A 57,671-nucleotide genomic window follows, 5' to 3' on the forward strand; every position below is an offset into this window, starting at 1 on the left:
GTTTTGACTGATCAGGGGGAGAGATGACTTATGAGCCGGCCACAAGCTACATCGCGAGCCAGGCGTGGCAGGTGTTGATCTAAGGCCGCATTGCGCCACTGGAGCAGTTCACCGTTTCACGGAAACGGCGAACTGCTCCAACTCTCTGTTTTGACGCAATTCCGGACGGAAAACCGTTTCACACTTTTCCTGGAATTGCTCTGGCGGGCATTCCGACTGCATGAGTTGCCGTACTTGCCAACATCACAGAATTTGCCCTCAATCCGCCACGTTGAAGCCGGCCTTCCGCAGTGAACGGACGAAAATCTCGACGTCTTGCGAACGGGCCAGGCGCATCGCAACCACGTGGCGCATGTTCCTCGTCCAAGCCGGTTGATTTTGCTCCAGCCAGCCACGCTCGCGATCAGCCTCGATCTTGTAGCCTCCTTCGCTCAGAACGGCAGCCGCAACAATATGATAGATCGGGTTCGATCGGACCGGCGATTTCTTGATCCACATAACCGCCTGCGAATAATCGCCGCTGAAATAAGAGCAAAGAGCCAGATCCACCTCATAGTAGCCCAACGAACGCGGATTTTTTTGGCGCGCCTCCGTTATCAACGCGCAGCCGTCATGCCAATTTCCGGAGACCGCCAGGCGCTGTCCGTATTCGCCCATGAACTCGGTATCGTTGGGATTGATCGCCAAACCCCGCTTGCCCACTCCCAATGCCAGGTTCATTTCCTTGCTGAAATAGAGTGCAAGCATTTCTCCCTGAAGCCCTCGTAAGTTGAGGGGGTCGACTTCCACCGCCTGCCTTGCGGCTGCCAGGGCGCGCTCCAGCACGGCGGCGGACGATGTGGCGTCGGTGGGAAACTCGAATCGATAGTCATCGATGTAGACAAGCGAAAGAAGACCCCAGGCGGTGGCGTAATTCGGGAAGCGCCGTACGGCCTTCTCGAGGCATGCACGCACGGATGCACGGGTGTCGGGGCTGAGCTCGACCCGATATGCATAGAAAGACAGCGTGCAGGAATATGCGGCCCAATCTTCGGGCGGATTGTCGACGTGGAGATTGGCGTCCGCCTGGAAGATGACGCCATAGGTTTGAGCCAAGCTCGTCGACACATTCCGCGCGATGTCTGCCTGAGCTCCGACAAGGTCCGCGACTTTCATCCGCCCATTATAACTGTCTGCCCACAGAACCGAACCGTCGGGTCGGTTGATCAATCTCACTCGAAGCAGAAAGGTATCGACCGACAGGCTGACACTTCCGGCGAGGACAAATCGTGGTGGCGAGGTCGACGCATCGCCGTCGTTAGGCGCCGACTCCATGACCACAATATCCTTGAACTTCGAAAGCTGGCTGACAATCTCCTGCTTCAATCCGCTCGCAATGGCTGCCGCCGCGGCGGTGCCGGTCAGATCTTCAAACGGCTCAACAAGCACACGGGGCGTTTCCGGCGCGCTTGACCTGACAGACACCCACGACCACGCCAATACCGATGCTCCAGCCGCAAGAATGGCTGCAAGCACTGCCGGGAGCAGGAACGCAATCCGCCCGACCGGAGAGTGGGTGATTGATCGAGAAACTATGGGCACCTGCGGCTGCGCCAACGAAGCCGGCGAACGAAGCGAGAAGATAGGAACATAACCACCCTTGGGAATCGTGATCAGGATTGGGTCTGTATGTCCGGCTGTCAGATAGTATCGCTCGAGCGCACGCCTGAGGTGGCCAGCCTCGATGCGAACGATCGGATCCGTCTGCGGGTCGAACGCCTCGCCGCGACCAAACACTTCCACGGCGATCGAATAGGCCTTAATACGGTCGCCTCGTCCCGACAAAGCCTCTTCCACCACATGGCTGAGGAAGCGGCGCTCGCGGCTGGTGGCATCGAAGTCCGCACTGTCGAGGATAAGGGCAAGTTGGGCGCGACAAGCCTCTACAGGGGGCTCGTGCTCCCTTGGTGCCGGCGTTTCCGCCTGGATCGCCATGTCCTCACTTGATCCCTTGCAACCGCCGGTTTTTGTTGTCGCTCGGTTACATGCTTATCCACGTAACTTACCTCCCGCTGCCCTTTCTTTGCAATACGATCGCGTCAGGTCGATGAACTGGCGTCATGAGCACAAGAGACGGATCGTCTGACAGGCACCGAGCGGTCTCGGCGGCAGTGCGCCGATACCCCCAGTTTGAATTGACGATCCATCGGCTGATGGACCGAAGCGAGAGTTTTCGCGATATCTGCGAGGAGCTCGCGGATGCAGAGTTAGCGCTTTCGAAGGTCGACCAGGCCCCACCGGCATTGCGCGAGGCCAGACGAGCCGAATGGCAGGAATTGATAGATCGCCTGGTTGGAGAGGTGGGAGCAGCAGTGCTGAATACCGATGCCGCCCGCAAATCGGGTATCAACCCGTGGCCGGCACGGTGAACAGCCATGAATCGCCATGCATGACGATGGACGGTTTTCGCACCGTCAGGCACTCTTGTTTCCCAAGCAACAAATCCGCAAACGACGGCCAGCCTCAGGAGGGGACCCTGACATGATGACCTTCTATCGGACACAAGCCCTGGGGTGTGCTGTCCTTTCCTTCCTTTGGCTCGCCCATCCTGCCGGAGCCGCGGATGCGGTTTCACCCATGACGCCGGAGCTGAAGCCAGTCGTGACCGAACAGGGCTGGACGTTCTCCGTTGCGCCATATTTCTGGGCGGCCGGGATGTCGGGGGACGTGGCGCAGTTTGGTCTGCCCACTGTCGAGGTCGACTCGAGTTTTAGCGACATCCTGAAGAATCTCGACTTCGCGGCCATGGCCGTCGCCGAGGCTCGCTACGACCGCTACAGCATTTTCGGCGACCTCATGTATGTAAAACTGTCGGGAGAAAGTGGCACGCCGAGAGGCGTCGTTGCCAACAGTGTCGAGGTCTCGTCACAGACATTTTCAGGGCTGGTCGGAGCTGGCTATTCGATCCTCCAGAGTGACGCCGGACGTCTCGATTTCGTCGGCGCCATGAGGGTCTGGTCCGTAGACACGGACCTGAACTTCCATGGCGGTATCCTTGACGGCGTATCCGGCAGCGACGGAGCGACCTGGGCGGACGGCCTGGTTGGCGTTCGCGCGAACTACTCGCTCACGCCTGAAGTCTATCTGACGGGCTGGGGCATGGTTGGTGCAGGCGGCGCCAATGTCGACTGGGATGTCGCCGCCGCACTGGGCTACCGGTTCAACAAGCGGTTTTCGGCGGTCGCCGGCTACCGCGCGCTCGGCGTCAACTACCGCAATGACGGCTTCGTCTTCGATGTCGTCCAGCAAGGACCCATCATGGGACTGGTCATGCGTTTCTAGATCCAGGATCTGCATCAACGACAACAGGGAGGAAGTGATGACAACGAAATTTACATTCCGCAACTGCGCCGTCCTGGCCTTGGCTTTGGCCACTTTCGTACAGGTTGATGCGGTCTCCGTGGTCACACAGGGATCGATTTCATCTCAAGCGCTGGCCCGCGTTGGCCATCCTCTTACGCCCGGTAGTGCGGCGGGCGTCGCGCGGCGCACAACCCGGCGAACCATCCGCAGAACCAGCGTCTACGTAGCCAGTCTGCCGGCCGGTTGCGTCAAGACTTCGGTCAACGGGACGACAATCTGGCATTGCGGCGCGAAATATTATCAGCACACGGGGTCGAAATACGTAGTCGTCCTCGTTAACTGATCGGGCGCGGACAGCCACCGGCCAGGCCTGACCGATAACAGGTCGGCCCTAGCGACACGATCGTCCAAGCAACGACCGGTCGCGGGTCGTGCGCCTCTACGACGCGCCCGGCGGTTCGAAGTGACGGGGCGGAAGCGAGATCGAACTGGTGAAATGACTTCCGAGCAACGCCCAGGATGGGCGCGGCAGTCACGATCCACAAAACGGACACTCATGAGCAAGAACGCAAACAAGGGAAGGTAATACTATGCGAATCTTCACGACACTCATCGCGGCAGTAGCACTTTCGTCTGCGACGGCGGCATACGCACAAACACAAAATCCGCTTCCCAAGGCCAGCGATGTGCTTGTCCGATACGGGGACGACGTCGAGGGCTGGACGATCTATACAAATCAAACGCGTGGAGATTGCTTGATCGTGCGCCAAGATGGGCCAAGTTCAGTACAAATGGGCGTTACCGCAAATCAGGAGGTCGGGTATCTTGGCGTGTTCACGAAGGTGGATATCGGTCTTAAGAACGGTACCAAGTCGGACATCTTCGTCTCCATCGACGGCCATCTCTATAAGGGTGTGGCCACCAGCACGAGCGGCGAACTCAAGGGCGGATATTCTGGCGGCTACATCTTGACCGACGATCCGAAGTTCAAGCGCGACGTGGCGAAGAAATATAAGATGACCGTATTTCCTGAAACCAAGGGGGCCTTTGTCGTCGATCTGAAGGGGACGTTCAAAGCAATGGCAGTGGGCCGGAAATGCCTGAAGCACTGACCGCCCGCCAGGCAAAATTCCCACCCATCTCGGCCATTGGCTGGTGCCAGCAGACACATTCTTAACGCAGAACGCCAGGTTTCGAGATCGCCGCGGCCGGGGCGGCCGCGGCCAGCCGCTCCCCGGTCCATCAGCCGGCGGGGGTGGGAGATCGCCTTGTGGGCCCCTTTCAGGCGCGCCCGAACGACACCCCTCGTTCGCAGTTCGGGACCACTATGGAAACGTCCGGGACATCGAGAGATCGAGCGACCACTGCCGTCCCGATGGAATTCCGGAATTAGCCGGCGGTCAAACGTTCGGAGCCGCTTCAGGCAATTTGCAGGTGTCTGGAACAAATTTGCATCGACGACGTTTCGTATCGCTAATGACGACGTTTCGCACACGGTAAACATTGCCACCAGCGAGGACGCGATCATGAGAGTCCCGTCAGGCATAGCGACCTCCCTCGTCGCAACTTTTGTACTTGCGAGTTCTGTTCCAGTTGATGCCGCGCCGGTCTTCGTGCCCAGGGCACAAAGCGCTCAGTCCGATGTCATCCAAATTCGGGACGGCTGGTACAGGGGTTATCGCGGCTACCGCCACTACCATCGGCACAACGACTTCTGGGCCCCGGGCGGCGCATTTGTCGCCGGCGCGCTGCTCGGCAGCATGATTGCCAACAGCAACGGCTACTACGGCGGGTACTACGGAGGCGGTGACTATTACAGGGGTCCGTACTACGGCGATCCGTATTATGTCGATCGGTATGATGTCGATCCGTACTATGGCGATCCGTATTACCACGACCGATACTACGGCGATGGGTATCACTCAGACAGATACTATCGCCGATGTTCGCCCAGGGAAGCCGATTCCGGTAATTGTTACTAGCGATCGATCGTCATGGGCAGGGCGCCGCCCTTCGACTGATTTCCATGTGATCGGCACAGTTTAAGATTAAGCCGCCGATGCGAGCCGTTTGAACGGCCTCGTAGTCAAAAGTTACCCCGCCCTCCACGTAACTTACGTTCCGCTCCCGGCTCCATCCGGTAGTCTCGGGAGAAGACGAACCAATCAACGGGATGGAAAGCCGGCTGGCAGACAAAAGCGGTTCCGGCGGTGGTGTGCCGGTTGCGTGGCGGATCGGGAGTCCTCCCGTTGCCGCTGCGGTTCATGTCAGGTCCGCGGGGAGGGAAAAATGGACAGTCGATTTCGGCGACATCTGCTGAAAGTGTCGCTGGCGGCACTGACGATGCTGGCGGTACATGGCCGGTCCCTTGCGGCTGACCTCCTCATTGCAATGCCGAACTGGCCATCGGGCCAGGCCGCGGCCAATATCATCAAGTACGGATTGAAGGAAAAACTCAATCTGGACGCCGATGTGCGCGAGATGGGCTCCATGACCGCATTCGCCGGGATGGATACCGGGGAGGTCGACGTCTATCCGGAGGTCTGGCTTCCCAATCTCGATTCACTCGTCAAGAAATACGTCGACGGGCGCAAGACCGTGGACCTCAGTCCCAGGGGTGTGTCGGCTACGCAGGGCATCTGCGTGACGCGCGAGACGGCTGACAAATATGGCGTCAAGGACATTTCAGATCTGGCCGATCCCAAAAAAGCGGCCGTGTTCGATACCGACGGCGACGGCAAGGGCGAAATGTGGATTGGCGCGTTGGGCTGGTCGTCGACGAGCATCGAGAAGATCCGGGCCAAGAGCTACGGCTATGAAAAAACGATGACGCTCCTTCAGATGCCGGAAGACATGGCAATGGCCGCAGTCGATGCGGCCGCGGCAACGGGGCAACCGATGGCATTCTACTGCTACAGTCCGCACCATATGTTCAAGCTCCATGATATCGTCCAGTTGACCGAACCGAAATACGATCCGGCCAAGTGGCACATCGTGATGCCGAGCGACGACCCTGACTGGCTTACAAAATCTGAGGCGCCGGTGGCGTGGGACGCATCCCATTTCTACATCGGGTTTGCCTCATCGATGGCCAAGCGCCTGCCGAAAGTGGCGGCCTTCCTCTCTCATGTCGACTTCAGCTCAGACGAGGTCACCGAAATGAGCTACGCATTGCAGGTCGATCGGCAAGATCCCGCCAAGTACGCGCAGGCCTGGGTTGCAAAGCATCAAGACCGGCTTAGCGCCTGGTCGAAGTAGAGGCAGGGACGACCATGACCTTTTCGCTCGCAAACCGGTCCGTCACTTCGAAAAGCAATGATCGCAGATTGGCTGGCCGCTGCCTCGTTCTCGGCGCCGCGCTTGTCATGACCGCGATAGGCGCGACACTGGCGTATGCCGCTCAGACGCAGGTGTTCGATCCGCAGACACATAAGTGGGTCGACTACGACAAGAAGAAAGCGCGAAAATACTACGCAGCCCACAAGGAGGTGCCCGAGGCATTTCGCCCGCAGATGGTCCAATTCCGCACCGCTGAGGTGCCCGGTACGATCATCATCGATGGCAACAAGCATTTTCTCTATCTTGTGCAGCCGGGTCAGCAGGCCATGCGCTACGGCATCGGCGTCGGCCGGGAAGGCTTTGGATGGGCCGGTATCGTGCGCGTCGGCCGCATGGCGGAATGGCCGACCTGGACGCCCCCGGTCGAAATGGTCGCTCGGGATCCGAACGCGGTCAAATATGCGGCAGGCATGCCGGGAGGTCCCGACAATCCGCTCGGCGCCAGGGCACTCTATCTCTACGAGGGCGATCAGGACACGATCTACCGGATACACGGCACGCCGGAGCCCTGGACGATCGGGCTCGACGTGTCATCAGGGTGCATCCGGATGCGGAACGACGACATCACCGACTTGGCGTCCCGCGTCAAGGTCGGAGCCAAGGTCATCGTTCTGATGCAGGGGGCGGCCCTTTACAAGGGCGTTTGAAGCGGCATTCGGAGAGGGCCAAGCAATGTCGGAAAAACGTGCAGTGAGAAGATCGATCCTGGTTGTAGCTCTTGGATTCATGGCGCAGAGCTTGAGCGCTTGCGTCAGCACGCCGCCGCCTGCTCCGGAGCAGATGTCGAGGACGCAGGTTGAGACGGCTCCGGCGGATCTGCAGCTTCTTTGCGCCAACGCGGTCGCCAAGTCGAGCGGCGTCAACAGCGCCAAGATACTTCCGATCTCCTCGAGCAAGATCGATTCCAAAACTTATCAGGTCGAGCTCGATGCCGGCGGCAAGAAGACAAGCTGCCTCGTGGACACCGACGGCAACGTGAAATCTGTTGAGCCGGTTTGATTGCCTTTAGTCGAATTCGAATGTCTGAGTTCAGGTGCGGGCCACCGTTTTCCTCTCGACGTTCGGGAGGTCATGTCGCGGCGCCAGCTTTCCTGCCCACGCCCAATCGGTCGATGATCAGCATTCAACTGTGCGGCGTGGTCCCCCGCGCCGGCGGTTTCGCGCGACCCGTCACGATCTTGCGCCAAATGGATAGCTGCACATTATATTAGACGTAGCTTATGATTAAGTCCCGCGAGATCGATGCCCACGCAGGGCTGGTGGGGACTATGGATAGAGAAGACCCAATCGGACAAGTGCGCTTAGGACATCCAACGGCCTGTCGGGGCTATGCTGCAGTGTGGCGCGTCCTGACCGCTGCCCTGCCGCTTTGGGTACCGGGGAAATGATCGGCGCCAGCATATTTGGCGCGCAGGGTTTTGAACGCATGATTTGGTTTAGCAGAGCAGGGGCAAAACATGAGCAACGATCGAGACTTCCCGGCTGAAGCCGGCATCAGCAACAAAATCACGCGGCGAGACGCATTGATGGCCGGCACGGCGGCAGCGGCGTCGCGACTGGCTACACCGGTTGGCCTTTCGGCCTTGCCTGGGTTCAGCCTGCGGCCGCCCAGCCGGCGCTCCCCAACATCGTCTACGTCGTCGCTGACGACATGGGCTGGGGGGATGCCGGCTTCAACGGTTCCGATATCAAGACGCCAAACCTCGACAAGCTCGCCGAGGGCGGAGCTCGCTTCGACCAGTTCTACGCCCTGCCTATGTGCACACCAACGCGCGCGGCATTAATGACCGGCCGCTATCCTCTGCGATACGGACTACAGACGGGCGTCATACCGGCAGCGGGCACCTACGGGCTTCCGGTCGATGAGTACCTCTTGCCGCAGGTTCTGAAAGACGCCGGCTACAAGACGGCCATGGTCGGCAAATGGCATCTCGGCCATGCCAAGCCAGAGTTCTGGCCGCGGCAGCGCGGGTTCGACTATTTCTACGGCGCGCTGGTCGGAGAGATCGACCACTTTAAGCATTCCTCCCACGGCGTGAAGGACTGGTATCGCAACAACAAGCCGCTCAACGAAACCGGCTTCGACAACACGCTGTTCGGCAACGAGGCCGTGCGAGTTGTCGAGCGCCACGAGGGCAAGAGCCCGCTATTCCTCTACCTGGCCTTCACCGCGCCGCACACGCCCTTCCAGGCGCCGCAGGAGTATCTCGACCGCTTCAAGGGCATCGCAGACGAGAACCGGCGCAAATATGCAGCGATGATCTCGGTGATGGACGACGGCGTCGGCAAGGTGGTTGCGGCGCTCGAAAAGAAAGGCATGCGCGACAACACCATCATCGTCTTCCACAGCGACAATGGTGGCGTGAAAGACTCGCTGTTTGCTGGCGATTCGAAAGTCGGGGGCACACTGCCCGCCAGCAACGGACCTTATCGTGGCGGCAAGGGCACACTCTACGAGGGTGGCACCAGGGTCGCCGCCTTCGCCAACTGGCCGGGCAAGATCAAGCCGGGCGTTGTCGACGGCATGGTCCACGTTACGGACATGTATCCCACGCTTGCCGCCGTCGCCGAAGCCAAGCTGGAGAAGAACAAGCCACTGGACGGCATGAATGTCTGGGACGCCCTGAGCGAGGGAAAGCCGTCTCCCCGCGCCGAAGTGGTCTACAACGTCGATCCTCTGGCCGGAGCCGTTCGCAAAGGCGACTGGAAGCTTGTGTGGAAGGCCTCACTGCCGCCGAAGGCGGAGCTTTTCAACCTCGCCGCCGACAAATCCGAAGCTCACGATCTCGCTGCGGCGAACCCGGACAGGATGAAGGAGCTGCAAGGGCGCATCGTCGAACTGGCAGGCGAGATGGCCCCGCCGCAACTGCTTATGGAAGCAGTGCGGCTGACCTTCTTCGCGCCACCGGTAACGGCCGATCCATCGACACTGCTCAGCTTGGGGGACTGACGGCGGGATGGGCAGGCCGTTCGAGGCGCTGGTGCGCGAGATAGGCGCCTACAACTGCCGGCACCTTGCGGTGGTTTTGCAAGAAGGCCGAAAGACGTAAATAATCAATAAGATGCTTGGTCGTCTAGGCATCTAGGCATGACCGGGCAGCGAGGCATAAATAATGCACCCGAAGGCGCTAAATCCCGATCACGCTCTTCCGCGCTCGACCATGATTGATGCCGCACTTCGAATTGGGCTGATAGCCTTGCTGCTCTACGCCTGCGGAAGGATCATGTTGCCTTTTGCCGGCATCCTGCTCTGGTCCTGGCGGTGATGCTGAATCCGCTGCATCAGCGCCTGGCAGCTGGGTCGGCAATCGGTGGTCGGCGCTGCTGATAGGGCTGGTCAGCGTTGCGGTGATGCTGGTGCCGATGGTCACAGTGGTGACGTCGCTTGGGTCTTCCATAGTTTCGCTCGTCACCGCGTGGCAGAACCAGAGCCTGACCGTGCCACCGCCGCCGGCATGGCTTGCCGACCTCCCGCTGGTCGGCCGGAAACTGACGGAGACCTGGGCGCTCGTCGCCACCAACATGCCGGCGGCGCTTGCCAAATACGGCCAGATGTTGAGCGCGCCCGCGGCACGGCTGATGTCGTTCGTGGGCGGTCTGGCCGCGGGTGAACTATCGTTTGTCCTTTCTTTCGCGATTGCCGCGGCGCTCATCGCCTACGGCAAGGGCGCCGCCGAATTCGCCAGGCGCCTGTTGGAACGTGTCACCGGCAGCACGGCACGCGGGGCTCACCTGGTTACGCTGACCGCCGCCACGATCCGCGGCGTGGCAGTAGGCGTTGTCGGCGTGGCAGTGATCCAGGCGCTGCTCGTCGGGATCGGCTTCTTCGCCATTGGCCTCCCGGCAGCCGGACTTTTGACTCTCGCAACGTTTTTGCTGGCTCTTGTGCAGCTGCCGGCGGTGCTGCTGACCCTGCCTGTCATAGTTTATGTCTTTTCGACGGAAGCAAACACGCCGGCGATCATCTTTGCGGTCTGGACCCTTTTCGCCGGGCTCAGCGACAATATTCTCAAGCCATTGATGCTCGGCCGCGGGCTGGAAGCGCCGATGCCGGTAATCCTCATTGGTGTCATCGGCGGCATGCTTGCCGACGGCCTGCTCGGCCTGTTTACCGGCCCTGTGCTGCTCGCAGTCGCCTATGTGTTGCTCAATGACTGGCTGCACCAGCCCACAGTCGAAGGCGAGCCGCAGATTGAGGATCCGGCGCCGTGATTGCGGTTCCTGTTCTCGGCTGCTGGCGATGTATGCCTTGCGCTCCAGGCTCTAACCGCCTGTTCATAGTACAACATTCGGCCGCGAAGCGGCCGTGACGAGCGCGGTCAAAAGTTCGCGCTTTGTCGAAGTGGAATTGTACCGATTCCATTGATGAAGCCCAGCGACCCGCGTCTGCGACGGCAACCTAACTGGAGAAGGGAAGGCCGTGCCGGTGGCCGCGCCGACGTGCGGGCTGTGCTCATCGGGACACCCGCCTGACCAACGGCCTCTCAAAGAAGGTGGAAGCCCACGCTAACGCGATCGCGCTGCACTTCGTGTATTACAACTTCGTGCGCATCCATAAGACGCTGCGTGTTACGCCGGCCATGGCCGCTGGCGTGACTGACAAGCTTTGGGAATATTGTCGCGCTGATTGAAGCGAAGGAAGCTGAGAAGCCGACCGTGCGCGGGCCTTACAAGAAAAGGTATGAGACGACATGACGCCTCGCGAAGGGGAATACGCCGTCAAACTTCTGCTCTCTCGAAACGGAACCGAGTCGATTGTCAGGCTAAGCAATGGTGCCGCACTTCGGGTGTTGAATATTGTCCCCGGTCGTGACGCCGGAGACGAGTTCGACCACATATCAACCAACATTGCAGACGCGCATGTGGACCGCGAGAGCGACTTTTTCTATGCGTCGGAGGTGCGCGAGATTGCGACCGAAGACGGAACCGTGCTGTTTCGCTCAACAACTACTGAAATTTCAAACTGACCCACTACCCGTCCCTCCAAACCATCGACAGGCAATCTGGAGAATGGTACCTTGGCTGGGCTGGCCGTGAGAGTCTTTGTGGGAGAGCCGAAATGGCGGACACGATACATCCTGCGGCGATCGAGCATTTGCCGATCTTCGTCACTGCGCCCGGCCAGACCGATTGGCTGTTCAATGTGGTCGTCGTCCTGATTTTGGCAATGATCCTCATCATCGGCAATCTGTACTTTCAACTCCATGCCCTTCCGGAACGAATGGCGCATGGATCGAAAAAAGTGCAAATGGAGATTGTGGCTGTCCTTTGTCTGATCTCGCTTTTCACCCACAATCATCTTTTCTGGATCGCGGGTCTGTTGCTGGCGTTCATCGAGCTGCCGGATTTCAAGACGCCGATGTCTTCAATTGCACGCTCGCTCGAGAAACTGTCCGGACGCGATCCCGCCGCCGAGGAGCGGGCGGAGGAGCAGGGGGAAGAGCAGGCGATGGTGCAGCCTGGTCCCGAGCAGAAAATCGACACCGCGCGCATGGATGCTCTGAGCCATGTTTGAGCTAATTCTCTGTTCGTTGCTCACGGTCTTTCCGGACTATCTTTTCCGCCGTTATGTGCAAGGCAAGCGTATCGGGCGCGAGATCAACCTCTATACGATGTGGTACGAGTTGCGCTGGGGCATCACGGCGTGCCTGGTGCTGACCGTTTCGTTGATCACCCTCATTTTTTACTATCATCCTTCGACGACAAACGTCTCGGCGATATTCCGCACCGTTACCATCCTTCCCCAAACCACCGGCCGTGTTGCCGAGGTGTTCGTTGACGTTGGCATAAATGCAAAGGTCAAGGCTGGTGATCCGCTCTTTCGGCTTGACAGTTCCGAGCAGGAAGCCGCGCTCGAGACAGCAAAGCGCCAGATAGCCGAAGCCGACGCCGAGGCCACGGTGGCGCAAACGGACCTTGCAGCGGCGGATGGGCTCATCCAGCAGGCGCAAAGCGCCTACCAGCAGGCCTTGGACGAACTGGAAATGAAGCAGCAGCTGGTGAAAAAGGACGTCGTTTCGATTCGGGAGGTCGAGCGGCTGCAAAACGCCGTGGATGGTCGCAAGGGTGGTCTTGATGCCGCCGTCGCAAGCAAGCGGACCATCGAAACGAAGATCAGCTCGCTGCTGCCCGCCCAGAAGGCCAGTGCGGAGGCAGCACTTGCGCAGGCACAGGTCGAACTGGATAAAACCCTGGTTCGGGCCGGCGTCGCCGGAACCGTCCAGCAGTTCACGCTTCGGCCCGGCGATGTCGTAAACGCAATGGTGCGGCCCGCCGGCATCCTGGTCCCGGAAGACGCCGGACGTGGCGCCCTAATTGCCGGCTTTGGCCAGATCGAGGCGCAGGTGATGAAAGAGGGGATGATCGCCGAGGCCACATGCGTCGGCAAGCCATTTACGATCCTTCCCATGGTCGTGACCCAGGTACAGGATGTCATCGCTGCCGGACAAATCCGGCCGACAGATCAGCTTGTCGACGTTCAACAGCTTTCGAAGGGTGGGACGCTCACCGTCTTCCTCGAGCCGCTCTTCCCGGGGGAGCTCGACGGCCTGCCGCCGGGCAGCAGCTGCATCGCAAACGCATACACCAACAATCACGACGCGCTCGCGGCAAAGGACATCGGCACGCTCAATTGGGTGTTCCTGCATGTGGTGGACACCGTAGCTATCGTGCATGCCATGATCCTTCGAATTCAGGCATTGTTGCTGCCCGTCCAGACTCTCGTGCTGGGTGGCCACTGAAGGATTGTTCGAGTAGACCGTGACGAGCGCGCTGCCGATTGCAATCGATCTGATCTTATCAAAGGCTTGGCTTTGCTTGGCCTCTGCCCTCTTTGCGCCAAGCGGCACCGCTCCGCAGGCTCGCGCCCCGATGCGCTAACCAGCGAGGTTCGCAAGTGAAGGGTCGCACACGTAGCATACAGTTACTTACATTGCCCCTCGGCAGGTAATGCGCCAACATAACGCCAAGGCATGATCACTCGCCCGGACTCGGCGACAGAACATCGCTGACAACCAGGTTCACATACCTTGGAGGGACGGCAATGGAGATCAAGTTTCCGCGTTGGCCTGTTGGGACTGTGGCCATACTAACGTTCTTGATCTGCTCGGGTCCGCCCTCTTTCGCGATTGCTCAGGATCAAGTCGCTGCTACAGCCAGCGCAGCGGCTACCCCGGCGCCCGAACCGCTCGACGAGGATGAACTCGAAGTTCTGGTAGCGCGAATAGCGCTCTATCCCGATGAACTTGTCGCGGTGATTTCCGAAGCGTCGCTTTATCCATTGCAGATCGTGGAAGCGAACCGGTTTTTGGATCAGGTCGCCAAGAAGCCAGGCCTGAAACCGAAGGAGAGCTGGGACGGAAGCGTCATCTCACTGCTCAACTATCCCGACATCGTCAAAATGATGAACGACGATCTGGAGTGGACCCAGGCGCTTGGCGACGCACTGACGTATCAGCAAAAAGACGTTCTGGTCGCCATTCAGCAGTTGCGCGACACGGCTGTCGCCAAAGGCGTGATCAAGTCGGATGACAAGATCAAGGTTGTCGAGGAGAACGACAATGTCGTCATCCAGTCCGCGAGCGCAGACACGATCTACGTTCCACGGTATGAGCCGCAAATGCTCTATACCACCGACTATCCGGTCGCTCCGATCTCCTATTATCCAGACTCCTACCCAAGTTATTATTACCCCACTGCGCCCTATTTCGCGGCCTTCGTGACAGGCGCCGTCTGGGCAGCGGCAGTGGATTGGGATGACTGGGGTGTGTCAGGAGGCCGCTGGAACGGCAACGATATCGATATCGACTGCAACGATTGCTTCAACAACAGAAACGGCAAGGTCAATTTCAACGACGTCGACTGGAAAAACGTCGACCGTTCGAAAATAAATTTCGACAAGAACCAATTCGCCAACGTCGACAAATCGAAGATCAGCAATCGGGTCAAGTCCGACGATCGCAACAATATGCGCAACAAGGCGTCCGATCTAAAAAGGGACCGAGCGAGCACGCTTGCCGGAAAGTCCGGCAAGGTGAAGGACGTCCGCCAACGCGAAATCAGAGAGGGCTTGAAAAACCGCCCCCCGGCGTCGAGGCAGGATTTCAAAAAGCCAACCAACAACAATCAGATTGCCGGGGCACGAAAGAACGATCGCCCTGCAGCCAAGGCGTCAGGGAGGATCGATCGCCCGGTTGGCAAGCCGAGGCCGGCAGCGAGAGTGGACAACAGGCCGAGGAATCCTTCGGGTCTTGGCAACGTCAGCTCCGGAAAACGTCAGCAAATTTCCTCCAACCGCGGTGCGAGGAGCATGGGAGGTGGAATTCGTAGCGGCGGCGGTGGCGGCAACAAAATGATCAGGCACGGCGGTGGCAGGCAGGGCGGCGGCGGGCGCGGCGGCGGCGGGCGCGGCGGTGGCGGGCGCGGCGGTGGCCGGCGTTAATAAATTTGGCGAGGAGAACCGACATGAAAACGTCCGTCCGGAGTCTTGTTCTACGTTCGCTGCTCGGGGCCGGAATGATCTTGAGCATTGGCGCGGGTTCCGCAAATTTTGCCAGCGCGCAGGAGGTGCACAGCCTCGAGGATTACGTGGCCAAAAAAGGTCCGCCGCTTTTCGATGATCCCTCGGCGGCTGTGGACGCGTTCAAGTCAGTCCTGGCAAAGGATGATTTCGATGGACTGGCCGTACTGCTTGGGCTGGATGCCGCAAAGCTGAGGACAAGTGAAGGCGTGATGGATACCTACACGCAGATCCGGCAAGGCGCTGCGAAGACGGTGATAGTGCGTGATCTTGGCGACCGCAAGGAACTCGACATTGGCGACAAGCTATGGACGCTGCCATTCCCCATCGCCAAGGGCAAGGACGGCAAGTGGGCTTTCGATACCCAGGCTGGCATCGAAGAGATCATCAACCGGCGCGTCGGGGAAAATGAGATCACGGCGATCGAAACGGTTCGCGCCTATGTGGAAGCTCAGCGTGACTACGCTTCAGAGGACCGCGACGGCGATGGCGTGCTGGAATACGCCCAGAAGCTGATCAGCAGCGAGGGCCGAGCCGACGGGCTATATTGGCCGTCCGACGAGACCAATGGCGTCAGTCCGGCAGGCGATTTCATCAACCAGGCGGCTCTCGACAAGGCGAAGAAAGGCAATGGCTATTTTGGGTATCGCTTCCGCATCCTGACCGGCCAAGGCGCGAATATCGCCGGTGGCGCCTACAACTATATCATCAACGGCAACATGATCGCGGGTTTCGGGCTGGTGGCCTGGCCTGTGAAATATGCCGAAACGGGCGTCAAAACCTTTGTGGTCAATCAGCAAGGTATCGTCTACGAGGCCGATCTAGGCCCGAAGACGGAGGCTTTGGCCGGCGCGATAAAGCAATTCAATCCCGACGACAAATGGCAGGTGACAGGTGATTAGCCCGGTTCGGAAACGGTGATCCCATCGCCAATGCCAACCTCGTCGGCAGAGGCGCCTTCATGATCAACCCGAATGGGTGGTTCACGACCCTAGTGACACAGCAGTTCAAATATTGCCCGCCACTAAATCGGCCGATCAAGTGCGACGTGTTGACGTCGTTCGCCGCCGTCATTGCTGTTCTTGCCGTGGGTGGTTCGGCTTTGGCAGCCAGCGTGGTTAACAAGGACAGCAAGATCCGAACGTTGATCGTGACGGAAGGCGGTAGCAAGACGAAGCTTGCACTGCATGCCGGCGAGACCGTGGAATTCTGCCCGAACGGCTGTTTCGTCACCTGGCCCAATGGTGACCTCGAGGCCCTGACCGGGTCGGAAACGATCGAGATTTCGGGTGGCGTCGCCCGCATCAAGTAAAGTCGGCGGCATGGCTTGCAGCGGCCGGGTACTCGACGACCTCTTCGTTGAATGCCTCGCTGTTTAGTTAGGAGCGGACCGGCGGCGCGCAGCCAGGCGAAATGTTGAGACGCGGGGCCCAGCAGTTGCGCAAAAGAACGGATTCCGGTACTTGGTTGGTGGTGTGGAGCAGCGTGCCGATCGGATCTTGGGTGCCACTGTCGAGGCAATCATTGTCAACTGACTTCGATTGGCAACAAGCAGTATCCGAGGCGGCTTGTTGACGTTGCACACGTGAGGGGGACGTTTTGGAAGCCGGCTTTGCAGGCGAGTTCAAATTCATGTGTATCCCCCGTGCGTTGCTGGCATTCGCACTGATCGGCCTGTCTGGCGGTTGCGCATCTCGTCCAACGAATGTGTTGTTGCCCGTAGCCGATACATCTCCGGCATCCAGCAAGGTGGAGATGCTGGTGACGACGACCCGCGCGCGCTCCACCAATCCGGCCGAGATGTATACGGGCGAACGCGGGATAGCTCCTTCATTCGCGGACGTTACGGTGTCGATCCCACCAGCGTCGGTGCGCAAGGTCGGCGAGGTCGCCTGGCCCAAGAAGCTGCCCTCAAACCCGGCAACCGATTTCGCGGTGGTGAAAGCCGAAGAGTTAACACGGGATGGCGCGAAGGAATGGCTGCACGCCACTGTCAGGAAGAGCCCGGACCACAGCGTGCTGGTATTCGTCCATGGCTTCAACAACCGCTTCGAAGACTCCCTTTATCGCTTTGCGCAGATCGCTCACGACACAGGCACCGACAGCGCTCCGATCCTGGTCACATGGCCTTCCCGAGGCAGTACGCTGGCCTATGGCTACGATCGCGAAAGCACGAATTACACGCGAGATGCGCTCGAGACGCTGTTCCAATACCTCGCTCGCGATCCTGAAGTGAAAGAGGTTTCGATCCTCGCCCATTCGATGGGCAACTGGCTTGCGTTGGAATCCTTGCGCCAGATGGCCATCCGCAATGGCGGACTGCCGGCGAAGTTCAAGAACGTCATGCTGGCCGCGCCTGACGTCGATGTCGACGTGTTTCGCACACAGATTGCCGACATGGGCAAACAGCACCCCCAGTTCACCCTCTTTGTCTCGCAGGATGACCGGGCGCTCGCATTTTCGCGACGGGTCTGGGGCAACATCCCCCGGCTCGGCTCTATCAATCCGGAAGAGGCTCCATACAAGGAAGAACTTTCAAGCAACAATGTAACCGTCATCGACCTGACGAAGGTCAAGTCCGGAGACAGTTTGAATCACGGCAAGTTCGCCTCGTCTCCGCAGATCGTCCAGTTGATTGGAGCGCGGATGGCTGCTGGCCAGACCCTGACAGACAGCAGGGTGGGCCTTGGCGACACGATCGTGCAAGCGACGACCGGCGCGGCGGCTGCGGCTGGCAGTGCTGCAGGGTTGGTGATTTCGGCACCCGTTGCAGTGGTCGATCAGAACACCAGAGAAAACTACGGCAACGAGGTCGAGAATTTGACCGGCTCTCGAAGGACACAGGCCAACAAGGGCTGTACTTTGCCAGCGACCTCCACGAAAGGTTGTAAGAAGTAATTGTTCCAGGCTAGGGCCGGCAACAAAGCTTTATGGATGCTCCATCTCGAAGTTGGTTCCAGCGCCCGTGAGAATGGCATTCGGACGGCAGCAAGCGACTCCGGCCGCCCCTGAAGAGACGCCTCTGTTGGTACCGTAGGGCTGGAAGGGGGAATGATGCGTCGCATCGCTCAAATCTCGTTCGCCATTATCTTGTCGCTCGCCATTGCCGCCGTAGCTGCCTGGGCCGGATTTGCCATGTGGTATCGCCTGCCTGCGGGAGAGCTCGGCCGGGCTGCGGCCTGCGCCCTTTTCATCTTGTTCGGCCTCGGCACGATCATCGCGCTGTTCAGCCGTTTTCGCTTCCGGGCGCTCGTCCTGTTTCTCGCCGCGTTTGCTGCGGTTCTGGTCTGGTGGAGCACCATCAAGCCTTTGGGCGACGCCGACTGGGCGCCCGATGTCGCCCGTCAGGTAACCGGGACGCGCGATGGAAACCTGTTAACCCTGAAAGACGTGCGTGATTTCGAATGGCGCAGCGACACCGATTTCACCGAACGTTGGACAACCCGAACCTACGACCTTTCCACGGTTCAGACCGCCGACCTCTTCATGTCCTATTGGGCTGGACCGAAAATGGCCCATGTCATCATGAGCTTTGGCTTCTCGGGCGGTGAATATCTTGCTTGGTCCATTGAGGTGCGGCGCCGTGTAGGTGGCGAGTTTTCGCCCATAGCGGATCTGTTCAAGAGCAATCCCTTGGTTATTATCGCGGCCGACGAGCGAGACGTGGTCGGTGTCAGGTCAAATGTTCGGGGAGAGGACGTCCAGATCTATCGCCTGAAAGCATCGCCTGACGCGGCCCGGACGCTTCTGCTGGAATACGTCTCGGACGCAAATGCGCTTTCCACGAAGCCTGCATTCTACAATTCGATCACGACGAACTGCACGACGACGATCGTCAAGATGATGCGAGCAGTCGGCGACGTGGTTCCATTCGACTGGCGGCTCATTGTTAACGGCTATCTTCCTGATTATGCGTACGACCGCGGTGCGCTCGATACCCGCTTGCCATTGTCGACCTTGCGGGAGGTGGCCCACATAGACGACCGTGCGCGGAAGTCGGGCCTTTCACCGGATTTTTCGAGATTGATCCGGGTTGGTGTGCCGTCTCCAGGCCTTGGCAGTTGATCTGGGAAGGGGCTCGCAGGTGGGCAAGCTGGTCGAGCGGCGCAGTTGTTATTTTGCATCGCCGAAGACGTGAGCCATTCAGCGCTTCCTCGCGGCGCTGCCTCTCAGTCAGCGATGGAATGTCGCCCAAACTTCTCTCAACACGCCCGCTCCGCTACGATGAAACACACCCGTCGAATGGGCCATTGTCGTTTGCATACTTGCTTACGGCGAGGCGTCAAATCGAGAGCTGAATGAGATGTTGGTTTTCTAAGAATCGAGCCAGAAGAAAGCCACTGTAAACGCCTGATAGACATCTCCAATCAGGCCTATCTCATAGGCGCGGTCGTTGCGCTCTGGGGCGACAAGTTCAGTGCGCTCGGACCCCGCGCGCGGGCAACAGGTCCGGACAGAAAAGAAGCTTGAATTGTGCGACGGTCGGGTGCTGGATAGCGAGACAGCGGCCTTGACTGCCGGAACTGGCTTCCGAGGCGCTGAAGAGGGGGAAATCGTGGACAAGACAGCGGATACGGACGTTACTTCGTTGATCTCGGGCTTCGAACAGCTCGCCGATCGTTTCGTCTCCGGACTGTTCGCGCGGGTTTCCGCTTTGGGCAACGTCCCCGTCGAGCTTGAAAACCTGAGGGCCTCGCTTGCAGCCGGGGGAACATCTCTTCTTGGGCTCCTGTTCGAGATTGTGTTGGTCGTTGCGCTCGTCGCCGGCGTGTACATCCTGCTTGCCCGGCGGTTCGCGAAGGCGAGTGCGACAAGCAGTGCATCGCGCAGATTCTTCGCGGGCGTGGCGGCTATTGTAGTGGCGCTGGTGATCGGCTTCATTGCTGCGCGGCTGCTGGCCGGTTCTGGCGTGCCTTTGCAAACCCTTCACCTTTGGACGGTGGTGACCGTGCTCGGCTTCGTCATTCTCGCCGCCGTCAGATCACTGTTGATGGCATCGCGGCGATCCGAGTTCGCGCAGGAGCGCTCCGCCCATCTGGCAGCGCTCGTGCGCGACCTCTCGCTTGCCATTGGCTTGGCGATCATCGGCACAACGCTGATCGCGACGTTGCGGCTTTGGACCGTCGGGCCGGCCTTGGGGGATCTGCTGCGAACAGGCTTCGCAATTCCGATCTACGTTCTGTTTGCATGGGCCGTATGGCGGCACAGACGCACAATGGCAGTCGCCGTCGCCGGTCCGCGCCCCAGAAGCCGCTGGCGCACCCGTCTCGCCAAAGTGTGGCCGGCAATCGTGATCGCGTTCCTGATAATCACCTTTCTCACCACTCAGGCCGCGCTGACCATGGGAGCATCACTTCGTGGGTCGGCCGTTTTGCTGACCGGGTTGATATTTCTCGCCGCACCACATCTCGACGCAATGATCGGGAACTGGGCGCAACGCGGATTGGAGTCTCCTGACATCTCGATCTTGGCAGCGGCAGGGCGACAGACCGCCCGCTTCACCGTTGTGGCTATCATGATTGCCATGCTGGGAACGCTGTGGGCGACACCGCTGGCTGCCGGGTTCGGCATAGATCTGCGAGAGGTCGTCAAGGGCGCATCCGGTGTGGCGCTGATCATGTTGGTGGCGGCGTTTCTGTGGAACGTGGTCGGCGCAGTGTCGGTTCGCGCCTTGCGCGCGGAGTTGCCCGCCGCAGGTGATGACGAGGAGGCGCTGGGTGCGCCGCGTTCACGGTTGGGCACGCTGGTGCCGCTGATCAGCGCGGTCGGCAAATCGAGCATTGTGGCCTTGGCGCTGCTCTCGATCCTGGTGTCGATCGGGGTCAATGTCTGGCCGCTGATCGCCGGCTTGAGCGTGTTCGGGCTGGCCATCGGCTTCGGCTCGCAGACGCTGGTGAAGGACCTGGTCTCCGGGCTGTTTTTCCTGATCGACGATGCATTCCGCTTCGGCGAATATATCGAAACGTCGGGCGCCAAGGGGACCGTGGAAAAAATCTCGGTCCGGTCGGTTTCCCTGCGCCATCAGCGCGGTGCCTTGGCGACAATCCCCTATGGCGAGATTGGCAAGATTCAGAATTTCAGCCGCGACTGGATGATCGAGAAACTGACCTTTCGCGTTGCATTCGACACCGATGTCGAAAAAGTCCGCAAGATTTTCAAGAAGATCGGCCAGGATATGTCAGCCAACCCGGAACTTGCCGCAGATATGCTCGAGCCGTTCAAGAGCCAGGGAATTGGCGAAGTCGAGGACGGCACGCTGGTCATCCGGGCCAAATTCAAGGCGAAAGCGGGCAGACACTTCATGATCCGCCGCGCCGCTTTGATCGCCGTGCACCAGGCATTTCAGGAAAACGGCATTAAGGCCGTCCCAAAGCCACTGACATCTAATCCCGGAGCAGCCTGATCTTGGACAAGCGGAAAGGCCGTACCGCGCTGTGAGCGTGACTGGCGACCAAGCGGGCTCGTCGCTTTGAAGCGTGTCTCTGAAGGGACCTCGCCAAAAATCCTTTTATAGAACGCCGCAAACCTCCCGAGATCGGTGAACCCTTGATCAAGGGCAGCTTGCGTAACGCCGACACAGGTCGGGTTCGCGCTGCTTAGCACGCGATGAACGTCCGATAAGCGCCTCAGGCGCAGGTAGGCGACCGGACCTATCCCCAGGGTATGCTGAAAGGCACGGTGGAGAGTGCGCCGTGATACCATGAGAGATGAGCACAATTCCGAGATATGCACCGGACGATCGATTTCGATGCTGTCGACAAAATCCTCGACATCGCGGACCAATTTCGCGCCAGAGCAATGCCGTTCGTCGCTCTCGTTCGACACCTCATCGACAATGCCTGTGATGAAGGCTTCGACAAGAGATCGCTGGAAATAGCGTATCCCTGCTTCATCGTCAGGGACTAAACCCTCACGCAATTGCGAAACCATTTCCCCAATCGCACGGCGAGCAGATGCCCGCAGGGACGGTGACCGGTGGAACCTCGAGATCTTGGTCCAGAACTGCGGGTCCTGCAGAACCGGCTCACCTGCCGCGAAGGCAGCAAGTGCGTCTTCGCTGAGTGTGATTGTCGCGTAGCGGGAGTGACCGGTAAAACGCCCCTCTTGCTCGACCGATTTGGGAAACACGATGACGTCGCCAGGAACGACGTCGTAGTCCCATTGCGTGACCGCACCGCTGCTCTCCAGCATCATGCCGATTGTCACCAAGTGCTGATTCATCACGCCACGTGCGCGGATATCCGGTCCAAAATCGCCAGTGCTTAGAGACAGCGCACCGATCTGCGCATGCATCAAATGGCCGTCAAATATGCCCGGCGCCAATTGGACGATCTTCAAATCCGCACCACGCACCGCCTCTCGAAGATCTTCCGCGGTCTGAAGCTTGACGGTGTGGACGTTGAGCGCAACGGAATTCATCCGACCAGCCGAACTGGCAGGCAAAGACTGACCGCTGCAATCGCCAAGCTGCCTCTCCTCAGAAGCGTCATTGACCATGGGATGATCCGCGAGACCCTCCCCCCGCGCTATAAGTATAGCAGCTCGCGGCGCAAGCGTACCGTGAAAAATTACCGATGGTTAAGTTTAGAATCGAATGTACTTGCCAACGATCCTGCCAAACGAAGGGTGGCTTCTTGCTTCTCAAAATAACGGGAAAATCACAATATGCCGAAACTTGACGTTTTTCAGCGAAAAGAGGCAGCCAAGTCGCCTGTTCGCCGTCTACCCGATCACCGCTGGCACAAACTGCATAGCGTCAACAACAGCAGCGGTTTAGCCTGAGACGCTGGAATGCAGCACGCGAGCTGTCAAAAAGATCCGAGGAGCGTGCAGTGGAAGCCAACCACGAAGGTGATATCGATTCGGGTCGATATTTAGCAGTCTCTTATACGCAGGCTCACGAAGAGCTCGAAGCGATCCTTTCAGACCCTCAGTTTCAATGTTCCGAGCGCAACAGAAAATTCTTGCGCTTTGTTTCCGAAGAGCTTTTCGCCGGACGCGAGAGCGCGCTCAAGGCATACTCCATAGCCGTTGACGTCTTCGGCCGTCCGCCGTCCTTCGACGCTTCGACCGATCCGATCGTCCGAATCGAAGCAACCCGGCTTCGAGCGGCTCTCGCCCGCTACTATGAACTATACGGGTCGGACCGAGAGATCAGCATCGAACTCCCGAAAGGCAGGTATGTGCCACTGTTTACCCGGCACATCCGGGAGGACTCTGAGGAGAGCGGTCACCTTGGTCGCGTGCAATCTCGTCCCCGGATTGTCGCGACCAGATCAGATCAACGTCGAATGATGAGGCGAAAAGCCATCGTCGCCCTGAGAAGGACGGGCCTCGCTGGAGTTGCCTTGTCCTGCGTGGCGCTGTTTTTTGGCTACAATCTGCTCAGTGGTCTGAACACCATGACCATTTCGGAAAGGCCGTCGGTCGCCGTCGATCTGCAATTGGACGGTGTCAACGATCACGAAGCAATCGCCCTGCGTGACTTGCTGATGAGCGCGCTTTCAGACTTCAGTACGCTAAGGCTTTCAGCGCCCGACGCCTACACGTCAAGTACCGCCGAAGGCACCCCCGCTGCCTTGCCTCTTAGCCGTTATCGACTGATCCTGAAGTACAGTTCGGATTCGGTCCAGAAGTCGGTCTGGTGGCAGGTCGTCGACCAGCAGACAGGGGAAGCGATTCAATCCGAGAAAGAGCGCGTTCACGTCGATACCGCCTCGTCGGCCGACCCGGCCGAATTGCTGGTTTCCCGGCTGGCTGCACGCATCGCCTCGTTGGATGGCGCGATCAACACCGTCGAGGCTAACCGGGACCTGGAACATCCTACGCTGGGCAATGGTTGCGTTCTGCGGGCCAACCGCGCGTTGGGGATGCAGACGCCGCAAGTCTTGGAGCAAGCGAGGCAATGCCTCGAGCGGACGTTGCGGCAGCGCCCGTACGATGCCGATGCGCATGCGATGCTGGTCCCGATACTCCTGTCGATCGATCAGCCAGATGCGTCGACCGACCTGACTGCGGCCGCTCACGAACATGCCGATAGTGCAGTAGCGCTGGCCCCGGAATCCTCCCGCAGCTTCACCGCCAAGATGATGGCGGAGTTTCGGGCAGGCCACGTCGAAGCAGCGGTGTCCGCGGGGCGCAGGGCAATTACGCTCAACCCTTACAACACCAAGGTAGCAGCTACATTCGCCCGGATTCTCTACGCCACCGGCGAGCGAGACGAGGGGATAAGGCTTGCAAACGAGGCCCTGAAGGTCGACGGGTTGCCGCTACCGGACGCTGAGTGGACGCTGGCGTTCGACGCCTATCGCCAGGGACAACTGGGTGACGTGTTGCTCCGCCTGAAGCGCGAGGCCAACGGATGCTATCTCACCGACCTGTTGTTGACGGCAACGTTGGGACGCTTGGGGCGAGAGGGAGATGCATCCGCAATCATCTCCGACATACGCAGAGAGCGCCCCGATTTCGAGCAGAATTTCCATTCCGATATGTCTCGCCGTCACCTTGATCCGCAGTTGACCACGGAGCTTGCACAAGGCCTCCAACTCGCCGGCCTTCGCCTCCAGTAGGGCTTATGGCCGTCTAAAGCGCGCTGCGTTGAAACGGATTCCGGCGACGCGCCTTGCATGTCGTTGCCCCAAACCGGGCCGCTTTTGGGCGACATGCATTAGAGCAATTCCAGGACAAGTGTGAAACGGTTTCCGTCCGGAATTGCGTCAAAACAAAGAGATAGAGCGGTTCGGCGTTTGAACCGCTCTAGGTCATTGCCATCTTTCTGGCTTCACTCTCCTGCTGGAGTTCGCGAGCCTCCCGTTGATCTCGCTCCAGGAAGAAATTGAGGAATGTCCGGATCACGGCAATCGCCGCCAGGCGGCCTACGTCGTCCCAACTCGGCGCGACGGAGGTCTCGATGATATCGGCCGCAAGTTGGAATGTAAGGCCGGCGATCAGCCATCTGGCATGACGCATCCACACCGCGCGAATGGCGTAGTGCCCGTCCGGATGGCTGAGCATCACCCTGACACCGTTTACGAAGGCCTCGAGCGTCCCTGCCAGGATCAGGACCAGGGCCAGAAGATCGATGATCGGGGCGCTGAGTTCAGCCAGCTGGTTCAGCCATTGTGCAACGATCATGGGTTGCCGTCCCTGGTGATGCGGACAATGCAGCGGAAACCAAGATGGGAAATCGACGTGTCGACGGGCTGTGCCATGCGTGCCGCGGGACGATAGCGCCGGCAATAGTTTGGCGCGCAGAGATGCGAACCGCCCTTGGTCACCTTGCGCGGGATTTTCACGTCCGGTTGGCGCGGGTCGTAGCTTGCCTCGCGCGGGGCGCCGCGCGGGTTTTCCGCCGTGCAGCACGGGCTGTCGATCCTGCCGTGCTCCTGATACCAGTCCGTCGTCCACTGCCAGACGTTGCCGGCCATGTCGAAAAGACCGTAGCCATTGGGCGGGAACGAGCCCACCGGCGCCGTGTATTCGTAACCATCGTCCAGCGAGTTGCGATAAGGAAACTCGCCCTGCCAGGTATTGGCCATGTGCTGTCCACCGGGCGTGAGTTCATCGCCCCACACGTAGTCGGCGCCTTCGAGGCCGCCGCGCGCCGCAAACTCCCATTCGGCTTCGGTCGGCAACTCCTTGCCTGCCCAACGCGCATAAGCCTCGACATCCTCATGGGCGACATGCACCACCGGGTGATCGGCCAGCTTCTTGATCGAGCTGGCGGGGCCTCTCGGATGGCGCCAGTTGGCGCCGTGCACATAGACCCACCAGTTGTAGTGGTTGCGCATGTCGACCGGTCCGGCCGGCTTCTTGAACATGGTCGAGGACGGCGAAAGCATGTCCGGCAATGCGCCTGGGTAATTGTCCGGGTTGGCCGGCTTTTCGGCCAGCGTGACGTAGCCCGTCGCGGCGACGAATTTTTCGAAATCGCCATTGGTCACGGTAAATCGGTCCATCCAGAAACCGTCGACTTTCACGCGATGGGCCGGCGCCTCCTCGGGATAGAATTTGTCGGAGCCCATCAGAAACGAGCCGCCTGGTATCCAGATCATGCCGTCGGTCGGTGAATTGACAGACTGCGGGATCGCCTCCCGTTTTTCGACCAGCAGGTCATCAGCTCTTGCGATTTCGTCCATCCGTCAACCTCCTTGCGCCGTCGTCACGGACAGGCCGCGGCTGTCGATTGTGCCGGCGGCAGGGCTGCCGGATTTGGGCTTCTCCTGAATGAACTCGCCTCGTTCGTCCGCTCCCGTCACCGCGGCGACCAGAAGATGCCTCCAGGCGTCGATCCCGGACAATTGCCGGCGGCGACGAAGAAGCATCGCAATCATTCAATCATCCGGCTTTTCCGGCAAATTCTCAACAGTTCCGTCACAATGCGGTCTTTGACTGCGTTGCTGCGCGGACGCGCTTGCGCCAGTTCACGTAGGGAATGCATAGGATCGCGCTACCGATCAGATGCCAGAGTACCACGGCCATGGCGGCCTTCTCGTCGGGAAAGGTTGCGTGGGCGATCGCGATGGCCACGCCAGGATGACGCGTTGCGGTGGCGAGGGCCAGCACGGTTCTGTTGTCGGCCTCCGGACCCCCAAGACCGTGACCGACCAGGACGCCAACCACGACAAAGAAAGCCAGCGCGGCAAGTGATCCATTGCCGATCATCGCCGCCATGGCCGGCCAGATCCTGATGAGCACCGGAATGAAGGCCGCGACCAGCAGGATCGTTGCAAATAGAGACAGCGGGCGCGCGAGGCGGGATGCGAGGGCGGGAGCGAACTGGCGGACGAGCAGCCCGATGATGAGCGGCAGGACAATGCCTGTCGCCACGATCGATACGATCTGGCTGGCCGGCACGGCGATCCCGAACCCGAATGTGCGGCCGATGAGGGCGATACCCAACGGCACGATGACGACGGAAAGCGCCGCCATGGTAACGAGCAGGCTGGCCGTGTAGGAAACCGAGCCGCCGGCCTTGGTTTGTTTGCCGGGAAGGACCGGTGGCACCGGCGACAAAGCGAGCGCCACCAGGGCGAGCTTGACTGCCGGGTTGAGGGCAAACAACGCATCCATCGCGATCGCCAGCAAAACCATGATGACGTTCATGGAAAGCAGGGATCTGGCAAAAAGCCCCGGCTGCCGCAACAAGTATGCCGCATCCCGCCAGCTTGCCTGGAGCCCAAGCGCGAACACCATCAGCCCCATCGAGAGGTTGATGGCCATGGGAATGAGCTGCGCGATCGTCATCGTGCTCCCTCAGTCCCGGGCCATCGCGGCGGCGAACTTCCGCTCCAGATCGAGATACACGTCATCGGCGACGTCGAAGACGACCTTGACCACCCGCCCGTTTGCGAACGGGAACTGCGGCTTGTATTCGCTGCTGACGGCATCGCCGCCATCGTAGCCGACGCAAAGCCCCTCGCCGCAGAGGATGTAACGGCCCGTCTGGGTGCGGAAGGCCGCGTGCGCGACCGGTTCCTCATCGACGTAGAGCGTCATCTGGCCCAGGGTCTCCAGCTGTTTGGTGATCCGTTCCTTGACGAACTCGACGCCGACAATGTGCTTGCCCAGCTTGGGCGCTTCGACAACCAGCCGCTGCTCGGGCGGGATGCCGAGGAAGTTGTAGACGTAGAACAGCTTGCCACCCTTGACGAATAGCGAATAGCCGCCGAAGCGCGAGCCTTGCGCCACGATCACGCCCTGACTGTTGCCGGTGAACTCGACCTCGGCCAGTATCTTGAACGACACGGCAAGCGTAGGAGCCGCCGCTGCCTCGGGCACCTCGGTCGTGCCCGGATAATAGACGTATCGGTTCCGTTTTGGCGCGTGGTATTCGGCGGCGTGCATGGCCGCCACGCCGAGATCTATGAGCGGCAGCACGTTGTTCTTGTTGGCCTCCGATAGCCAGAGGTCGGTCAGTTCCTTCAGCTTTTCGGGATGCTGGGCAGCCAGGTCGCGGGCCTCCGAGCGATCTGCGTCGGTGTGGAAGAGTTGCCAGACGTCCTTGTCGAAATGGCCCTGGTCCGAAGGAAGCGGCGCGTGGACGGCGGCGGCCTTCCAGCCTTTCGACCAGATGCCGCGAGTGCCGCACATCTCATAGTACTGGGTCTCCTTGGTGGTCGGCGCCTTGGCGTCATCGAAGGTGTAGGCCATCGAAACGCCGGCCAAAGGCGACTGTTTTACGCCGTCGATCGCGTCGGGCATCTTCACGCCGCAGGCTTCCAGGATCGTCGGTACGATGTCGGTGCAATGATGGTACTGGTGGCGCATTTCGCCTTTGGCCTTGATCCCCTTTGGCCAATGGATGACCAGCGGATCGCAGGTGCCGCCGGCGTACGAGGCATAGCGCTTGAACATCTTGTATGGCGTCGAGAAAGCTGTCGCCCAGCCGGTAGGATAGTGGTTGTAGGTGTCGGGCGATCCCAGCTTGTCGATCATGGCAAGGTTGCGGTTCACATCATCCGGGAAGCCGTTGAAGAACAGGTTTTCGTTGACGGAGCCGCTGGGGCTGCCTTCACCCGAGGCGCCGTTATCGGCGCAGTAGAAAATCAGCGTGTTGTCGAGCTGTCCCGATTCCTCGAGGTAGTCGACCAGCCGGCCGATCTGGACGTCGGTGTATTCCGAAAAGGCGGCATAGACTTCGGCCATGCGGCTGAACAGGCGCTTCTCGTCGGCATTGAGAGTGTTCCAGGGCCGCACCATGTCGCCCTCGGCGGCGATCTCCGGTGGCATCGGATTGATGGGCGTCAGCTCCGTGTCGGCCGGCAGGATACCGCGCTCGATCATCCGCTTCAGAACCCACTTGCGGTAGGCCTCGTAGCCGTCGTCGAACCTGCCCTTGTACTTGTCGATGAAGTCTTGCGGCGCGTGATGTGGCGCATGGTTCGCGCCGGGGCAGTACCACATGTACCAGGGCTTCCCTGGGTCGGCCTGGCGGGAGTCACGGATGAATCCGATAGCCTTGTCGGCGATATCCTTCGAAAAATGGTATCCGTCTTCTGGCTGGCTGGGCTGGTCGACGAAGTGGTTGTCCTCGATCAGTTCGGGATACCATTGGTTCGTCTCGCCGCCGATGAAGCCGTAGAAGCGGTCATAGCCGAGGCCGAGCGGCCACTTCTTCTTCGAGGCGCTCATCCCGAAGGCGTCGACCGGCACGTTGTGGTTCTTGCCGATCCAGAAGGTGCTCCAGCCCGCGTCGCGCAGGATGCTGGCGATCGTGCCGTTTTCCAGCGGGATATGCCCGTTGTAGCCGGGGAAACCCGTGGCAGCTTCCGAGATGGTGCCAAAGCCGTTGGCATGGTGGTTGTGGCCAGTCAGGAAGCAAGAGCGTGTCGGCGAACAGACGGCAGTCGTGTGCCACTGCGTGTAGGTGAGCCCGTTCTTCGCCAGCCGGTCGAGCGTCGGCATCTCGATGCGTCCGCCATAGGGCGACCAGGCTGCCTGGCCGGTGTCGTCGTAGAGGATGACGAGGACGTTGGGGGCATCCTTGGGTGCCCGATTGTCGAGGAAGGCGTCCCAATCCGCCTTGGAATCGCGAACGTCGAGCGCGATCTTGCCCTTGAATGAACGTGTCATTGCTCTCCTCCTCTTGGTGTCCTGTTGTCGCCTCTACTGCCGTTCCACTGGTGGCGGCGTCCAGGAGCCATCGATGACCGCGGTTTTTGGCCAATAGGCGCGCAGGAAGAGCGAGAAGTCGGCACCTTTCGGCGCAGGAAGCCAATTGGCCCGCTGCACAGGGTCCGAGGGCGCATCGGATTGAACGATGATCGCCAAGGACCCGTCGGCGGCAAGCCTGAGATCCGCGTTCTTCGTGCCGACCGAGTATCGCTTGATAACGTTCGGCGCAAAGAAATGGTGTTCGTTGTAGAGCGTCAGCGACCAAAAGCCCCTCACGGGCGGCGTTTGGTCCTTCGGAAAAGTTACAGTATACTTTTTGCTTCCGTTCAGACGTCGGCCGTCCGCATCGAGGTCTTGATAATAATACTTCGTCTCGTTCGGTGCATTGACGAAGATGTTGGATTTCGCGACGGCAGTCCGCGTAAAATAGTCCGTGCCGAATGCTGCGTTGTTGGATGTCGTCGACCAATTGAACGGGAGTTGGACCCCCCAGTTGCGGAATTCGAACAGGGGAGCGACAAGCTCGGTATCGGCCCTGGCCGCCTCATCGTCCATCGCCTTTCGCAGACCCGCGTCGACCTTTGCCGCCTGCAGCACCGCCAGGACCTGGGCGTAGCGAGCCTCTTCGCCGGGAAGCGGAGGAGCATCGGCGAGCGCACCGGGCAATGCGTCGAAGAACGTTGCCGGCGGTACCCATGGCGTTTCCTTATCGCCACCCTCGGCATCGACATGCGGAATGCCTTTCCAGTCGACAGTTTTCATGGTGCCGTCGAATTCGCTGAGCGGGTAGATGTTTATCTGGTTGATGACCGGCTGAATCGCTGCCCGGTCCTCAATGGTGTCGTCCATGAACACACGAGGGATCACGTAGCCGGTCGTCGTGGTGCATCGAAACACCTTCGCGATGCCCTTGGGTACCTCACCCTGCCAGCCCGGGCCGACGAACAAGTAGAAGCCGGGCTGGCTCGCATACATCTTGCCCAGGCTTGCGAAGCTGTCGGTTCGTGAATTGACGATCTGGTAGACCCAGAAGCGATTGCCGAAATCTGGCACCTGTATCACCGCCGGTGAAAGATCCAGCGCCAGCGGCCCGCCGCCATAGACGACATCCTGGTTCGGGCAGGCTACCAACCGCTCGTCGGGCGCTATGTAGTCCGTAATCATCGATAGCCGGTTGAGTGGCGCGGCCGGAGCGCCGCCTGAGATCAGCGGCTGCGGGATCTCTGCATTTATCGCGCGGCGGTTCATGACATTGACCAGGGGCCAAGCCCAGAGAAAGGCGTCCCGCGCGACGGTTCGCGCGTACTGCTCGGTGATTTTCACCCGCGCGTCAGGGCCGGAGGGCATCGCCGCCGCCCAGTTCGGCGAGGGCGGCAAGGGTTGCGGGTTCAACCCGGCAGCATCCGCTTCAGACGATCTGACCGGGGCTTTCGCGAGTGGAGCAGTTTGACGCGTCATCCTTCCCTCCTGGTTCAGCCGGTATTTGTGACGGCGCCGAAGATCGCAGGATTGTTATTTGGCCGCCTTCGGCTCCGGGAATGTCCACTTCCCGTCCAAAATCTCGGCTCGCGGGCGGTAGAGCCGCACGGTGTAATTCCAGCCCTTCATGATCGGCAGGCAATTGGCGATCTTGCCGTCACAACTGCCGAACTGGACAGAGATTGTGCCGTCGTCGCCCTTCTTGGCCGTGAGGTTGTTCAGCGAGTAGGCGTTGTACTGGTTCTTCTCGTAATAGCCTTCGGCATTGTAGAGGCTCACCGACCAGAAGCCGTCGACGGGCACATCCTTGACGTCAAGTTTGTAGACGGTTGTGCCGTCATTGTTGGCCGGGGTGATGTTGAGATAGGTGGCATCCTTGTCCGGATTGCCACCCCATGCTGCCGCACTGCCAACGAGGTGGCGGACAGGGTCGACGTCTCCCTTCTTGCCGAATGCACCCTTGAAGTCTGGCATCGTGGTGGCAAGAACCAGCAGTGCATCGCGCACCTTCTTCTGGCTCGCCTGATCCCACGCCGGGCTTTCGAAGCTGCCGGCATTGGCCTGCTCGGCCTTTATCGCATCCTGCAGGGCATGCACTTTCGTCACGTCGTCGGGATTGGCTGGATCGACCAACGTGCGGATACCGGCAAGCACATAGCGCGTGCCGACCGTCTCCTTGTCGAGCTTATAGCTACCGCCCCCATAGACGACTTGCGGCACATAGTGATCCTCGTTGACGATCATCAGCGACATGAACCGGTCTCCGGCGTCGGGCAATGTGATCGTCACGGGACCGGCGTCGAGGTCGAAAACGGCGGACGAATAAAGCGTATCGCGATTCGCGCGAACAACGGCCTGATGCTCGATCTGCATCGGCTCGCGGCGATGCAGGAACTTGCCTATCCCACCTGCGTCCTTGATCGCACTGCCGAAATAGAGATCGGTTTCGGCGCGAACGAAATTGTCGACGGTGACCGGTACGGCATCCGCTGCTCGGGCTTGCAAGCCCGCTAAGGAACCAAGCGCGGCGAACGAGAGTGCCGTGGCAATTGTGAAAGCCCGTATTTTCATGTGAGTGTCCTCACTTTGTCTTCTCGATATCCGGCAGCATCCATGTCTTGTCGAACAGCGGTTTTTCCGGACCGTAGAGGCGGAAGAGGACTTCGAATTTTCCTTTGGGGCTGGTGGGCACCCAATTCGATTCCTTGCCCTTCGGAGCCTTCGGGCCGAAGAACACGTCCACCGAGCCATCGGCGTTTTTCTGGATGTCCGTGTTCTGCGACGAACGGCTCGACCACTTCTGGTCACGGATCAGCGCGTGAGTCGCCCGGTCGTAGGCGGTCGCCGACCAGTACTGGCTCACCGGCGCCTTCGCCGGCACGGTAAGGCGATAGGTTCTGGCGCCATCGAACTGCTTGCCGCCCGCGTCCCTGAACGTCATCAGGTAAAACTGGCCGGCGCCCAAATGCTTGGCGCTGAAGAATCCCATCGAGTAGGCCACTCCGCGCCCCTCCGTAGGATAGTCGCCCGGCTTGGCAAATTGTGTCGACATGCCTTCGATGACGGCGGGCGTGGCAGGCACCGCCCAGTGGGCGCTGTCGTAGTAGGTGGCCCCGAACAACTGCTCGTAGCGCATGTCGAGATAGGCGTGGGCTTCCTGTGCCGCTGCCCTCAGGGCCGTTTGGGTCCCGGCGTCGGGCGCGAACGGCTTGCCTTTTTCGATGCCAATCGACTTGAGCATGTCGATCATCGCCTTGTCTCGCTCCAGCCACGGCTCGTATTGCACCATGCGGTCGAGCGACTTGTAGAAGTCGATGTCATAGGGGATCGTGGCATCGAAGACGACGTCGATCGCATCGACGAATGTGGTCGGCGGTGGATTGCCAGCCTCCGAGAGCGGGTAAAGCTTGACCCGCTTCCCGTATTCGACCGCCTTTGCGACATCGGCTGCGCTGCCGCTTTTTAGGATGGAGCGAAGCAGCGCATAGCTCTGGTAGGTGTTCGATGGCAGCGCGATGTAGCCGTCGGGCGCCTTGTCCTTGTAGCCCGGCGGCAGGATCAGGTATTTGCCGCCCTTGCCCTTGTCGACGCCGGCCGGTCCGACATCTTCGAGAGCCGCCTGCCAGGCATCGTCGATGCTGCCGGTTATCGAGCCGCCGTCTGCAGGCGGGATTTCGAGGACGACCGGGCCAACGTCCTTGGTATCGATGAAGGGCATCAGGTAGATGGAATCCGGGTTCGGTGTGAGCGTCTGGTTCTTCCAATCCGGCAGGCGGGACCAATAGACGATCTGGTTGACCTTGCCTTTGGCCTTGTTGAGCGTTTCCTGCAGCATCAGGTCGTAATTGACGGCCGGAATGCCCCAGATGACCGCCTCGACGGCACGGCGTTCGATCGTGCGCGCGGCGAGTTGCTCCGAAGTCCACACCTTCGCGGCGCTGGGATCGGTCACGGACATTGAAAGACCGAAAGCGAAAGCGCCTGCGAGCAGATGTCTGAAGGTCATGGCGTTCTCCGTCTGTGATTCCGCGGTTCGGCAGACGCCGGCGGCAGGCGTGCGCCTGCCGCCGGAGCACATGCTTTAGTGCCCGCTGTTGAAGCTCTCCGCCATCTTCGCGAGCGCCTGGTCAAGCGTGAAGCTCGCCGCTTTCTGGCGTGGAGGGTAGTCCTTGAACGATGCAAGGAACGGCTGGACGACCGCTTGCGCCGCCATAATCATGTAGCCCTTGGACATGTACCAATCGAAGTAAGTGTTCGAGGTAACGTCCGCCCGCTCATACGGATCTGTCCTCAGGTTGAAAAGTTTGGGACAGCGCAGGACGACCAGCGGATCCATCCACAGGCGCAACGTGCCTTCGGTCCGCTGTTCCATGAACACGACCTTCCAGTTCTTGAAGCGCACTGCCACGAGGCTGCCGTCGTCGTCGAAATAGACGAGGCCATGGCGCGGGCTCTCCACGCCTTTCTTCGTCAGGAAATCGAAAAGGTTGTAACCATCGATATGGACTTTGAACGTCTTGTCGCCGGCCTTGTGGCCCTTGAGCAGCTTGTTCGGGATGTCGGCATCGCCGGCGATCGCGCAGAAGGTCGGCAGCCAGTCGTGGTGCTGGACAATGTCGTTGGTCACCTCGCCTGCCGGAACCTTGCCGGGCCAGCGAACGATGAGCGGCACGCGGAAGGCGCCTTCCCAATTGGTGTCCTTCTCCGAGCGGAACATCGTCATGCCGGCATCCGGCCATGAGTTCATATGTGGGCCGTTGTCGGTCGAGTACATGACGAAGGTGTCGTCGGCGATGCCGAGCTCGTCGAGATAGTCGAGCATTTCTCCGACGTTCTTGTCGTGGTCGATCATCGTGTCGTGATAGGGCGACTGGTCTGGCCCTGCCTGCCCCAGGCTCTCGGGCTTGGTGTGGGTGCGAAGATGCATGTGGGTGAAGTTGAGCCACATGAAAAACGGCTTGCCGGCATCATTCTGGCGTTTGATGAAGTCCTTCGCCTTGGCCGCGATTTCGTCGTCGACGGTCTCCATGCGTTTGCGCGTCAGTGGACCGGTATCAGTGATTTTCTGCTTGCCGATGCGGCCCCAGCGCGGTTGCTCGGTGGGGTCGTCCTTGTCCGTCGCCCAGCAATGCAGCAAGCCGCGCGGGCCGAATTTTTCCTTGAACCGCGGGTCCTTCGGATAGTTCGGATCTTCCGGATCTTCCTCGGCGTTGAGGTGGTAGAGATTGCCGAAGAATTCGTCGAAGCCATGCGCTGTCGGCAGATATTTGTTCATGTCGCCCAGATGGTTCTTGCCGAACTGCCCCGTTGCATAGCCGAGCGGCTTGAGAACTTCCGCAATAGTCGGATCTTCGGCCTGCAGGCCGACATCGGCGCCCGGCAGGCCGACTTTTGAAAGACCTGTGCGATAGACGCTCTGCCCGGTGATGAAGGACGAGCGACCGGCGGTGCAGGACTGTTCGCCATAGGCGTCGGTGAACATCAAGCCTTCCTTGGCGAGGCGGTCGATGTTGGGCGTCTTGTAGCCCATCAATCCGTGCGTGTAGCAACTCAGATTGGCCGTGCCGATATCGTCGCCCCATATGACGAGGATGTTCGGCTTGCCGGTCTTTGGTGATTTCGCCATCCTGTTTCTCCTTGGTTACCGCTGTCTCAGTGGCATGATCGCGAATGGCTGAAGCGCCTTTTCACGGGATCACGTGCAGCCATTTCAAAATCCGCGTGACGATGCCCTGCTCTTCCTTCTGGATTGATCGGAGTGTTTTCAAAGTGTCGGCAATGTCGTGGAGAGCCTTACGGTTCTCGGCGCTGTTTTCATCTGCGAGTTCGGCGATTGCGCTGTCCTGCGCCTTGTGCAGTTCACGAAGCGCGGTTCGCAGCGCGATGATGCGGGGAGTTTCCATCTCAAGGTTGTCCATCCTTTCTCATGCAGCTGAGGCGTCCGTGAACGGACCGACGTTGAAAACCATGCTGCTGATGGCGACGAGACCGATCAGCAACAGGATCACTGCCGTTATCAGCGTGAATGAGACCGGGTATCCGCTTTGGGCATGGATCAGACCGGCATCGTGCATCGCATCGCGTTCGCGGCGCAGTCCGGCCATGAAAAGCACGTGATAGATGATGCCGACGACCAGCATCAGGATGCCGAGCAGCACCAGCGTCACCCCGAAATTGCGCGGTGCGGCGGCGTGAGCGAGCGTGCCTGCGTCCCGCAGCTTCTGGAACACCTGGAAGATGGTGAAGCCAAAGCTGATCAGGGATAGCGCGGTGCGGATCACCGACATCAGCGTGCGGTCGGCGCTCATGCGGGTGCGCTGGAACGACATGCCGGTTCGGCGCGACGACAGCTCGACGGAGATGCTATCGGAGCCGGATTTTCCGGTTACGGGTGCAACGCTCATTGCGGGGTCCTGCGAACGGGGCAGTGTCGAAGTCGACCAGCACTCTCGGGTCGCGGCGCAGGATTTCGAAGTACGTTACGGTAACGATACGTGCGGGAAGGGCCGAACTGCTGGACTCCTGATTGTCAGAACCCCGAGTTCATTCCGCCGTCGGATCGGCCTTCAGGATCGTTCCGAGCTGATCGGGTGCCGGGGTTTTCCCCTTTCCCTCCATCATCGCAATGGGAGCGGTGACCGTCGTTGCCGCGACCTTGCCGACCGTCCCCACTGTGCCCGCAATCATCATGCCCAGTCCGTCGCCAAGGCTTGTACGCGAGTCGGTCAGGATCTGGCCGGAGGCCAATTGAGATCCCAGCAACGCCACGATTTCAGGACTCTCGGCAAACTTGCTGTGATTCAAGCGATCGTCCGTCTTTACATTGGTCAGGTCGATGACCGTTATTCCCGCCGCTTGCAGCTTCGACTTGTATGGCTCTTTTGACGGATCAATCTGGCCCACCCGGTCGACATCGCCTGAAATCAGACGCGAGATTGCAAGCGCCCGGTCGTCGCGCGAGATCATGATGGTGAATTTCGGCTTCTTGGGCCCGAGTTCTGTCCACTGGCGCCCGAAGACATCCACATCAAGGTCGGGAGATGCAAGAATTACATTCCTGATTTTGGGAGAAACCTGACCGTCCTGCAGGGCCATTTGCCTCAGCCCCTCCATGGCGAGCCAGGTTCCCATCGAATGGGCCATAACGGTAATGTCGGTGACGCCGCGATCATTGGCCAAAGCCTTCAATGTTCGTTCGAAGGCGGTGCGGGAAAAGTTGGTGCTTTCCTTGTCGTAATTGTAGTCGAGGACGCTGGCGCGCGATGGCCAGGTGAAAAGGATGGGCGTGACCTTCGCGCCCGAGTCATGGACAAATTGCGCGAAGCGAAAAACAGAATCCTCATAGCGGTTGTTGAAGCCATGGACGAAGACGAGCACATGGCCGCTCGGATTGTGAGAGTGCAGCCAGTCGCCGGCCTGCGGGATTGAAAGGTTCTTCGCGGCAACGACAGCAAACTCCTTTTGGGGATTCGGCGGCAGCTTTTTCGGCCACTCGACCGTGCCGGATGCACGGTCCGGCGGAATTGAAATGGTCAGGTCGGTCAAGGAAAGAGTCGGGCTGCGCTCGCCCGTGAACAGCGTTGCAGGATCGCCCGACGGTTTGCGGCTGGTCGCCACCAACATCGTTACGTCAGATGCCGACGCTGACCGCATATTAACGGCTACCGGTGCCAAAACGCCTTCCGGTCCCCCTCCGCACGCCGTCAGCGTGAGCAGGTACAAAGCCGCGACAATCTTGCCAACCCGCTTGCGCATCAGCACTTGGTTTGTCCCGCCGCTCAAAACTTGCCGGAAACGTCGAAGAACACAGCGTCGCCCTTCATGCGGTTTTCGACCTCGACCTCATGGGCCCACCTCAAGGTGAAATCGACCTCGGTTTTCTCTCCGAACTTGGCCTTGTATTTGACCAGCGGCCCGAGCGCGATCGAGCGGCCCCTGAATCCATCGTGGGTGTCGGCGAACGCGCCCCGATCGTCTTCGATTTGGTCCAGGAAGCCCGCGATCGCCCCCACGGAAAGGTTCTCCGTTACGGCCTTTGTGACCGAAAGATCGAGGTGGGCCATCGCACCGCTGTAGTAATCGGTGTCCGGGTTCGTGGTGTTGATGTCCACGCCTAATTTGGCGGAAAGGTCCAGCCCGTGTTGCGGGATGAGATAGGTGAATCCGATCGCCGGCGTGAACGTCCAGTAGTTGAGGCCGATGAAGGCAAGGTCCCCTTCCTTCCATTCGCCGGTCGGTGCGGTGATCGTCAGGGATGCCGACAGCCAGGTGTTCATGGCATCGTTGTGCCACCCAAACACGAGCGGCGCGAAAGCGATGTCGCCGAGCCCGGTGACATGCTGATCCGCCCCCAGCGGGCCGACCGCGGCAGTGGCCCCGGTCCAGCCCAGGGGGACGGCAAGCTGGACGGCGTAGGTCCAGTTTCCTGGCAAGTGCAACTCGGGCACGTAAACCCCTGCCAGAATCGCGGCATAGATATCGCCGGTGAGACCCACCGCGACCGAGCCTTTGCCGAATGGAACCTGGCCATCTGCTTCGCCATGGTAGTAGATGTTGGACATTGCCCAATAGCCGGCGCCCGGCGTGGGCGGCACAATACCCGCACCGGGACTCGCGAAGGCGCCGGGGATATAGCGTCCGGCAACGGCCTCGGTGGCATTTGCTTGCCCTGTGGGAGCGAATGCCACAAGAACAGCTGTCGCGGTAAATAGCCAGGCAGATGATCTTGATTCAGTCATCGTCTCCCTCTCTGTACCAAGGTCTCATTGGTCGCTAAAAACTGACCAACGAAACGCCGACCTCCATGTTGTAGTCGTAGGGCCGGTCGTTGCCGATGCCGATACCTGGCCTGATGTAGCCATTGATGGCGCCGCCGTTTGCCAGTTTGCCCAGATTGAAGCCCAAGGCAACCTCCCAGGACATGGGTGCTGTCTTGGCTTCGAAATCGTAACTTGCGGTCAAGTCGGACGTGAGCCACCAGCGTTTGGCGTGAGGTTTGTCGACGACGTAGAGATCGAAATCGCCGCGATTGACATTGGCTCGGTCACTGTGACCGGCGAATGAAAAATTTTGGATGTAGGCGGGGGCGATGATGACCTCCGGACTGGCAAAATAGGCCCAGGTCAGCCCGGGCGCGGCGACCCATTTGCCGGTGCCAAGTACATCCTCGGAGGCGGTCGGCGCATAAATCTCGGTGCTGAGGATAAACGCCTGCCGCCTGCTCAAATAGGGAATCCAGCTGAGCTTAGCCGCAATGTCGCCGAGGCCGAATTCGTCGTCGCCGGTCAGATTGGTTGCATCGAGCGGCACGGTCAGACGAACGGAAGCCTTTCCGTCGAAAAAAGGCTCGGTGTAACGGACGTTCGAAATATCGTAGTATTCGTCCCCCGGCAGGAATCGATACTCGTTCGAGAACGACAGGGTCCTTGTCAGCACGGAAGGTTCGTCCCCGAAGTATCCTTGGCCTCCTGGGCCTCGGCGCCACTGACAAGGGGTAGTGCAACAGCAAAGGCTATGGCGAGGGCACTGGACGTTGAGCCGGACGTTGGAACTGCTGCTTCAAGCCCCTGAGGGCGGAAGGTGCCAGTCAGCGGGAATGCACCTACGCCAGGGCGAACGCGTCCCATGAACATCCCTGGTCACGACCCTCTGCTGCGCGCCCGAAGCTTTCGGCGCGTCACACAATTGAATCGGAATGCCGGAAAGCGAAGTACGTTACAGTTACAAAGGCCGGACACGCTCACGTGCCGCCGGGTGTCACTGGCACATGCGGATAATGTCGGTCTCCAGATCGGTGCAAAGCTCTTCGTATTCAGCAATCGCGGCGCGGTTCGCGTTTCCTCTTTCCTTTCTCAAGCGCTCAAGGGCCGTGCTGGCATCCTCGTAGGCGCCGCACAGGCCGAGCAGATCGGAATTCGTCGCGCTGAGGATTTGAAGCGTGCCGCGCAAGGCCGGCATCTTCAACATGAGCCTTAGCAAGCCCCGACGGTCGTGGGCGGTTTCGGAAGGCATGGCCATATGTTTCAAACCGAATGAATGACCTCGTGCGGAAGCATTCCAGCAAGCATCGTCACAGTGAGGGGAGGCGCGCCAGCACTTTACTGTTACAGCCGGGTTCTATCCGGGGCCTGCAAGCGTCACCGCCTTGGCGTTCGACGGCGCGATTTGGCTGCTACCAAGGGACCGGCATAAGCTCCAGCGGCGCCCCCATCGGTTCTATCGGTGGGCTGTTACCGTTTCGTATCGGTATGTGCGGCAGCCAAGTCTTGTGCCTGCAAGGCCCGCTCCTATTCTGACTGCCTGACGCGCTCGGTCAATCGAATGGGGCCTCTCCGAGGCCTGCATCGCCTGATCAACCAGCGCATCCAACCGCAGTCATCGACTTCGCAGGCTGAAGTCCGTGCCGGCGCGACGCACCAAACCGCTGGAGTTCGCGATGCCCTGTCCAGGATCTATTGTGCAAGAACAGGCGGCGTGCACGTCTAAGTCGTGGTTCGATAGATGAGTCCGGCCATGGACAGACGCAAGGTGCTCGCCGGCATGCTGGCCACCAGCCTGCCGCTTTCCAGCGTCGTGTCCGCGCGTGCTCAAGCTGCGCCTCTCGCTTCGTGGCATGAGGGGCCCGCCAAAGCTTCGATCATGGACTTCGTTGCAAAGGTCACGACGCCGGACGGCCAGGAATTCGTCATGGCCAACGAGCGTATCGCTGTTTTCGACAATGACGGAACGCTCTGGTGCGAACAGCCGATCTACTCGCAACTCGCCTTCGCATTGGACCAGGTGAAGCAGCTCGCCCCAACCCATCCGGAGTGGCAGACGCAGGAACCGTTCAAATCTGTCCTGTCAAACGACGTGTCAGGTCTGGTTCGCTCGGGCGAGCAGGGAATATTCAAGATCCTGGCTGTGACGCACGCCGGCATGACAACCGACGAATTCAACAGCGCGGTCATCAACTGGACCAGGACGGCGCGTCATCCCCGCTACCATCGTCCCTATACCGAACTTGTTTACCAGCCGATGTTGGAATTGCTGGAGTTCTTACGGCAGAACGACTTCAAGATATTTGTGGTGTCGGGCGGCGGTATCGATTTCATGCGCCCCTGGATGGAAGCTGTCTATGGCATCCCGCCGGAGAGGATCGTCGGGTCGTCGGGAGCAACCAAATACGTGGTGGGTGCCGACGGCAAGCCGGCCTTGATCAAGGAAGCCAAGATCGATTTCGTCGACGACGGACCGGGCAAACCTGTCGGCATCAACAAGTTCATAGGCCGCCGACCCATCTTTGCGTTCGGTAATTCCGACGGCGATCTGGAGATGTTGCAATGGACCGCCGCTGGAAGCGGCGCGCGGTTCATGGGGATCGTGCATCATACCGACGCCGATCGTGAATATGCGTACGATCGCAAATCCTCAGTCGGAAAGCTCGACAAAGCTTGGGACGAAGCGATGAAGGAACGCTGGACCGTCGTGGACATGAAGCAGGACTGGAAATTGGTGTTCCCGTCCTGAAAGGCACGGGCCGCGTTGAGGACAATTTCAAAAAGGCGGGTAAAGGCTTTAGTACAAAGATCGGAGCCCTTCGCTTTCGTACTGCGCGGCTATGATGGCGTAGACAAACCAACCGATCGAGCCAGATCGAACATCGCGCACTCACCAACCTGCCGGGCTTCACGGTGCTTGTGGGCAAGCGGCGCAAAACATTCGTTGTCCAGCGAGGTTTCGGTTGCGGTCCAACCGCATTGGCCTGAAATTTGGCGAAGGGCAGGGGTCCAAGGGAAGCATTTCCTGTTCTGAGCGTTTACCACAATAGAGTTTGCCATTGCCGTCGAAGGCGCAGATCCGCTGCGAGCCTCCAACACGTGGCGCTTTCCTCGGTGACCACAGGCTTGCGGCGGCAAGCCAAGGAAGAAAATGTGCGCTCAAGCTTTCATCAACCGAATTGCGACGGCCGTCCCTGACCACAGCGTTCACAGGTTCTTCCTGCAGTTTGCTGGCTCTCAGTTGACGGCAAACCCCCGTCGCCGCGCGATTTTCAATCGCATGGCAGACAAGGGCGGGATCGAGCATCGCTATTCGTGCTTTGCGCCTGCCGAAGATCCCGAGGGTCCGAGTGTGGACATGGCGGGCGTTTTCAAGCGGGGTGCATTTCCAGGAACAGCGACACGCATGGAAATGTTTGCCGCCGCTGCGCCGGTTCTGGCCCAGCAAGCCGTGGAGCGGCTCCTCCAGGATAAGGACAGGACGACCGTCACGCATTTGATCGTGACAACGTGCACCGGTTTCTCCGCCCCCGGTATCGATCTGGAGATAATTGCCCGATGCAATTTGCCGACCACCGTTGAGCGCACGATCATAGGCTTCATGGGATGCTACGCGGCAATCAACGCGCTCAAGCTGGCACGGCACATCATCCGGTCCGAACCCGAGGCTCACGTCGTAATCGTCTGTATTGAACTGTGTACGCTCCATCTCAGGGAGACCAGCGATCTCGAAAAACTGCTGTCCTTCTGCCTCTGGGGTGATGGTTGCGCGGCCGCGTCGGTGACTGCCCGCCCATTCGGGATCGGCCTGGATAGTTTTCACGCGATCGTCGCCGCTGACAGCCGCGACCTGATGACCTGGGGCATTCGCGACGACGGTTTCGACATGGTTTTGTCGGGACAAGTCCCTGGCGCAATTCAAGGTGTGCTCGCTGAAGGTATCGGCAGCATTCTGGGAGCCAGCAGCGTCGGCAGCGTTGATCTTTGGGCTGTCCACCCAGGGGGGCGCTCGATACTCGATGCCGTGGAGCGCGCGCTGAATCTCCATCCCTGTGCTTTGTCGATGTCGCGCGAGGTCCTTCGCGAAAACGGAAACATGTCTTCAGCCACGGTCATGTTCGTGCTTGAGCGAATGCTGCGCGGGTTCACGGAAGACCGCGTGGGTTGTGCCATGGCATTCGGACCCGGCCTGACGGCGGAGACGATGATGTTCCATACGGCCGGCAATGCCTGAGTTGGCCAAAGATCTCGACCGCCGTCGGATCGAGCCGGAACTGCTCGATATCCTCCCCCCCGACGATCCAAGGGCAATCGGCTCCCGGCGGGACCTCGTTTGGATAAACGCGCTGATGTTTCAGAGCGCGATCATGTCGGGTCTCTTCAAGGCGAACGTGCGCAGAACGCCTACCAGGATTCTGGAACTCGGCTCCGGCGACGGGGCATTCATGCTCTCGGTTGCAAGACGTTTGGCCAGGAGATGGGCCGACGTGGATCTCGTCATGCTTGACCAGGTCAACCTCATCTCAGACAAACGGCGCGCGGACTTCACCGCACTCGGCTGGCGAGTTGAAACCGTCACCGATGACGTCTTTGACTGGATCGCAAAGCCCGGCGCCGGCGCGTACGACGTTGTCTCGGCCAATCTGTTCCTCCACCATTTTTCCGACGCGGACTTGAAGGTTCTGTTTGCAGCGCTCCGTTCACGGGCACCGGTGTTCCTCGCCACCGAGCCAAGCCGAAACGCCACTGCCTTGAGAATGTGCTCGCTCCTACGCATCATCGGCGCAAACGAGGTGACCATGCACGATGCAGCAGCGAGCGTCCGCGCGGGGTTCGCGGGCAATGAACTTTCCAGTCTGTGGCCATCGGGTTCCAGCCAGCAGTGTGAAGAACGCAGGATTGGCCCGTTTACCCACGCTTTCAGCGTCATCCCCAAGGAAGCGCTCCCGCGATGTACGATGCCATTGTCATAGGTGCCGGGCCAAGTGGCGCGTCGGTGGCCTTGGCTTTGTGCGGCCAGGGGCGCGCGGTTGCCATCATCGAACGAAGCGAATTCCCGCGCCGAAAAGTCTGCGGCGAGTTCATGTCGGCAGTCAATCTGGAGCTGTTGGACCGTTTGGGGGCGGGCGCTGCGATTCGCGCCAAGGCAGGCCCGGAAGTCAGGCGAGTAGCATTGTTTGCGTCGGGCCCGGGCATAGACGCGGGCATGCCCCGGGCGGCGGGAGACGCTTTTGGGCGTGCACTTGGGCGCGACGTCCTTGATGGCATCCTCTTGGACGCCGCCCGCAATGCCGGAGCCGATGTTTTTCAGCCTTGCCGTGCGGTGACGATCATCAGCGATGGGGAGAACGCCGCAGTCCGGATCAGCGGCAAAGACGATCAGAGGGTTCTCGCTGCGCCAGTCGTGATAGCCGCCCATGGGTCTTGGGAGCAGGGAAAGCTTCCAACCAACCTCCCAAAAAGCTGTGCGCCTCACGATCTGTTTGGCTTCAAGGCTCACTTCAAAGGAGCTTCGCTCGCCCGAGACCTCATGCCTCTCCTGGTGTTTCCGGGCGGCTATGGCGGCATGGTGTGGACGGATCAGAACAGGATGTCGCTGTCCTGCTGCATACGCCGCGACGTATTGGCCAGGTTGCGTGAGAAAAGTGGTGCCTTGTCGGCGGGCCAAGCCGTTCACGCGCACATCGTGGCATCCTGTCCTGGTACGGTTTCCGCGATCGGGGGCGCAACACTCGATGGCGAATGGCTGGCCGCCGGGCCTATACGCCCTGGCATTCGTCCGCGTTTTGCCGACGACATATTTCGGGTCGGCAACATTGCCGGCGAGTCCCATCCCATCATCGCCGAAGGCATCTCCATGGCCTTGCAGTCCGGCTGGCTGTTGGCCACCGAATTGGCCAGGTTCGACCGATGGGATCGCGAGGCGCGCGTTGCCGCCGGCAGCCGCTACTCAAAGGCCTGGAACAGACAATTCGCAACTCGCATTCGCACCGCCACCGTGTTGGCACGCATTGCAGCCCTCCCTCAATCCGCTGCGGCGATGAGGGCTTTCGTCAGTTGGTTTCCCGAAAGTCTGGCGATCGGAGCCAGACTGTCTGGCAAGACGAAAGCGCTGCCAGTTCCACGGTGATCGCTCCACTCCGGCTAACAATGGCATGCTTTTGATCGGCCTTCAGCCCTGTCGCCAAGCGCTGCGGCATCGATCAGAAGACGGTTGCGAAGTGGAGGAACCGGACAACGTTCGAGCTGTCATGCAATTGCCGGGTTCGGTAGCGTGCGAAGTCGAAAACATGGTTGCTTGAGGAAATACTCCAGGGAGCTCCGCGACTAATTTCGGCCAGCAATCCGGAGCCTGCTGGAGGAGCAAAGACGATGACGACCTGGCAGCGTGGCCGGGAAGCGCGCGACGCCCGTATCCAAGCCGGCGCGAGGCTGGCAAAGGGCAAGGTCGTCGATGTGCGCGACGCCACCAAACTGATGGAAGCGGTGGTCCGCCCTGGCGATCGCGTCTGCCTCGAGGGTGACAACCAGAAGCAGGCCGATCTGCTCTGCGCCGCCCTCCTTGCTGTCGATCCAGCCAAGGTGCGTGACCTGCACATGGTGCAGTCCGGCGTCGTGCTGCCGGAGCATCTCGACCTATTCGACCGCGGCGTGGCGAAGAAGCTCGACTATGCCTATTCCGGCCCGCAGTCGGCGCGCATTGCGAAGATGCTGTTCGGCGGCAAGATCGAGCTCGGTGCGGTCCACACTTATCTCGAGCTATTCGCGCGCTATTTCATCGACCTCACGCCGAACGTCGCGCTGATCGCTGCAGTCAGCGCCGATCGTGACGGCAACCTCTACACCGGGCCTAACACCGAAGATACGCCGACCGTCGTGGAGGCCACAGCCTTCAAGAACGGCGTCGTTATCGCCCAAGTGAACGAGATCGTCGACAAGATTCCGCGCGTCGACATACCGGGGGACCGGGTGCATTTCGTTGTCGAGGCCGACAAGCCATTCTTCGTCGAACCGCTGTTCACGCGCGATCCCGCTGCTATCACCGAGTCGCAGATCCTGACCGGCATGCTGGCGATCAAGGGCATCTACGCGCCCTATGGCGTCAAGCGATTGAACCACGGGATCGGCTTCAACACCGCTGCGATCGAACTCCTCTTGCCGACCTATGGCGAGAAACTCGGACTGAAGGGCAAGGTGGCGAGCCATTTCGCGCTAAACCCTCACCCTGCGTTGATCCCGGCCATCGAATCCGGCTGGGTCGAGCAGATCCACTGCTTCGGTTCCGAGGTCGGGATGGATGAGTACATCCGCGCCCGATCCGACGTCTTCTTTACCGGGTCCGACGGTTCGCTGCGTTCTAACCGGGCCTTCTGCCAGACGGCCGGCCTTTATGCCTGTGACATGTTCATAGGCTCGACGCTGCAGATCGATCTTCAGGGCAATTCCTCCACGGTCACCACGTCGCGCATCGCCGGCTTTGGCGGGGCGCCGAACATGGGCTCTGATGCGCGCGGGCGGCGACATCCGAGCGAGCCCTGGCTGCAGGCTGGCAGGGAAGCCGATCCCGAGGGGTCAACGCTGCTGCGCCGTGGCCGCAAGCTGGTCGTGCAGATCGGCGAGACCTTCGGCGAAAAGAACGTGCCGCTGTTTGTAGAGAGGCTCGATGCTCTGGAACTCGCCGAAAGGCTGAATCTCGAGCTGGCGCCGGTGATGATCTACGGCGACGACGTAACGCACATCGTCACCGAGGAAGGCATCGCCAATCTGCTGCTTTGTCGTGATGCCAGGGAGCGCGAGCAGGCGATCCGCGGGGTGGCGGGATACACCGACGTCGGCCGTGGCCGCGACGCTAAGATGGTCCAGCACCTCCGCGAGCGCGGTGCCATCCGTCGTCCTGAAGATATCGGTATCAATCCGCTCGACGCCGACCGGAGCATGCTGGCGGCGCGTTCCATCAAGGATCTTGTCCATTGGTCGGGTGGGCTCTACGCGCCGCCCTCAAGATTCCGCAACTGGTGAGAAGGACAGCCGCGATGGAGGACCTGAACTTCCGCCACGCCACCCGCCAGCGCGCGGCCGGCACAAGGAAACTGGCCGTCATCGGCGTTGTTGCGTCCGGCAATCTCGAAGTTCTGGCCGAACGAGTGCTCCCCGACTCCGAATGCCTGGTGGAGATCAGGACTGCTGCGGCGGGTTTCGGCGAAGTGTGGGATGCCGTGATCGCAGACTTCGTCAAAGGCTATTCGCCTGGCGGGCTCCGGTTCTCCATCAATGACGGCGGAGCGCGTCCCGACACCGTGTCCCTTAGGCTGGCGCAAGCGGCCCGGCTGATGGAGGAGGACGACCAATGAGCGCCTCTCACACACAGAGAACCACGTCTTCGGTGGAACTGGATCGCACCGCAAGCTGGTACGAGTCCTCGGCGCGGACACGGGTCCGGCTGCTGCTCGATCCCGGAAGCGTTGTCGAGTTCATCGGACCGGAGAAGCGCGAGGTCAGTCCGCATCTCAAGCTCTTCGATCTTCCCGAGCAGTTCGACGATGGCATCGTTGTGGGACTCGGCAGGCTCGACGGTTCGCCGGTGTTTGTCGCAGCACAGGAGGGCCGTTTCATGGGCGGCGCTTTCGGGGAAGTTCACGGAGCGAAGCTGACCGGCCTGTTGCGCGCCGCGCGCGATATTGGGTCTGTTCCGGTGCTGATCCTGTTCGATACGGGTGGCGTGCGCCTGCAGGAGGCCAATGCAGGCGAGCTTGCCATTGCCGAAATCATGCGCGCAGTGATCGAAGCGCGAACTGCAGGTGTGAAAGTGATCGGGCTGATCGGCGGCCGGGCCGGATGCTATGGCGGCGGCGGTTTGATCGCTGGCTGCTGTTCGGCGTTGGCGGTCTCCGAGCAGGGTCGCATTTCGGTGTCCGGTCCCGAGGTGATCGAGACCAATCGCGGTGTCGAGGAGTTCGACTCCCGTGACCGTGCGCTGGTCTGGCGGACCATGGGCGGCAAGCATCGCCGGCTCCTCGGCGGCGCCGAAGTTTTCGTCGATGATACTGTCCAGGACTTTCGCGACGCCGCGCTGGAGCTGCTCAGTTCAATCCGTGCCTTCGGCATCGACACTTTGAAGGCCGAGCAATCCCGCCTTGAAGATCGGTTGCAGCGCTTCGGCGCCTGTCCGGATGCGGTCGATATCTGGACGGCAGAGGGTATTCCTGACGCCGTTTCCATTCCTGCGCTGCCCGCGGACCAATTCATTGCTCTCGCTGACAAAGTCCGGAGGTCCAGCCGTGACGCTCGATGACATTCTCGCCTCGCTGTTTCCCGACGGCCACGACGTGAAAAACAGCGGCGGAGTTCTGTCTGGTTCGGGCGCACTGCGATCGGGTGGCCGGGCGCTCGTCATCGGCGTCGCGGACCGGACCGCGCTCGGCGTGGACGAGGCCATCCGCCTTTCGAACTACGTCCTGGCGTCGGTTGAAAGCGGAAACGCCCCGATCCTCGTCCTGGCGGACAGTGACAGCCAGCGCATGAGCAAGCGGGACGAGCTTTTGGGTTTGAACGAGTTCCTAGCTCATCTCGCCAAGTCCCTCATCTATGCGGATATGCACGGGCGACCCGCCATCGGTCTTCTCTACGGCCACTCCGCAGCCGGCGCCCTTCTCGCCACGGCGCTGGCCACCCGCGTGCTGGTAGGGCTGCCGTCCGCCGATCCGGCGGTGATGGATCTGCCATCCATGGCCAGGGTGACGAAGTTGTCGATCGAGGTTTTGCAGGAAAAGGCGAAGTCCACGCCGGTGTTTGCTCCGGGCTTGCGAAATCTTGCTCAGACAGGCGCGGTTCATCTCACCTGGGACGAGGCCACCCCGCTGGCTGAGCAGCTGGACACACTTCTGGCGGACATGCCGGATGCGCGCGACCGCCGAGATGTGGTCGGCTTGGAGCGCGGCGGTCGGCCGAAGGCATACGCCATCGCGGAGCGCGTCCGTGAACTCGCACTTCAAGCTCTGTGAACTGCCGATGCGGCGTCACGATCTGATATTCGTCGGGCCGGCGGCGTGGCATTCGCTGTTGCTAACACGCAGCGATGGCGCCGCGAACGCGCTCGTCTCATGTTGGGTCGATAGAGGCTGGCCGCTCATTAGACGACGTGCCATGCCGGGTGAGGGGCATGGCGTGCCTTTGGGCCTTGCGCTGCCGTACTTCGCCGGAAAGAAGCGATTTTCGTTTCTCATGCGGCACGAGGATATCCTGTCGACGTCTCCGCCGCCCTCGCTGCGGTCCGCCGGCCCGTCGGCGCCACGCGCCTGGCGACCCACGCTCGCCAAGCTTGAGGATATCGCCTCACGGCATGGCGTGGAAGCCAGGGTGTTCGGCAGCCTTGCCTTGGCTGTCGTCACAGGATTGGACTATCTGACCGACCGCTCCGATCTCGACCTCCTGCTGCAGGTCAATCGCGACACGGATCTTAGCCGCCTGACCGCCGATCTGGCGCGGATCGAGGCGGCCGCGCCGATGCGGCTGGATGGTGAGCTGATCCGCCATGACGGCGTGGCCGCGAACTGGCGGGAGCTTCACGCCGGCCCGCGCGAGGTTCTGGTCAAGACCGTCAGTGATGTGGCGTTGCTCGACGCCCAGCTTTTTCTTTCTGAAGGGATGCCATCGTGACCGTCGCCCTTGCTTTCGGCACGGAGCGGCCGCTTGCGTCAAAGGTGCTGGTACCACGTTTTCCGGATGCCGGGGCCATCGCCACGAGCGCGGTGCGTTGCCTTCTCGACGAGCTGGAGACGTGGCCCAAGCCGGGCCTTGTAAGCCACATCGATTCCGGCAGCCATGAAGACATGGATGCCGGCACATTTCGCGCCAGCGCCGCGGCCATCGGGCCGTACTTCCAGGCTTTGGCGGAAGCCGGCGCCGCTGGCTGCGCGATGGGCGCGTTGAGGGAAATCGGCCTCGATGCCGAGGCAGCCATGCTTGCGGCGACGATGGGGGTCAACACGCATCGCGGCGCCATATTCGGATTGGGCCTGCTATGCGCGGCCGCCGGCGCCAGGATCGGCGGACAGGTGGATCCCACGCTGTCGTTGGGAACTGTGGTCCTGCGGCTGTGGGCCCGCGGCATACTCGAAGGACCGATGGTTCCGCAGAGCCACGGTCAGTTGGCCCGTCGCCGCTTCGGCGCTGGTGGTGCGCGGATCGAGGCTGCCCTCGGATTCCCCAGCATTTATCATGTCGGCCTGCCCACCCTGCGAAAGAGCGTCCTTGAGGCTCCCGACGACGCCGAAGCCCAACGCATCGAAACATGTTTCGCGCTCATTGCGGTTGTCGAGGACACCACTCTGCTGCACCGCGGCGGCCTCTCCGGTCTCGGCTTTGCGCGTCGAGCCGCGCGCCGCTTTCTCGACCAGGGCGGCGTCGGCGCACCCGGCTGGCGAGACCGCGCCCATTTTGTGCATAGGAGCTTCGTTGCCCGTCGGCTCAGTCCCGGGGGCTCAGCGGACCTCCTTGCCATGACCTTGTTCGTCGACGCGCAGGAAAGGATGCTTGCCTGATGGCCAATACAATCCTGCTGGCGCTCGCCCCGGTCTTTTTCGTGATGGCCCTCGGCTATGGAGCCGGAAGATTCGGCATCGTCGAAAACCATCATGTCGACGGCTTCAACACGCTCGTCATGAGCTTCGCGCTGCCGGCATCGCTGTTCGCGGCGACCGCGTCGGCCCCGCGTGGCGAGCTGCTTGTCCAGGCGCCGCTCTTCGCCATTTTCGGCGGGGTCATGCTGCTCATCTATTTCGCCTGGTACTCCATCGCGCGGCTTTTTCTGGCGACGGGCAAGGTGGGCGCTTCGGTGCAGGCTCTGACCGTTGCCTTCCCAAACCTTGGCGGTGTCGGACTTCCGATTGCATCCTCGCTGCTCGGAGCGACGGGGCCGGTCTCGGTCGCCGTTGCCATGGCCGCGGGTTCGATCCTGGTCACTCCGATCACACTTGTTGTCGCCGAAATGGGCAGCCTGAAGGAGGACGGCGCCGTCAAGACGCCAGGCGCTCAGATGTTCGACGCGCTGAGGCGCGCACTGACAAAACCCATTGTTGTCGGCCCCGCGCTTGGAATCCTGCTCTCGCTATGCAGCGTGACGCTCAATCCTGTCATCGAAGCCTGTCTGATGGTGATAGGGCAGGCCGCAGCCGGCGTAGCGCTGTTCCTGACCGGCTTGGTCTTGTCGGCTCAATCGTTCGAGTTCAACTGGAAGATCGTGGGCGCGACCGCATTGGCCGACATCGTTCGACCTCTCCTGATGGTCGCGATCGTGCTCCTGCTACCGGTTCCCTTTGAGATCGCCAGGACGGCGATCCTGTTCGCTGCCCTGCCGGCAGGGTTCTTCGGCATCTTTTTCGCCGTGAGCTATCGGCTCGACTCTTCGACGGTCGGCTCCATGGTCATTGGCAGCACCATCGTGAGCATCGTGACGATGGCGATCGCCATCGCCATTATGTTTCCATAGCGGCGATGGTCCTTGCAATTCTCTGCTCCGGACAGGGGCGGCAGCATCCGGACATGTTCGCCCTGACCGCCGATGCGCCGCAAGCTGCCGGTTTATTTGCCTATGCCGCAACGTTGCTCGGCGACAGGGATCCGCGCGAGATCGTGCGGACCGGATCGGGCGACGCCCTGCACCGCAACCGCATTGGGCAAATCCTCTGCTCGCTGCAGGCGCTGGCAGCCGCGGCGGCGCTGCGGGACACGCTGCCCGACCGGCCGACCGTCGCCGGCTATAGCGTCGGCGAAGTGGCGGCTTGGGGTGTTGCAGGTCTGTTCAGCGCGACCGATACGCTGGACCTCGTCGCGCGTCGGGCGGAAGCCATGGATGCTGCTTCCCCCGGTGGAGACGGGCTGCTTTTCGTCCGTGGCCTTTCCCGCAAATCCATCGAGAGACTATGCGAACGGCACAATGCCGCAATCGCTATCGTCAATCCGGGTAACGCCTTCGTCCTCGGCGGGAGCCGCGCGACTTTGGAAGCCCTTGCCGACGAAGCGAAGGCGGACGCAGCCAGGGTTGTCGGGTTACCTGTGGAGGTTGCTTCCCATACGAGGCGACTCGCCGGGGCGTCTGCCGCGTTTCGCGCGAGCCTGTGCCATGTTCGCCTGATGCGCTCTCCGACTTACGGCGCGCGTGTCTTGAGCGGAGTCGACGGCTCTCCTGTCATCGACACCAAGGCAGGTTTCGACAAGCTGGCGGCGCAAATATCGCAAACGGTGCAATGGGCCGATTGCCTGCAGGGTTGCGTCGAAGGCGGCGCAACGGCCTTCCTCGAACTCGGGCCCGGGCGGGCGCTGAGCGAAATGGCAGTCGGCGCGTATCGCGACATCCCAGCACGAAGCCTGGAAGACTTCAGAACTCTTCAGGGCGCCCACGCTTGGCTTAAAGATCACTCAAGCAAGTGAATATCGAGACGTCGGTGTGCCATGGCGCAGCTATTTTGACGGTGCTGGGCGGCTACCTCGCCATCAACTTGCAGGGACCACAAAAGCATACGCTCGCTCTCGAACCGGGGTGCGCAGCGGTTTTGGGACGATGCGTCGATTGGATCCGTTCAACGCGACGCGCTTTAGGTCGGCACGATGGGAGACTTCCCCTTACGCAAGGCCTGCAGAAACTGCGGGTCGGCGCGCAAACTGACGCGGACCAATTCCGGCGGTGTGAGGGCGAGCCACTGATTTAGTGACACATCGGCGAAGTAGGTGCTCTTGAATACCTCCAAATATCGCAGCGTCGTATTGCCTGTGTTCTCGATGTAGTGCCCCATGGCGAAGGGTACGTAGCCGACGTCGTTGGCCTGGAAATCGAATGTTCGGGCCTCGCCCGACGCCGCGAACACGCCCATGCGGGCCTGGCCCTGGATGTAGTACTGCCATTCGTTTGTATTCGGATGCCAATGCAGCTCGCGCATCCCGCCCGGTTCGACCTCGACAAGGGCCGCGGCGATTGCTTTGGAAACAGGAAACACGGCGCTGTCGGTAATTCGCACCGTTCCGTGTTTCATCCTCATCGGAGCCTGTGCCGTCATGCGGTGGCTGAAGCTCTGCGGGACCTCGACCGCGCCCGCGATCTTGTCTGCGCTGAGCGGCCCCGGAACCGGCGCGGGAAACATGTAAAGCTCGCTGGGATCGGGGACGTTCGCAAGACTCGATGCCGGAACGCCGAAATTCTTGGCGAGCACTTCGGGAGGAGTGTGCTTCAGAAAGTCGCTCAGCAGGAAGGTGTTATCCTCGTCGAAGTCGCCGTCATCGAACACCAGCAAGAATTCCGTCCCGTCTGGATCAAGGCCCTGGATCGAATGTGGAATGCCCGGCGGGAAATACCAAAGGTCACCCGCGCCGACGTCGTCGACGAAATTGTGGCCATTGGCATCGACTGCCGTGATGCGTGCTTTCCCGTAGAGGACATAGGCCCACTCGGCGGCCTTGTGCCAATGCAACTCGCGCACGCCGCCGGCATTCAGGCGCATGTTCACGCCGGCAATGTCCTTGGAGACGCCGAGCTCGCGTGCGGTCACCTGTCGGGTCCAGCCGCCGCCAGACAGTCGGATATGGGCATCGTCGAACGAGAAACGCAGGTTCGGCAGGCTGCCCGCATCCGTGCTCGGTGGGATCATCAGGTCCGGATTCTGGGCTATTCGGGAAGGATTCATCGGACCGGGGTTGGTGCCGCCGCGGCCGTTGGCTAGCGGGTCACCGTTTTGCGCCTGGGCCAGTGTCGCCGTCGTGAGCAAGCCGCCAGCAGCTGTCGCAGCCAACATGGTTCGACGGGATATCTTATCGGTGGCTATGCTCATTTTGCTTCATTCCTTGCTGCGGTGGGCTTCTCGACTGCGCGAATTGGTTCGGCCACGGACCGCATGAGTGTCCGCTTGGCACGCACGGCACACGATATTGATCGGGCGCTGACGCGGTCTTTCCTGTTGACGCATGGTATAGCTGAATCGCACGATGATCGTGGCCGTGGCTCATCCGAGCCTGTGTCGTCATACCCATCGTGTCGCCGCCAGAGCTTGGGCGTTGCGTTTTGCCTGCATGCTTTCCGCCGGATCGGATGCTGTAGGCTCGCTCTCAAGCCTGTGGCGCTGACGGGTCGCTCGATCCCCTGGATTGGTTCGCGACGCGCTTGCCGTGACAAAGGTGCAATCAGGCACCGACGACCGCAATTTCGAACAAGCAGAAAGGATTTCGCTGCTTAAGGTGGACCTGGACATCGGTGCGACACGGAGGTCGATCAGCACGCAAGCGTCGACCAGAAGCTGGGCAAAGATCTTATGCGGCATAGACTATTTCCGCGAACATCGAGCAATTCGCGGCTGGTGGCGCCTCTTGCCAACCTTCTTGCCGCCGGAATATTCGCCGTCGATACTCTTGATCCATTTGCGGGATCTGTCTCGGTCCTCTATGTGGTCGTTGTTTTGCTTGCGTCCACCGCGTTTCGCAGGCGTGGCATCGTCTTGTGTTCGCTCGCCTGTGTTGGGCTCACCGTGCTGAGCTTCTGGCTTGTTCACGGACACGAAGCCAGTGGTGGCGCCCTCAGCCGCTGCGTCATGAGCATCGCGACCATTGTCATTACCGCCCTTCTGGTGCTCAAAAACCAGTCGACCTCGACCGATCTATCCGAAAAGGCCCAACTGCTCGATTTGACGCATGACGCGATTTTCGTTCGCAGCATGGGCGGTCTGATCTCCTATTGGAATCGTGGTGCAGAAGCCATTTACGGCTGGTCGGCCGAACACACGGCGGGAAAGTCCACCCATCAACTCCTGCAGACGGTCTTTCCAGCCAGGCTCGACGAGATCAATCGGGAACTGCTCAGCTCCAACCGCTGGGAAGGTGAGCTCTTGCACACGAAACGCGACGGATCCGTCGTTGTCGTTTCCAGCCGGTGGTCGCTGAAGACGGATGCCGACGGCAGACCGTTGGCGGTTCTCGAAACGAATACGGACATATCAGAGCGCAGGCGAGCCGAAACCGAGGTCCTGAAGGCCCAGGCGGAACTCGCCCATGTGACACGCCTCACCACATTGGGTGAATTGACGGCCTCGATCGCGCACGAGGTCAATCAGCCGCTTGCCGGCATCGTTATGAACGGCGAGGCGTGCCTGCGATGGATGGATCGAGACAAGCCCGATCTGGATGAGGTCCGCAGCGCGGTCAAGCGGAGCATCGCTGACGCCCAACGCGCCAGCGATATTGTCCATCGAATCCGGGCGTTGTCCAAGAAGGGCGACATCCAGATGGCGCTTGTCGACGTGAACGAGATCGTCAACGAATCGCTCACGTTGGTGCATCGTGAGTTCGTTGCAAATCGCATCACCCTGAAACTGAATCTAGCCAACCAGGCGCTGCCCGCACTTGGCGACCGTATCCAGCTTCAACAGCTCCTGATCAATCTTTTGATCAACGCGATTCAGGCAATGGCCTCTGGCAACAGCGACTTGCGCGAAATTCTCGTTACGACTTCGATCGATGAATCGAACCAGGCAAATGTGAGGGTCCAGGATACGGGACCAGGCATCGATCCCGATAGTGCGCGTCAGTTGTTCAAGGCCTTCTTCACCACCAAGGCAGAGGGATTGGGCATGGGACTGTCGATCTGCCGGTCGATCGTCGAGTCACATGGAGGCCGTGTGTGGATCGAGCCCAATCCAGGCGGCGGCGCGATATTCCAATTTTCTCTGCCACGCGTCGAAAAGGATGCCGGCTCATGATCCAACGCCCCGCCTCTTCCTCTCAACCACAAGTCGGCAACGGCGCCATGCCTCCGACTGTTCTGGTCGTGGACGACGATCCGTCGTTGCGTGAAGCTTTAAGCAGCCTCTTCCGATCTGTTGGAACGCGTGTCGAGCTTTTCGGTTCTGCTCCCGAACTGCTGAACAGTCGGCTTCCCGACGGTCCAAGCTGCCTTGTGCTCGATATCCGGCTGCCGGAGGTGAGCGGACTCGAATTTCAAACGCAATTGAGCAAGGCAGGCATTCACTTGCCGATCATCTTCATGACCGGTCACGGCGACATTCCCATGTCCGTGCGAGCCATGAAGGCCGGAGCGGTCGATTTCCTCACCAAGCCCTTCCGAGATCAGGATATTCTGGATGCAGTCGCCGGCGCTCTGGAGCGCGACAGGCAACGGCGAGACAAAGACCGGGCGCTGTCGGAGCTGCAGAGCCTTCTGAGCACCCTGACCCCTCGGGAACGCCAGGTGATGGCATTTGTCGCGACTGGATTGATGAACAAGCAAATCGCTGGCGAGATGCAACTCAGTGAAATCACGGTGAAAATCCACCGCGGTCGCCTGATGAAGAAAATGGGCGCCAGAACTCTGGCCGACCTGGTGAAGATGGCTGGCGCCCTGGGGATAGACGCTCCCGGTAAATAAGCTTGTTACACCTCTGTATAACTTTCGCTTTCGCAAGCGCGGGTGCAATATCTCGCCGAGAAACAGTCGTTGAAGCAGCAATGTTTGGGTCATCGGCAAGCACGGAGGAATAGTGAATTGACCCGCAGCGCGATGATCTCGATCGTCGATGACGATGAGTCCGTTCGACTTGCCACTGCAAGCCTCGTCAGATCGTTGGGTTTCATCGCATTTGCATTCGAATCGGCCGAGGAGTTCCTGATGTCATCTAATCTGGAAACTACGTCGTGCCTGATCTGCGATATCCAGATGCCCGGAATGACAGGAATAGAACTGCAGGATCATTTGATCGAACATGGCTATCACATACCGACAATTTTGATCACCGCCTATCCAGAGGAGCGTGTCCGCAAACGCGCTCGGGAAACGGGCGCCATCGGCTTCTTCGGCAAGCCGTTGGACAGCCAGGCCATGATCAACTGTATCGATTCTGCGCTTCATGACGCGCGTTAGCAGCACCTGATGCACCTTCGCGCTTCAGGCGAACAACGCCGCAAGCAGCGGCAGCGCTGAACAGAGAAGTCAACATCGAACGTCTATGGGCGTCGAGAAACTATTGATCCCCTGCGAGGTAGGCAAGGAGTGCTTCATGGCGCGCGCAGCAATAACAAATTTGGCAAACGAAGACGGGCTTCGCCGTTATCTCGGCGAGATCAAACATCTCCCCATGCTGACGCTTGGGCAGGAACAAGCGCTGGCAAAACGCTGGCGCGACGACAACGATCCGGAGGCCGCTCACCAACTGGTGTTGTCGCATCTTCGCCTCGTTGCCAAAATTGCCATGCGCTATCGTGGGTACGGGCTGCCGATGTCAGAGGTGATATCAGAGGGCAGCATCGGCCTGATCAAGGCGGTCAATCGCTTCGAACCGGAGCGCGGCTTTCGTTTGGCTACCTATGCGATCTGGTGGATCAAGGCGTCCATTCGCGAATATGTCCTGCGCTCCTGGTCACTGGTGAAGGTCGGTACGACCCCCAATCAAAAAAAGCTGTTCTTCAACTTGCGGCGACTCAAGGCTCGTCTCTCGGCACTGGACGACGGTGACCTGCGTCCAGAGCACGTGGAATTCATCGCAAGCAACCTTGGCGTGACGGAGCAAGAAGTTGTTTACATGAACAGTCGCATGGACGGGGACAGGTCGCTCAATGCGCCCCTGCGAGGCCAGGCTGAGGGCCAATGGCAGGATTTGCTGGTCGAGGGCGAGGACAGCCAGGAGTACAAGTTCGTTCAGTTCGAGGAAGCTTCCGGCCGGCACAGGGCGCTGATCGACTCGCTTGGCGTGCTCAACACACGCGAACGGCGCATCCTCGAGGCGCGTCGTCTTGCGGATGATCCGAGGAGTCTGGCAGATCTCTCCAGCGAATTCGGCGTTTCGCGCGAGCGTGTGCGCCAGATTGAGATGCGCGCCTTCGAAAAATTGCAAAACGCAGTGAAGGTTACCTATGCGAAACGGGACGCCCCCAGGTCGCTGTCGGTGTGAAATGACACGACGGGAGAGGGGTCGGCTGCGGAGCGCAAATCGGCGCTGAGCAATGCCAATCAAGCCGGCACCAAATTCCTGTCGCCCAAAAGTGCGCAGGACACCTTGCATCCTAGGCCGCGAAGGACTGCCCGCAGAGCGCACTGACGGCTTCCCATGCAATCAAGAGAGATTGTTTGTAGTTATAAGATATACAAA

At 60.2% G+C, this 57,671-nt stretch carries 54 protein-coding genes and 1 pseudogene; 37 read left to right on the forward strand and 18 right to left on the reverse strand.

What is annotated here, in order from left to right:
- Window positions 1-258: 258 nt before the first annotated feature.
- On the reverse strand, window positions 259-1,974 hold the full coding sequence (locus AC1D08_RS17045) for a hypothetical protein (protein ID WP_477423603.1): 1,716 nt from the start codon (window positions 1,972-1,974) through the stop codon (window positions 259-261).
- A gap of 125 nt (window positions 1,975-2,099) precedes the next feature.
- Between AC1D08_RS17045 and AC1D08_RS17050 the strand changes: the two genes are divergently transcribed.
- From AC1D08_RS17050 to AC1D08_RS17145, 20 genes and pseudogenes are all read left to right on the forward strand, one after another.
- Window positions 2,100-2,408: a hypothetical protein gene (locus AC1D08_RS17050; protein ID WP_095089195.1), complete on the forward strand. Its 309-nt coding sequence runs from the start codon at window positions 2,100-2,102 to the stop codon at window positions 2,406-2,408.
- A 112-nt stretch (window positions 2,409-2,520) separates the two neighbouring features.
- Window positions 2,521-3,321 carry a hypothetical protein gene (locus tag AC1D08_RS17055; protein ID WP_477423605.1) on the forward strand — a complete coding sequence of 267 codons (801 nt, stop codon included), beginning with the start codon at window positions 2,521-2,523 and terminating at the stop codon, window positions 3,319-3,321.
- A 37-nt stretch (window positions 3,322-3,358) separates the two neighbouring features.
- The gene (locus AC1D08_RS17060) at window positions 3,359-3,685 is read left to right on the forward strand and encodes a hypothetical protein (RefSeq protein ID WP_457155305.1); all 327 of its coding nucleotides are present in this window, start codon (window positions 3,359-3,361) and stop codon (window positions 3,683-3,685) included.
- Between the two features lie 247 nt (window positions 3,686-3,932).
- Entirely contained in the window at window positions 3,933-4,454 is a 522-nt protein-coding gene (locus AC1D08_RS17065) for a hypothetical protein (protein WP_477399616.1), read from the forward strand.
- Window positions 4,455-4,955: 501 nt separating this feature from the next.
- A complete protein-coding gene (locus tag AC1D08_RS17070; RefSeq protein WP_477423607.1) occupies window positions 4,956-5,324 on the forward strand; it encodes a hypothetical protein in 369 nt (122 codons plus the stop codon).
- A gap of 307 nt (window positions 5,325-5,631) precedes the next feature.
- Window positions 5,632-6,600, forward strand: coding sequence for an ABC transporter substrate-binding protein (locus AC1D08_RS17075; protein ID WP_477227840.1), 969 nt, complete (start codon window positions 5,632-5,634; stop codon window positions 6,598-6,600).
- Between the two features lie 14 nt (window positions 6,601-6,614).
- Window positions 6,615-7,328 (forward strand): L,D-transpeptidase, encoded by a 714-nt coding sequence (locus AC1D08_RS17080; RefSeq protein ID WP_457155380.1) that lies wholly within the window; start codon window positions 6,615-6,617, stop codon window positions 7,326-7,328.
- A 25-nt stretch (window positions 7,329-7,353) separates the two neighbouring features.
- On the forward strand, window positions 7,354-7,680 hold the full coding sequence (locus AC1D08_RS17085; RefSeq protein ID WP_457155891.1) for a hypothetical protein: 327 nt from the start codon (window positions 7,354-7,356) through the stop codon (window positions 7,678-7,680).
- A gap of 652 nt (window positions 7,681-8,332) precedes the next feature.
- Window positions 8,333-9,631: an arylsulfatase B gene (locus AC1D08_RS17090; RefSeq protein WP_477423609.1), complete on the forward strand. Its 1,299-nt coding sequence runs from the start codon at window positions 8,333-8,335 to the stop codon at window positions 9,629-9,631.
- Window positions 9,632-10,044: 413 nt separating this feature from the next.
- Complete coding sequence (locus AC1D08_RS17095) at window positions 10,045-10,893, forward strand: AI-2E family transporter (RefSeq protein ID WP_477423698.1); 849 nt, start codon at window positions 10,045-10,047, stop codon at window positions 10,891-10,893.
- A 245-nt stretch (window positions 10,894-11,138) separates the two neighbouring features.
- Window positions 11,139-11,376: pseudogene (locus AC1D08_RS17100) on the forward strand (IS1 family transposase); the annotation flags it as partial.
- Complete coding sequence (locus AC1D08_RS17105; RefSeq protein WP_457154949.1) at window positions 11,373-11,648, forward strand: hypothetical protein; 276 nt, start codon at window positions 11,373-11,375, stop codon at window positions 11,646-11,648. The pseudogene AC1D08_RS17100 and the gene AC1D08_RS17105, both read left to right, overlap by 4 nt.
- Window positions 11,649-11,740: 92 nt before the next feature.
- Window positions 11,741-12,196, forward strand: coding sequence for a hypothetical protein (locus AC1D08_RS17110; protein ID WP_457154948.1), 456 nt, complete (start codon window positions 11,741-11,743; stop codon window positions 12,194-12,196).
- Complete coding sequence (locus AC1D08_RS17115) at window positions 12,189-13,421, forward strand: HlyD family secretion protein (RefSeq protein ID WP_477399623.1); 1,233 nt, start codon at window positions 12,189-12,191, stop codon at window positions 13,419-13,421. The genes AC1D08_RS17110 and AC1D08_RS17115 overlap by 8 nt, the downstream gene beginning before the upstream one ends.
- 302 nt (window positions 13,422-13,723) lie before the next feature.
- Window positions 13,724-15,121: a DUF3300 domain-containing protein gene (locus AC1D08_RS17120; protein WP_477423611.1), complete on the forward strand. Its 1,398-nt coding sequence runs from the start codon at window positions 13,724-13,726 to the stop codon at window positions 15,119-15,121.
- Between the two features lie 74 nt (window positions 15,122-15,195).
- Window positions 15,196-16,101 carry a DUF2950 domain-containing protein gene (locus tag AC1D08_RS17125; protein WP_477423613.1) on the forward strand — a complete coding sequence of 302 codons (906 nt, stop codon included), beginning with the start codon at window positions 15,196-15,198 and terminating at the stop codon, window positions 16,099-16,101.
- Between the two features lie 146 nt (window positions 16,102-16,247).
- Complete coding sequence (locus tag AC1D08_RS17130) at window positions 16,248-16,511, forward strand: hypothetical protein (RefSeq protein ID WP_457155351.1); 264 nt, start codon at window positions 16,248-16,250, stop codon at window positions 16,509-16,511.
- A gap of 320 nt (window positions 16,512-16,831) precedes the next feature.
- Complete coding sequence (locus AC1D08_RS17135) at window positions 16,832-18,097, forward strand: alpha/beta hydrolase (RefSeq protein WP_477228451.1); 1,266 nt, start codon at window positions 16,832-16,834, stop codon at window positions 18,095-18,097.
- A gap of 153 nt (window positions 18,098-18,250) precedes the next feature.
- Window positions 18,251-19,264 (forward strand): Lnb N-terminal periplasmic domain-containing protein, encoded by a 1,014-nt coding sequence (locus tag AC1D08_RS17140; RefSeq protein WP_457154178.1) that lies wholly within the window; start codon window positions 18,251-18,253, stop codon window positions 19,262-19,264.
- A gap of 490 nt (window positions 19,265-19,754) precedes the next feature.
- Window positions 19,755-21,602: a mechanosensitive ion channel domain-containing protein gene (locus AC1D08_RS17145; protein WP_477228335.1), complete on the forward strand. Its 1,848-nt coding sequence runs from the start codon at window positions 19,755-19,757 to the stop codon at window positions 21,600-21,602.
- On the opposite strand, the gene AC1D08_RS17150 is transcribed toward AC1D08_RS17145, so the two are convergent.
- Window positions 21,542-22,696 (reverse strand): helix-turn-helix domain-containing protein, encoded by a 1,155-nt coding sequence (locus tag AC1D08_RS17150; RefSeq protein WP_477423615.1) that lies wholly within the window; start codon window positions 22,694-22,696, stop codon window positions 21,542-21,544. The genes AC1D08_RS17145 and AC1D08_RS17150 overlap by 61 nt on opposite strands.
- 335 nt (window positions 22,697-23,031) lie before the next feature.
- On the opposite strand from AC1D08_RS17150, the gene AC1D08_RS17155 reads away from it, so the two are divergent.
- Window positions 23,032-24,768, forward strand: a complete 1,737-nt coding sequence (locus tag AC1D08_RS17155; RefSeq protein ID WP_477423617.1) for a tetratricopeptide repeat protein — start codon at window positions 23,032-23,034, stop codon at window positions 24,766-24,768.
- Window positions 24,769-24,955: 187 nt separating this feature from the next.
- Here AC1D08_RS17155 and AC1D08_RS17160 read toward each other — a convergent pair whose 3' ends face one another.
- The 15 genes from AC1D08_RS17160 to AC1D08_RS17230 form a co-directional block, all read right to left on the reverse strand.
- Entirely contained in the window at window positions 24,956-25,333 is a 378-nt protein-coding gene (locus tag AC1D08_RS17160) for a DUF1622 domain-containing protein (RefSeq protein ID WP_095089161.1), read from the reverse strand.
- Window positions 25,330-26,253 (reverse strand): formylglycine-generating enzyme family protein, encoded by a 924-nt coding sequence (locus AC1D08_RS17165; protein WP_457154497.1) that lies wholly within the window; start codon window positions 26,251-26,253, stop codon window positions 25,330-25,332. Before AC1D08_RS17165 ends, AC1D08_RS17160 begins: the two co-directional genes overlap by 4 nt.
- 87 nt (window positions 26,254-26,340) lie before the next feature.
- On the reverse strand, window positions 26,341-26,532 hold the full coding sequence (locus AC1D08_RS17170; RefSeq protein ID WP_457154496.1) for a hypothetical protein: 192 nt from the start codon (window positions 26,530-26,532) through the stop codon (window positions 26,341-26,343).
- 40 nt (window positions 26,533-26,572) lie between these two features.
- The gene (locus AC1D08_RS17175; protein WP_457154495.1) at window positions 26,573-27,445 is read right to left on the reverse strand and encodes a bile acid:sodium symporter family protein; all 873 of its coding nucleotides are present in this window, start codon (window positions 27,443-27,445) and stop codon (window positions 26,573-26,575) included.
- A gap of 9 nt (window positions 27,446-27,454) precedes the next feature.
- Window positions 27,455-29,773 (reverse strand): arylsulfatase, encoded by a 2,319-nt coding sequence (locus AC1D08_RS17180; protein WP_477423619.1) that lies wholly within the window; start codon window positions 29,771-29,773, stop codon window positions 27,455-27,457.
- Window positions 29,774-29,806: 33 nt separating this feature from the next.
- Window positions 29,807-31,207 (reverse strand): DUF1254 domain-containing protein, encoded by a 1,401-nt coding sequence (locus tag AC1D08_RS17185; protein WP_477423621.1) that lies wholly within the window; start codon window positions 31,205-31,207, stop codon window positions 29,807-29,809.
- Window positions 31,208-31,327: 120 nt separating this feature from the next.
- Window positions 31,328-32,365 (reverse strand): DUF1254 domain-containing protein, encoded by a 1,038-nt coding sequence (locus AC1D08_RS17190; protein ID WP_457154905.1) that lies wholly within the window; start codon window positions 32,363-32,365, stop codon window positions 31,328-31,330.
- A 10-nt stretch (window positions 32,366-32,375) separates the two neighbouring features.
- Complete coding sequence (locus tag AC1D08_RS17195; RefSeq protein ID WP_477228341.1) at window positions 32,376-33,800, reverse strand: DUF1254 domain-containing protein; 1,425 nt, start codon at window positions 33,798-33,800, stop codon at window positions 32,376-32,378.
- A gap of 75 nt (window positions 33,801-33,875) precedes the next feature.
- The gene (locus AC1D08_RS17200; protein WP_457153600.1) at window positions 33,876-35,420 is read right to left on the reverse strand and encodes an arylsulfatase; all 1,545 of its coding nucleotides are present in this window, start codon (window positions 35,418-35,420) and stop codon (window positions 33,876-33,878) included.
- 61 nt (window positions 35,421-35,481) lie between these two features.
- A complete protein-coding gene (locus AC1D08_RS17205) occupies window positions 35,482-35,712 on the reverse strand; it encodes a hypothetical protein (RefSeq protein ID WP_457153601.1) in 231 nt (76 codons plus the stop codon).
- A gap of 6 nt (window positions 35,713-35,718) precedes the next feature.
- Window positions 35,719-36,198 (reverse strand): YidH family protein, encoded by a 480-nt coding sequence (locus AC1D08_RS17210; RefSeq protein ID WP_457153602.1) that lies wholly within the window; start codon window positions 36,196-36,198, stop codon window positions 35,719-35,721.
- A 139-nt stretch (window positions 36,199-36,337) separates the two neighbouring features.
- Window positions 36,338-37,549, reverse strand: coding sequence for an alpha/beta hydrolase (locus AC1D08_RS17215; RefSeq protein WP_457153605.1), 1,212 nt, complete (start codon window positions 37,547-37,549; stop codon window positions 36,338-36,340).
- 23 nt (window positions 37,550-37,572) lie between these two features.
- Entirely contained in the window at window positions 37,573-38,532 is a 960-nt protein-coding gene (locus AC1D08_RS17220; protein WP_477228343.1) for a SphA family protein, read from the reverse strand.
- Window positions 38,533-38,566: 34 nt separating this feature from the next.
- Window positions 38,567-39,229 (reverse strand): hypothetical protein, encoded by a 663-nt coding sequence (locus AC1D08_RS17225; protein ID WP_477228344.1) that lies wholly within the window; start codon window positions 39,227-39,229, stop codon window positions 38,567-38,569.
- A 321-nt stretch (window positions 39,230-39,550) separates the two neighbouring features.
- Window positions 39,551-39,811: a hypothetical protein gene (locus tag AC1D08_RS17230; RefSeq protein ID WP_095089145.1), complete on the reverse strand. Its 261-nt coding sequence runs from the start codon at window positions 39,809-39,811 to the stop codon at window positions 39,551-39,553.
- Window positions 39,812-40,333: 522 nt separating this feature from the next.
- Between AC1D08_RS17230 and AC1D08_RS17235 the strand changes: the two genes are divergently transcribed.
- From AC1D08_RS17235 to AC1D08_RS17290, 12 genes are all read left to right on the forward strand, one after another.
- The gene (locus AC1D08_RS17235) at window positions 40,334-41,302 is read left to right on the forward strand and encodes an HAD family hydrolase (RefSeq protein WP_457155160.1); all 969 of its coding nucleotides are present in this window, start codon (window positions 40,334-40,336) and stop codon (window positions 41,300-41,302) included.
- Window positions 41,303-41,704: 402 nt separating this feature from the next.
- On the forward strand, window positions 41,705-42,787 hold the full coding sequence (locus AC1D08_RS17240; protein ID WP_477228345.1) for a type III polyketide synthase: 1,083 nt from the start codon (window positions 41,705-41,707) through the stop codon (window positions 42,785-42,787).
- Window position 42,788: 1 nt separating this feature from the next.
- Entirely contained in the window at window positions 42,789-43,526 is a 738-nt protein-coding gene (locus tag AC1D08_RS17245) for a methyltransferase domain-containing protein (RefSeq protein ID WP_477423623.1), read from the forward strand.
- Window positions 43,505-44,683 (forward strand): NAD(P)/FAD-dependent oxidoreductase, encoded by a 1,179-nt coding sequence (locus AC1D08_RS17250; protein WP_457155122.1) that lies wholly within the window; start codon window positions 43,505-43,507, stop codon window positions 44,681-44,683. The genes AC1D08_RS17245 and AC1D08_RS17250 overlap by 22 nt, the downstream gene beginning before the upstream one ends.
- Before the next feature lie 242 nt (window positions 44,684-44,925).
- Window positions 44,926-46,572, forward strand: a complete 1,647-nt coding sequence (gene mdcA, locus AC1D08_RS17255; RefSeq protein WP_477228347.1) for a malonate decarboxylase subunit alpha — start codon at window positions 44,926-44,928, stop codon at window positions 46,570-46,572.
- A gap of 14 nt (window positions 46,573-46,586) precedes the next feature.
- Entirely contained in the window at window positions 46,587-46,904 is a 318-nt protein-coding gene (gene mdcC / locus AC1D08_RS17260; protein WP_095089133.1) for a malonate decarboxylase acyl carrier protein, read from the forward strand.
- A complete protein-coding gene (locus tag AC1D08_RS17265) occupies window positions 46,901-47,845 on the forward strand; it encodes a biotin-independent malonate decarboxylase subunit beta (protein WP_457152898.1) in 945 nt (314 codons plus the stop codon). The genes mdcC and AC1D08_RS17265 overlap by 4 nt, the downstream gene beginning before the upstream one ends.
- A complete protein-coding gene (mdcE, locus tag AC1D08_RS17270; RefSeq protein WP_477228348.1) occupies window positions 47,832-48,554 on the forward strand; it encodes a biotin-independent malonate decarboxylase subunit gamma in 723 nt (240 codons plus the stop codon). The genes AC1D08_RS17265 and mdcE overlap by 14 nt, the downstream gene beginning before the upstream one ends.
- Window positions 48,529-49,209, forward strand: coding sequence for a malonate decarboxylase holo-[acyl-carrier-protein] synthase (gene mdcG, locus AC1D08_RS17275; protein ID WP_477228349.1), 681 nt, complete (start codon window positions 48,529-48,531; stop codon window positions 49,207-49,209). The genes mdcE and mdcG overlap by 26 nt, the downstream gene beginning before the upstream one ends.
- Entirely contained in the window at window positions 49,206-50,093 is an 888-nt protein-coding gene (gene mdcB, locus AC1D08_RS17280; RefSeq protein WP_457152901.1) for a triphosphoribosyl-dephospho-CoA synthase MdcB, read from the forward strand. Before mdcG ends, mdcB begins: the two co-directional genes overlap by 4 nt.
- Window positions 50,093-51,040, forward strand: coding sequence for an AEC family transporter (locus tag AC1D08_RS17285; protein ID WP_457152902.1), 948 nt, complete (start codon window positions 50,093-50,095; stop codon window positions 51,038-51,040). Before mdcB ends, AC1D08_RS17285 begins: the two co-directional genes overlap by 1 nt.
- Before the next feature lie 5 nt (window positions 51,041-51,045).
- A complete protein-coding gene (locus tag AC1D08_RS17290) occupies window positions 51,046-51,981 on the forward strand; it encodes an acyltransferase domain-containing protein (RefSeq protein WP_477423625.1) in 936 nt (311 codons plus the stop codon).
- A gap of 164 nt (window positions 51,982-52,145) precedes the next feature.
- On the opposite strand, the gene AC1D08_RS17295 is transcribed toward AC1D08_RS17290, so the two are convergent.
- Window positions 52,146-53,372, reverse strand: a complete 1,227-nt coding sequence (locus AC1D08_RS17295) for an oxalate decarboxylase family bicupin (protein ID WP_457152904.1) — start codon at window positions 53,370-53,372, stop codon at window positions 52,146-52,148.
- Window positions 53,373-53,894: 522 nt separating this feature from the next.
- Here AC1D08_RS17295 and AC1D08_RS17300 point away from each other — a divergent pair.
- The 4 genes from AC1D08_RS17300 to rpoH all read left to right on the forward strand — a co-directional run bounded on the left by AC1D08_RS17300 (window position 53,895) and on the right by rpoH (window position 57,473).
- The gene (locus AC1D08_RS17300) at window positions 53,895-55,289 is read left to right on the forward strand and encodes a sensor histidine kinase (protein WP_477416613.1); all 1,395 of its coding nucleotides are present in this window, start codon (window positions 53,895-53,897) and stop codon (window positions 55,287-55,289) included.
- On the forward strand, window positions 55,286-55,954 hold the full coding sequence (locus AC1D08_RS17305; protein ID WP_477228352.1) for a response regulator transcription factor: 669 nt from the start codon (window positions 55,286-55,288) through the stop codon (window positions 55,952-55,954). The genes AC1D08_RS17300 and AC1D08_RS17305 overlap by 4 nt, the downstream gene beginning before the upstream one ends.
- A gap of 117 nt (window positions 55,955-56,071) precedes the next feature.
- Window positions 56,072-56,446 carry a response regulator transcription factor gene (locus AC1D08_RS17310; protein WP_457155772.1) on the forward strand — a complete coding sequence of 125 codons (375 nt, stop codon included), beginning with the start codon at window positions 56,072-56,074 and terminating at the stop codon, window positions 56,444-56,446.
- A gap of 136 nt (window positions 56,447-56,582) precedes the next feature.
- Window positions 56,583-57,473 (forward strand): RNA polymerase sigma factor RpoH, encoded by an 891-nt coding sequence (rpoH, locus tag AC1D08_RS17315; protein ID WP_477228353.1) that lies wholly within the window; start codon window positions 56,583-56,585, stop codon window positions 57,471-57,473.
- Window positions 57,474-57,671 lie beyond the last annotated feature (198 nt).

This window comes from Mesorhizobium sp. P2_E6 (genome assembly GCF_056403835.1).

Bases quoted from the DNA above. Each gene is read 5' to 3' on its own strand.
- AC1D08_RS17045 (WP_477423603.1), bottom strand. From the start codon at position 1,974: ATGGCGATCCAGGCGGAAACGCCGGCACCAAGGGAGCACGAGCCCCCT.
- AC1D08_RS17050 (WP_095089195.1), top strand. From the start codon at position 2,100: ATGAGCACAAGAGACGGATCGTCTGACAGGCACCGAGCGGTCTCGGCG.
- AC1D08_RS17055 (WP_477423605.1), top strand. From the start codon at position 2,521: ATGATGACCTTCTATCGGACACAAGCCCTGGGGTGTGCTGTCCTTTCC.
- AC1D08_RS17060 (WP_457155305.1), top strand. From the start codon at position 3,359: ATGACAACGAAATTTACATTCCGCAACTGCGCCGTCCTGGCCTTGGCT.
- AC1D08_RS17065 (WP_477399616.1), top strand. From the start codon at position 3,933: ATGCGAATCTTCACGACACTCATCGCGGCAGTAGCACTTTCGTCTGCG.
- AC1D08_RS17075 (WP_477227840.1), top strand. From the start codon at position 5,632: ATGGACAGTCGATTTCGGCGACATCTGCTGAAAGTGTCGCTGGCGGCA.
- AC1D08_RS17080 (WP_457155380.1), top strand. From the start codon at position 6,615: ATGACCTTTTCGCTCGCAAACCGGTCCGTCACTTCGAAAAGCAATGAT.
- AC1D08_RS17085 (WP_457155891.1), top strand. From the start codon at position 7,354: ATGTCGGAAAAACGTGCAGTGAGAAGATCGATCCTGGTTGTAGCTCTT.
- AC1D08_RS17090 (WP_477423609.1), top strand. From the start codon at position 8,333: ATGGGCTGGGGGGATGCCGGCTTCAACGGTTCCGATATCAAGACGCCA.
- AC1D08_RS17095 (WP_477423698.1), top strand. From the start codon at position 10,045: ATGGTCACAGTGGTGACGTCGCTTGGGTCTTCCATAGTTTCGCTCGTC.
- AC1D08_RS17105 (WP_457154949.1), top strand. From the start codon at position 11,373: ATGACGCCTCGCGAAGGGGAATACGCCGTCAAACTTCTGCTCTCTCGA.
- AC1D08_RS17110 (WP_457154948.1), top strand. From the start codon at position 11,741: ATGGCGGACACGATACATCCTGCGGCGATCGAGCATTTGCCGATCTTC.
- AC1D08_RS17115 (WP_477399623.1), top strand. From the start codon at position 12,189: ATGTTTGAGCTAATTCTCTGTTCGTTGCTCACGGTCTTTCCGGACTAT.
- AC1D08_RS17120 (WP_477423611.1), top strand. From the start codon at position 13,724: ATGGAGATCAAGTTTCCGCGTTGGCCTGTTGGGACTGTGGCCATACTA.
- AC1D08_RS17125 (WP_477423613.1), top strand. From the start codon at position 15,196: ATGATCTTGAGCATTGGCGCGGGTTCCGCAAATTTTGCCAGCGCGCAG.
- AC1D08_RS17135 (WP_477228451.1), top strand. From the start codon at position 16,832: ATGTGTATCCCCCGTGCGTTGCTGGCATTCGCACTGATCGGCCTGTCT.
- AC1D08_RS17140 (WP_457154178.1), top strand. From the start codon at position 18,251: ATGATGCGTCGCATCGCTCAAATCTCGTTCGCCATTATCTTGTCGCTC.
- AC1D08_RS17150 (WP_477423615.1), bottom strand. From the start codon at position 22,696: ATGGTCAATGACGCTTCTGAGGAGAGGCAGCTTGGCGATTGCAGCGGT.
- AC1D08_RS17160 (WP_095089161.1), bottom strand. From the start codon at position 25,333: ATGATCGTTGCACAATGGCTGAACCAGCTGGCTGAACTCAGCGCCCCG.
- AC1D08_RS17165 (WP_457154497.1), bottom strand. From the start codon at position 26,253: ATGATCTGGATACCAGGCGGCTCGTTTCTGATGGGCTCCGACAAATTC.
- AC1D08_RS17170 (WP_457154496.1), bottom strand. From the start codon at position 26,532: ATGATTGCGATGCTTCTTCGTCGCCGCCGGCAATTGTCCGGGATCGAC.
- AC1D08_RS17175 (WP_457154495.1), bottom strand. From the start codon at position 27,445: ATGACGATCGCGCAGCTCATTCCCATGGCCATCAACCTCTCGATGGGG.
- AC1D08_RS17180 (WP_477423619.1), bottom strand. From the start codon at position 29,773: ATGACACGTTCATTCAAGGGCAAGATCGCGCTCGACGTTCGCGATTCC.
- AC1D08_RS17190 (WP_457154905.1), bottom strand. From the start codon at position 32,365: ATGAAAATACGGGCTTTCACAATTGCCACGGCACTCTCGTTCGCCGCG.
- AC1D08_RS17195 (WP_477228341.1), bottom strand. From the start codon at position 33,800: ATGACCTTCAGACATCTGCTCGCAGGCGCTTTCGCTTTCGGTCTTTCA.
- AC1D08_RS17200 (WP_457153600.1), bottom strand. From the start codon at position 35,420: ATGGCGAAATCACCAAAGACCGGCAAGCCGAACATCCTCGTCATATGG.
- AC1D08_RS17205 (WP_457153601.1), bottom strand. From the start codon at position 35,712: ATGGACAACCTTGAGATGGAAACTCCCCGCATCATCGCGCTGCGAACC.
- AC1D08_RS17210 (WP_457153602.1), bottom strand. From the start codon at position 36,198: ATGAGCGTTGCACCCGTAACCGGAAAATCCGGCTCCGATAGCATCTCC.
- AC1D08_RS17215 (WP_457153605.1), bottom strand. From the start codon at position 37,549: ATGCGCAAGCGGGTTGGCAAGATTGTCGCGGCTTTGTACCTGCTCACG.
- AC1D08_RS17220 (WP_477228343.1), bottom strand. From the start codon at position 38,532: ATGACTGAATCAAGATCATCTGCCTGGCTATTTACCGCGACAGCTGTT.
- AC1D08_RS17230 (WP_095089145.1), bottom strand. From the start codon at position 39,811: ATGGCCATGCCTTCCGAAACCGCCCACGACCGTCGGGGCTTGCTAAGG.
- AC1D08_RS17235 (WP_457155160.1), top strand. From the start codon at position 40,334: ATGCTGGCCACCAGCCTGCCGCTTTCCAGCGTCGTGTCCGCGCGTGCT.
- AC1D08_RS17240 (WP_477228345.1), top strand. From the start codon at position 41,705: ATGTGCGCTCAAGCTTTCATCAACCGAATTGCGACGGCCGTCCCTGAC.
- AC1D08_RS17250 (WP_457155122.1), top strand. From the start codon at position 43,505: ATGTACGATGCCATTGTCATAGGTGCCGGGCCAAGTGGCGCGTCGGTG.
- mdcA (WP_477228347.1), top strand. From the start codon at position 44,926: ATGACGACCTGGCAGCGTGGCCGGGAAGCGCGCGACGCCCGTATCCAA.
- mdcC (WP_095089133.1), top strand. From the start codon at position 46,587: ATGGAGGACCTGAACTTCCGCCACGCCACCCGCCAGCGCGCGGCCGGC.
- AC1D08_RS17265 (WP_457152898.1), top strand. From the start codon at position 46,901: ATGAGCGCCTCTCACACACAGAGAACCACGTCTTCGGTGGAACTGGAT.
- AC1D08_RS17285 (WP_457152902.1), top strand. From the start codon at position 50,093: ATGGCCAATACAATCCTGCTGGCGCTCGCCCCGGTCTTTTTCGTGATG.
- AC1D08_RS17290 (WP_477423625.1), top strand. From the start codon at position 51,046: ATGGTCCTTGCAATTCTCTGCTCCGGACAGGGGCGGCAGCATCCGGAC.
- AC1D08_RS17295 (WP_457152904.1), bottom strand. From the start codon at position 53,372: ATGAGCATAGCCACCGATAAGATATCCCGTCGAACCATGTTGGCTGCG.
- AC1D08_RS17305 (WP_477228352.1), top strand. From the start codon at position 55,286: ATGATCCAACGCCCCGCCTCTTCCTCTCAACCACAAGTCGGCAACGGC.
- rpoH (WP_477228353.1), top strand. From the start codon at position 56,583: ATGGCGCGCGCAGCAATAACAAATTTGGCAAACGAAGACGGGCTTCGC.